Below are 57,671 nucleotides of genomic sequence, written 5' to 3' on the forward strand. Positions count from 1 at the left end.
AGGCGAAAAGCAGTTTGCCGGCATCGGCCAGTTCGCGCATGGCCCGCGTCAGGTAGGGCTCGGCCTCGCCGGTCAGGTTGCCCCGGATGACCACGACCCCCACGTTCCCGGCCCATTCCACGCCGATGGGCTCGCCGTCCCCGGCCGCGCCGGCCTGGTCCAACCGGCCGTTGGCCCGGGCCAGGGCCGCTTCCAGGGCCTCGCGCCGGATGGGCTTGTCGATGAAGTCGGTGGCCCGAAGCCCGAGCGCGGTCAGGGCCAGATCGACATCGCCGTGCCCGGTGATGACGATCACCTCGGTCTGGGGACGCATTTCCTTGATCGCGCGCAGCACGGCCAGCCCGTCCATGCCGGGCATCTTGATGTCGGTGAGGACGATGGGCGGCTTTTTTTCGGCGAAAACGACCAGCCCCTCCTCGCCGCTTACGGCCGTCAGCACCGGATAGCCGTAGGCCCCGAGGTAGAGCTCGAACATCTGGAGCGTCGGACGCTCGTCGTCGATGACCAATATGGTGCGCATGCCGTACTCCCGGGGATGACGGGGCGTCATGTTTGCCGGCTGCCGGGTCCGCCGTCAAGACGGCGCGCCGCCCAGGGCGCCCTCGGCGATCGGGAAGCTCAGGCGGAAAAGGCTTCCCCCGCCCGGCGCCTCGTCGACCGTGATGTCCCCGCCGTAATCCTTGACGATGCCGTAGGTGATGGCGAGTCCCAGGCCCATGCCCTGGCCGGTCTGCTTGGTGGTGAAAAACGGTTCGAAGATCTTGTGCCGCTTGGCCTCGGGAATGCCGCAGCCGGTGTCGGCCACGGTCACCGTCACCCGGAGCCCTTCCCGAAAACAGCGGATGCGAAGCCGCCTGACGTCCGAATCCCTGCCCGGGCAGCCGTTTCCCACCATGGCGTCCCGGGCGTTGACCACGAGGTTGAAAAAAACCTGCTCCAGCCTGTTGGCGTGAGCCCGTATGGGCGGGACGGGCCGCAAATCCAGGTCGATCTCGATGCCGGCCAGGGACAGTTCGTGGCCGATGATGGCAAAGACGCCCCGAATGGGCACGGCGATGTCCACATCCTCCAGCACCGGCTCGGACTTGCGGCCGAAGTCGCGCAGATGGCCGATGATGGCGGCGGCGCGGTCCACCTGTTCGCTGATCTGGGCGGTGACGGCCAGCAGGTTTTCCAGGGGCGGTGGATGGCCGGACTCGGCCACCAGACGCAGGTAGTCGCTGCCCATCTTGACGGCATTGAGCGGCTGGTTGAGCTCGTGGGCGATGCCGGCCGACATTTCGCCCAAGGTCTTCATCTTGCTCGCCTGGATGAGGTGGGCGTCCTTTTCCACCTGCTCGGTGATGTCGGTGGTGGAAAAGATCACGGCGTCGCGGCCCCGGTAGGCGATGCGGCAGGCGTGCAGATTGACGAAAAGCGGCGTGCCGTCCTTGCGCACATGCCGCAGCTTGGCGAAAAGCACCCGGTCCGGGGCGTCGCGGTCCTGCAAATAGGCGGACACCCCGCCCGGCGGCCCGTCGGACTCCAGCACCTCCACCGGCCGGCCGACCAGCGCGTCCCGGGGATAGCCGTAGACGTCCTCGGCCTGGGAATTGGCGTCCAGGATGCGGCCGTTCGCGGTATCGACGACGAAGACCGGATCGGGGTTGCTGTCGAAAAGCGAGCGGTACTTCTCCTCGGACTCCCGCAGCCGGCGGCGGTAGAGCCGGATGCTCCAGATCATGTTGCCGAAGGACTCGGCGAGCTGGGCCACCTCGTCGCCGCCGCCGCCCTTGCGGTAGAAACGGCACTCCCGACAGGTGGGGACATTGGCCGGGTTGTCGGGACTGCCCTCCCCCGCGCTCTGGTCGAAATGCCAGCAGGGGAGGTCCGTGTCGGCATAGGCCGGGCAATCCCGGGGCGCGGTCTCGCGCAGGCCAAGGAGCGTCGCCGGTTCGTCCAGGCTGCCGCGACTGACGGCGTCGGCGGCCCTGGTCAACCGGGAGATGGGTCGGGCCACGGCATTGGAAAGACGCAGCACGATGATGAACATGACCACAGTCACGGCGGCGATAAAGCCCAGGAAGGTGGTGCGCAACGTGCCGACCAGGGAATCGATGTGGCTTTTGGAAAGCCCCACGTGGACCGCGCCCAGGGTGTAGATGCCCTCGCGCACGGGCACGGCGATGTCGATGGCCTGGTTGCCCTCGAAATGGACCAGCCTGATGCGGGACTCGACGCCCTCGGGCAGCGGATTGGCCCGCAAGAGCGCCTTGGGAAAGGTCCGCATGAAGGTATTGGCCAGAATATGGCCGTCGGTGTCCTCGATAAAGATATAGGAAACGAGGATGCGCCGCTCGCCGAGCTGGGCCGCGTCGAACACGAGGCTGACGAGATTGGCCCGGTCCTTGTCCAGGATGTAGCCGCTGGCCCGTTCGGCAATGCTCTGGCCGATGGCCACGCCGCGCTGCTCCAGTTCGCGGTTGAGGCTCGTGACCAGTATCCAGCGGGCGAGAAGCGCAATGACGGCGCTGACCAAGAGCACCACGGCCATGGCCCCGCCGAACATCTTGAGTTTGAGGCTTATGCGCCGCTTGGAAAACATGCCGCCAGCCGCCTATTGCGCGGTCGCGGGCGCGTCCGTACCGCCGCCCTCGCCCGTCGCCGGCGCGGCAAGCGAATCCTTGAGTTGTTTCCAATCCGTGACCAGACGGAACACGCCATGGTCGAAGCGGGTGAAATAGACGCGCTCCATGCCTTGATGCCGGTTCGGGCCGAAACTGACGGAGCTGGCGATGCCCACGGAGAAATTCTCGATGGAATCCACGGCGTCGATGAAGCGCTCACGCGTCAGGTTGCGGCCGGTCCGACGCAGGCCCTCGATCAGCACCCGGGCGTTAACGTAGCCTTCGAGCCCCACGAGGTTGGGGCTTTCCGTGGGGAAATAGCGGGCCAGATCCCGGGTGTAATCCCCGACGCCGGAGAGCAGCGAAACCGACTCGGGCAGCCCCGGCGGCGGCACCACCTGAGACATCACGAGCGGCACGGCGCTTCGCGGGCCGAGGATGCGGGCAATTTCGTCGGCCCCGACAAAGGACACGGCGTAAAAAAGCCCTTTGTAGCCCCGGCTGCTGGCGAGGGTTATGGCCTTGGCGCAGGGGCTGTAGGCCCCGATCATGACGATGGCCTGGGGAGCCGCTTCCAGGATGCGCGAAATCCCCTCCTCCACGTCCATGGTGCCCCGGATGTAGGAGCCGCGCGCCACCGGAGCCAGCCCATGGGCCTTAAGCGCCATTTCCGTGCCCTTGAGCCCGTCGAAGCCGTAAGCGTCATACTGGTAAAAGACCGCCACCCGGTCGATGCCCAGGTCCTTGACCAGATGCGTCACGGCGGCAGCGGTTTCCTGGTAATAGGAGGGCCGGACATTGATGATGTAGCGCCGCGAGGGCGTGCGCAAGGCATCGGCTCCGGTAAAGCTCCCCACCAGCGGCACCTTGGCCTCCTCCAGCATGGGGATGATCTTCACCGTGGTCGGCGTGCCCACGTAGCTGAAAAGACAGAACACCTGGTCGTCGACGATGAGCCGCTGGGTGTTGGCCACACAGCGCGGCGGATCGTAGCCGTCGTCCAGGGCCAGGACCTTGATCTTGCGCCCGGCCACGCCGCCGGCATCGTTGACGGCGTTGATGCGGGCCATAGCCCCAAAAAGCGTCTGCTTGCCCAGGTAGCTGGCATGGCCCGTCAGCGGCAAAGACGAGCCGACGAGCACCGAATCCCTGGTCACTCCCGGCACGCGCGCGTCGGCCGTTTCCGGAGCGGGCGCCCCGGAACAGGCGGCCAGGGTCAGCAGGCAACAAGCCAGCACGATGGCCAGCAGGGGGGGCGTCGTTTTGGCGGGCATATCCAGCATACCCCGGGGAATAGCAGATTGCCGTCGTCGGTCAACCGGCCGCCTCCGGGGGGCCGTGGCAGCGGCTCCCCAAAGCGGACACGGCGGGACGTTGCGGAGCGTTCCCGATTACCAGTTTTTGCGGATAATGCGTTTGGTCGGGAGGCGGCCGGGTGTGCCTGCCACGCGCGGCGCATATTCGAAGAATACGCCTTCGCGTCCGGCACACCCCACCGCCTCCCCTGACCGCACGCCCCATACCTGGAAACAACCCTCCCACGACACCAAAGGCGACAATTCGAACCCTTGTCGCTCCCAGCATCATTGGAAAATTGAGGAAGGGGAGAGCGCGAGAGGGGACAACCCTTTTTAAAGGGTTTCCCCTCTCGCACCCTCTTTCCCCTCCCTAACCGAAGGCGCGCAGCGGGCGCAGCACCTTGGCCAGGAAGGCCTTGCGGCTCAGCACGCTCGGCGCGGCGTCGCCGTACTGGACATACTTATAGTAGGCGCTCGGCGGTTGCGGGCACAGGAAAATGGCCCGCACCGTGGAAGCGTCCACAAGCTCCGCCTGGGGATACTTGGGCTTGAGCGTGGCCAGGCGATTTTTGGCCAGGGTCAGCATGTCCTCGCGGTCGCCGAAGTTCATGGTCCCGGTCGGGCAAGTCTTCACGCACGAAGGGAGCAGGCCGGCATGGACCCGGTCGTTGCACATGTCGCATTTGTACATGAGCTTGGTGGCCGGGTCGACGCGGGGGATGTCGTAGGGACAGGCCTCGCGCACGGCATCGGCCGTGAGCCCCTTGGTCTTTTCGGTGAAGACCACGGCCCCGGTCTCCGGGTCCTGGACGATGGCGTCTTGAATCTCGGAATCCCCCACCATCTTGCAGGGCGCGTCCAGGCAATGCCGGCATTGGTCCGGGAAGAACAGCCAATGGAACTTGCCGTCAATGGTGGTCTCGGTGAAACGCACGACCTTGAGCGTCTGCCAGGAGAGGTCGGGCGGGTTCTGGTGAGAACCGGTATTTTTCGTGGGTTCCACGGGCTTGTTCTTCCACTGCTTGCAGGCAACCTGGCAGCCCCGGCAGCCGGTGCAACGCGACAGGTCGATAAAGAAGCTTTTTCCGTTCATGGCCTTTCTCCCTTACGCCTTTTTCACGTTGACCATGAAGGCCTTGGTTTCGGGGATGCCCGTGTTGGGATCGCCGACGGACGGGCACAGGATGTTGGCCGAATCACCGCCGTCCTTGGGCCAGGTCCAGCCGTAGTGCCAGGGCACGCCCACTTGGTGGATGGTATGCCCCATGACGGTAAAGGGCTGGAGGCGCTCGGTGACGATGGCCTTGGCCCAAAGCGAGCCGCGGGTGCTTTCGAGGATCACCTTGTCGCCGTTGCCGATGCCGCGCATCTTGGCCAGTTGCGGGCTCATTTCGCAGAACATCTGCGGTTCGGCCTCGAGCAGCCAGGGCGAGTTGCGGGTCATGACGCCGGTCTGCCAGTGCTCGGTGACCCGGTAGGTCGAGCACACGAAGGGATAGCGCGGATCGCAGGTGGCATGGACCTCGGTCGGGCCGGCGAACTTGAGGGCCGCGGGGTTGTTGAGCTGCTTGGAGAAGGGATGCTCGCCCACCGGACACTCGAGCGGCTCGTAGTATTCGGGCAGCGGACCGTCGTTTCTCCCGGGGCCGAAGATCTGCCCCATGCCTTCGCTCTCCATGATGAAGGGATACTTGCCCTTGGCGGAATCGGCCATGGGCGGCCAGCCGCCGTCGGGCACGTCACCCACCCACTTGCCGTCCTTCCACTCGATGACCGGCTTTTGCGGCTGCCAGGGCCTGCCCTGGGGGTCCACCGAAGCGCGGTTGTAGAGGATTCGCCGGTTGACCGGCCAGGCCCAGGTCCAGCCCGGGTACAGCCCGATCTTGGCCTGCATGGGGGTCTGGGTCTTGTCGCGGCGGGCGGCCATGTTCTTGTCCGTGTAGGAACCGGAGTAGATCCAGTTGCCCGAACAGGTGGAGCCGTCGGTTTGCAGCAAGGCGAAGCTCGGCACGGGGTCGCCGGGTTTGAAGGTCTTGTCCTTGCCGCCGACCTTGAGGGTCTTCTCCTTGAGAAACACGCCGTTTATGAGCTTGGCCACCTTGTGGCTGTCAAAGGCGTGGTTCGTGGCGAAGTCCCACTTGAGGTTCTTGATCGGGTCGGGGAACGCCCCGCCTTCCTTGGCGTACAGCCCCCGAATCTTCTCGAAGAGCTCGTAGATGATGTCGCCGTCCGGCTTGGTGTCGCCAAGGGGCTTCTGGGCGGCGTAGCGCCACTGCATCCAGCGGCCGGAGTTGGAGATGGAGCCTTCCTTTTCAAAGGCCACGGCGCAGGGCAGGAAAAAGACCTCGGTCTTGATCTTTTTCGGGTCCATGCCCGGGCCCTTCCAGAAGGAGCCGGTCTCGGTCTCGAAGATGTTGACCGTGACCATCCAATCAAGCTTGGCCATGGCATCGCGGGTCTTGTTGGCGTTGGCGGTACTGGCGGCCGGGTTCTGGCCCCAGGCGAAAAAGCCCTTGAACGCGCCCTTGTGCATGGCGTCGAACATGGACAGCCAGGAGTAGTTCTTGCCCGGTTCGAGCTTAGGCAGATACGAATAGCCGGTTTCCAGGTCCTGGTCCGGATAGAGCGACTTGATGAAACTCGCCATGTACTTGGGCCTGTTGCCCCACCAGTTGGCGCTTTGCGGGTCCTTGGTCATGGGCGTGGTCTTCGCCTCGTACTCCGCCAGGCTGGTCAGGTTCGCATTCGGCGTCGGCAGATAGCCCGGCAGAATGTGATAGAGCAGCGCGTGGTCGGTGGAGCCCTGGACGTTGGCCTCGCCGCGAAGCGCGTTGATGCCGCCGCCGGCCACTCCCATGTTGCCGAGGAGGAGCTGGACGATGGACATGGCCCGGATGTTCTGGACGCCGACCGTATGCTGGGTCTGACCCATGGCATAGAGCATGGTGCCGGATTTTTCCGGGACGCCCGTGGCGGCGAAGGTCTGGTAGACGAGCTGGAGGTCGGCCTCGGGCGTGCCGCTGATCTCGGAAACCGCCTTTATGGAATAGCGATCGTAGTGCTTGCGCAGGATCTGGAACACGCAGCGCGGGTCGCGCAGGGTCGGGTCCTTTTTGATGCGCCCGTCGGCATCCTTGGCAAAGGCCCAGGCCGACTTGTCGTAGGCGTGCTTGACCGGGTCGTAGCCCGAGAAAAGCCCGTCCTTGAAGTCGTACTTGTCGCCGAGGATGAACGAGGCGTTGGTGTAATTGACGACGTAGTCCTTGAAGTACAGGTTGTTGGCCAGGATATAGCGGATGAATCCGCCGAAAAAGGCGATGTCGGAACCCGAGCGAAGCCTCGTAAACACATCCGCGTGGGCCGAGGTGCGCGTGTAGCGCGGGTCCACGTGGATGATCTTGGCCCCTTTGTCCTTGGCCCGAAGCGCCCACTTGAACGAAATGGGATGGTTCTCGGCGGCGTTGCTGCCGATAATGAGAATGCAATCCGAATTGGCGATGTCGATCCAGTGATTCGTCATCGCCCCGCGTCCGAACGACTCTGCCAGAGCCGCTACAGTGGCGCTGTGTCAGATACGGGCCTGATGCTCGATGTAGGTAAATCCCATGGCCCGCAGCATCGCCTGGTAGATCCAGCACTCCTCGTTGTCCATGGCCGCCGAACCGACCGAGGCCAGGGTCTCCACGCGGTTGACCACCCGGCCCTTGGCGTCCTTGGCGGTGAAGGACGCGTCGCGCCCCTCTTTCACCTTGCGGGCGATGCGATCCAGAGCGAAGTCCCAGCTTTTTTCCTCCCAGTTCTCGCTATAGGGCGCGCGGTAAAGCACCTTGGTGATACGCCGGTCGTTTTTGCCGAGCTGGTAATGGGACGCGCCCTTGGGGCAAAGCGAACCCTCGCTGATGGGATGGTCCGGGTCGCCCTCGATGTTGACCACCCTGCCCTCGCCGTTCTTGTCGGTGCTGGCGATCAGCCCGCAGCCGACCGAGCAGTAGCAGCACACCGAGGTGGTCTGCTTGGTGAATTTGAGCTTGTCGGCCTGGGCCAGCGCCGCGGCCTTGGCCTGGCCGAGGTCGAAACCGAGCCCGCCAAAGGCGGCCACGGCCGTGGTCGTGCCAGCGATCTTGAGAAAGTCGCGCCGATTCCATTCCATAAGCGTATCTCCTTTGCCGCCAGCACGGCGGCCTGCCCCTTCGCCGGAGGCTGCCTGGGTCCATCTTTATTATGTTATTTTTAACATAAGCTAAAAATAACATACACTTCGCTAATAGAGTCACTATTTATCTAGAAAAAGGGTGACAGGCGGTCAAAGAAAAAAGAATTACGCAAGATCCGGCACAAAGGCGCAGATATTGGTGAGCAAAATAGGCAGGATATCTTCGTTCCGGTGGTTGTAGCGGAATTCCAGTTCCTTGAGGTAGAGCGGAAATTTGCGGGCCGTGACTCCGTGGAACCGGGCCAGCCGCTCCCGGGCATAGGGCCAGAAGCCCTCCCGGTTGGGCTCGACCGATGGCGCGCGCCCGGCCACCTCCACGAAGCGCCGGGACAACACGTCCGCGCCGCAGGTCACAAGCGTGGCATAACGCTGGTAGCGGTCGGAATAGACAATGGCCCCGAGCCGGGACAGCGGCAGGGAAAAGTGCAGATTGTAGTGCAGCAGGTCCTCGGGGGTCATGTCGGGCAGGTAGTCGATAAAGACCATGCCCCCGCGCTCCAGGATGCCGAAAACCGGCACGGCAGTGAGTGGCGCATCGGCGGCTGGGACCGGACGCAGGGTCTTGCCGGAAAAGCCGAGTTCGCTGCCCAGACGGCCGCGCAGCACGGCCAGACCGTCGAGACTCTCGGCCAAAAGGGCCAGGCGAATGAGGGTGGCCGCCTTGTAGGCGGTGTTGTAGGCCAATTCCAAGGCGGCGGCCATGGCGTGGGCCGTCTCCTCGGCGGCGAAAAGCGCCGCGAGCCGCAGCCACTGGCGGGCGGTCAACCCAGCCAGACCGGCGAAGCGACCGGTCAACAGACGATAGGTGTAGCGGCAGCCGGCGCAGCGCAGCCGCCCTTCGGCCAAGGCATACGCTTTTCTACTCCCGCAACGCGGACATACCGGCAGCCCATCCGGCCAGCAGTACTTCTCCAGCAGGCGCCGCGCGCCCGCCTCGCTGCGCGCATGTCGGTCAATGTCAAGAGCCATTATTAAATAAGAAACTGGGGGAAAACCTTTCTGAAGAAAGGTTCTTCCCCCAGGCCCCCTTTCCAAAGACTTTCACCAAGGGGAGGGAACGTCCTGTAGTCACCAATAAACGGAAGGAAATTTAGGAAAGGGAGAGCGCGAGAGGGGAGAACCCTTTTTAAAGGGTTTCCCCTCTCGCACTTTCTTTCCTCAAAATTCATCCTACCCTCCGATGGCCGACATTTTACGGGCTTTTTTGGCGCCGTCGGGGTTTAAGACCTCGTAGCCGAGCGGCTTGTTGCGCAGGGCCAGGGCGATGACCCGTCGCACCATGGGCAGTCCGAACTTGGGGTTTCGCAGCAGCTGGCGCAGCCTGTATTCGCGCTCGGAGAACAGGCAGGTGCGCAATTTTCCGTCGGAGGTGATGCGCAGCCGGTTGCAGGTGGCGCAGAAATGGTCGCTTAAGGGCGAGATGACGCCGAATCGGCCGAGGCCGTCGTCGATGCGGTACATCCTGGCCGGGCCGCCGGTACTGTGTTCGTGGGGGATGGGCGTCAGCTCCGCCGTCCGCTCGGCCAGTTCCAGCACCTCCTTGGCGGCGATGTAGTTTTCCTTTTTCCACAGCGTGCCGCCGCCGACGGGCATGAATTCGATGAAGCGCACGTCCAGGGGATAGGCTTTGGCCAGGGCCACAAAGGCGGGGATCTCGTCGGTATTGACCCCACGCAGGGCCACGGCGTTGAGTTTGACCCGAAGCCCGGCCTCCAGGCTTTCGTCGATGGCCTGACGCACGGCGTCGAACCGGTCGAGGCCGGTGATGTCCTCGTATTTTTTGCGGTCCAGGGTATCAAGGGAAATGTTGACGGCCGAGACGCCGAGGGCGGCCAGGGCGGCCGGCTTGCCGGCCAAAAGCGTGGCGTTGGTGGTCAGGCGCAGGTCCAGGCCCGGAAAGCGGTCCATCAGCGCGGCGATAAAATCCATGAGCCCCCGGCGGGCAAAGGGCTCCCCGCCGGTGAGGCGCAGCTTGCCGATGCCGAGTTCCCGGGCCAGCCCCACCAGACCGAGCATCTCCTCATAGCGCAGGATCTTGTCGTGCGGGATGAAGGTGAAGCTGTGCCGGGGCCGGCAGTACAGGCAGGAGAGATTGCAGCGGTCGGTGACGGAAAGGCGCAGGTAGCTGACCTCGCGCCCCCGGCCGTCGCGCAGATGGGGTGTGACGTCGGTCATATCCGGGTCTCCATGCTCCGGGCCCGGGTCAGGTCCGGTGGCGCATTGACGTTGAAAAAGGGTCGGGCCGCGTCCGCGTCGGCCTGGCTGTAATCGATGTGCCAGCGGACCTCTTCGGGAAAAATGGCTGAAAGGCGGCGTTGCCCCTGCTCCAGGTTGTGGCGCAAACGCCCCTCCCCGGCCGGGTCGTAGATGGCGACCAGGGATTCCACGTAGCCGGTCTCGACGATCCGGTAGGTGGTCATCAGCGCGCCGGCCGGACGCTGTCGCCAAGCGGCGGCCAACCGGTCCAGGGTCGGCTCGTCCAGAAAGGGCAGGTCGCAGGAAACGACGAGACAGGGCCGGCCCGTCGCGGAAAGGACAGTCAATACGCCGCCGGCCGGTCCGTGTCCGGGCTGGGCGTCAGGGAGCCAGGGGGCGTCGATGCCGAAAACGGACGGATCACGGCCGGAAACGAGCAGATCGCCGGTGACGTTTCGCACCACGCCCGCCACCCGGGCCAGAAGCGGCTGACCGAAAAAGGACAGCCAAGCCTTGTCGCGGCCCATGCGGCTGGATTTGCCGCCGGCCAGGATCACGCCGAGCAGCGGCTGTACCGCCCCGCTCACGCGGCGATCCTCCCGGCCGCGTCGGCAAAGACGGTGAAGCGCGATTCGGCGTCCCGGGCGAAGCCGACCAGGGTGACGCCATGCTCACGCGCCAGGGAAACCGCCGCGCCGGTCACGGCCGAGCGGCTGACAATCAGGCGCAGGCCGGCCCGAAGCGCCTTGTCCATCATGGAAGCCGTCACCCGGCAGGAAAGAAACAGGATATGTTCGGGCAAGGCGATTCCCTGGCGCAGGCCGAAGCCGGCCAGTCGGTCCAGGCAGTTGTGGCGGCCGATGTCCTCGGCCCGGGCCACGAAATCGTCTGTGCGCGGGTCATAGAGCCCGGCCCGGTGGAAACAGCCCGTGCCGTCCCACAGCCCCGGAGCGGCGATAAAGCGCGTGACCAGGGCGAGCATATCCGGCGCGGCGAGCGTCCCCGGCAGGGAGGGATCGGGTTCGGGGCGCGTGTCCGGGGCCGTCTCCAGATCGAAGCACAGCCCCCCGGCCCGGGCCATAACGGGAATGCGGCCGGGGCCGAGCATGTCCAGGGCGGCATGGCCGAGGGCCAGCCCCTCGGGGTCGATGGGCGAGGCAAAAAGACGGCACGCGCCGACGCCGGCCAGGCGCACCGTGACCCGGACCTCTTCGGCCACGTCGTCGGTGATCTCGCGCCAGCGCCCGTCCTTGAACCGGCGGCAGGGGACCTTGCGGGTCAGCGCCGCGTCCACGTCAAAATCCCCAGGCGGACAACACCGGCCGGGCGTAGCCCTGGTTGCGGGCGGCGATGTCCAGGGTCAGGGACTCCAGGTCGTCGAGGCTGGGGACGCTTGGCCGATCGAGGTCGCGAAAATCGGCCGTCTTGATGTAATTCTTGCAGCGCAGGCAGACATGGACGGCGTAGCCGGTCTCGTCCGGAGCGGTGAAGACCTCGAGCATCTTGTGGTCCTCCTCGCCGCAGTACGGGCACATGAGGCGCTTGGCCCGGTATTCGAGCTGGCAAAAGGAACAGGTCAGATGCCGGGCGCCGGCCTTGCCGACAAGCCGGGCCATCAAGGGCGGCGCACCACAGACCGGACACTGGCCGAAGTTCCAGGTGCGTTCGGCCGGGAAATGGGCGTAGACGGCCTCGCCGATGGCGGAAAGCTGCGGGGCCAGCGCGGCCTGGACCAGAAAGGCGAGCAAGCGCGGCGCATCCGGGGTCTTCTCGCCAAAGGCGGCGAAAAAGGCGTCGTCCCCGGCCACATGGCGGGCGAAGGCGGTGCGGATATCGAGTTCGCCGGCTTCGCGCGCGGTGTCGATGGCGGCCATGCCGGCGGCCAGATGGGGCTCGTCCTCCCGGACCAGCCGGGAAAGTTCGGTGAAAAACGTTTCGGCCCGGGCTGCGTCGATGGGAAAGGCGTCGCGAGGAAGCATGGGCGCGCCGCGAAGCACCCGCTCGATATCCTCCAGCCGGGCGGGATCGAGCGCCACGGTGAATCCGGCCCGCTCGGTCAGCTGGGCGCGGCAGGTGGCTGCCACGAGTGTGATCATGGGCGCGGGCAGCACCGTTTTTTGAGCAATGTCGGCCAGCTTTTTTTCCAGCTGGCGACCGTAAGCGGCGGCATCAAAGGGCATGGGGGCTCCTTGTTGAAAGAGATTGGCGCAGGCGACGCCGGGCCTTGGTGACAGTATGGTGACGCGGCTGAAAATAGCAAGAGGGCAGGCACGTTCGGCCGGGGGCGCGCCCGGGAGAACAGGTGGCTTGTCCCGACAAGGAAAAACAGCACGGGGGCCGACGACCATGCCGCCGACCCCCGCTCTCCCTATTGACGTCCCCTTACTGCTTTTTCGGACCGAAGATCTCGGGCGGACGCGTGGTGTCGCCGCCGGTGCCCGGGAAGTTGTCGTACTTGTAGGCCGGGGTGTTGGTGGTGATCATGTGGTGGGCCTGTTCCCCAAGCTCGCACAGCCGCTTCTTGCACTCGTAGAACCCGTGCCACCAGGCATAGTCCGGGGCCATCATGGCCACCCCCATGCGGGCGCGCCGGCCCTCGTGGTGCCACAGTTCGTAGAAGTCCCACTGGAACTTGGTGTGGAAAAAGGGTTTCTCGTCCACGAGCTTCTTGGCATAGAGTTCGTCGAGCAGGGCCTTGGCCGGCTTGAAATAGAGCTCGTTGTAGTTTTTGACCGCCGCGTCGATGCGCGCGTAATGGTCCTCGGTCCAGGTGGCGCTGTGGCACTGGTTGCAGATGGCCTGCATCTTCTTGCGCTCCACCTCCCAGTTGTTCTTGGCCGGGAAGGGGGCGAAGTCCTGGGGCCGTATGGTCAGCGGCGCCTGCAATTCCCAGGACAGGCGCTCGGTCACGTCATGGGTGCCGATGACCGGACCGGAACCCGACATGTGGCAGGAGGCGCAGGTCGGACCGCGGTAATCCACGCCCGGCGTCCACATGCCTGGGGCCACGTTCCAGTTATAGGTGTTGCCAAAGGCGGCATAGATGTCGCCGTGCTTGGACTCGTGGTAGATTTCGGCCTGCGGATGGTCGGGACCCAGATGGCACTGGCCGCAGGCTTCGGGCTTTCTGGCGTCCATGACCGAGAAGCGGTGCCGGGTGTGGCAGCTCGTGCAGCTCCCCAGGCTCCCGTCCAGGTTGACGCGGCCCACGCCCGTGTTGGGCCAGGTGGCGGTTTCGAGCTCGCCCTTGTCGTTGGTCTTGAGCACCGTGCCGTGGCAGGCGTAGCAGCCGGTCGTGCGCTCGGTGGCGTCGTTGAGCCCCTGATTGAGCCAGGGGTCGATCTTCCAGATGATCTCGATGGTGTTGGCGTGCTTGCTCTTGGAATACTGCTTGACCTCGTCCGGGTGGCAGCGCGAGCAATCCTTCGGCGTGACCACGGCGGCCACGGGCACGCGGTACTCGGACGTACCCCACTTGTTGTCGGAAAGCTCGTACTGTTTGTAGTGCTTCTTGCTGACGTCGGGGTCGAACTCCTGGGCCTGATGGCAGTCGATGCAGGTGATGTTGGCCGAGGCGTGGCGGCTGGCGGCCCAATCGGTGAAAATGCCCGGGGTCGCCACCTTGTGGCATTCAATGCAGGCCTGGGCCTGCTTGCTCATGCCCCGCTCCAACCGGAATTCCTTGACCGCCGGGAAATTGGCCTGAACCCTGTCCTTGGCCGGGATCGCCCCTTTGGCCGGCGCGTCGGCCTTCTTGTCCTGGGCCAGGGAAAAAAGCGCCGTGCCCAAAATCAGCGTCGCCGCAGCCAACAGAGCCGGCCATCCGCTTCTCGTTCGCATGCCCCCTCCTCCTTGTGGACGTTTCCTGCCGCAATGCCGGATCACCCGCCCGTGCCGTCGCAGGGCAGGTAGCGGTAATAGGGGCGCGGCACGTGCACCAGATTCTGGTGGCAGTCCGTGCAGCGCTTTTCATAACCGGGCCTGGGGTACAGCACCTGCCTGTGGGCCAGCATGCCGCCCTGCTTCTTGGGAAGATACAGCAGGTTACGGTGGCACTTGAGACACTGGTCGTTCTTGATGTCCCGGGCGGCCCTGGCCCGGTTCAGCGCATGGTCGTATTGGGACTGGTCTTCCACGAAGTGGGCCAGGACGTCCTTGGCCCCGTGCAGGGTCTTGGCAAAGAAAAAGTCGAAGGTGTCGTGGGGCGCGGGCAGGTGGCAATCCATGCAGTCGGCCACCACGCCCCGGGAGTTGTTGGTATGCGACGAGGTGCGCCAGGCATTGTAGGCGGGCTGGATCTCATGGCACGAGGCGCAAAAAAGCGGCGTCGAGGTGCGCACCATGGTGTAATAGGTCAGGCTAAAAAGGGGAAAGGCCACGATGATGCCGACCAGGACGAACAGCAGCGGCTTGCCGTACCGTTTCACAGGCAGGTCCTCCCCTGTCGCTGACCCGAGTCCAGTTCATGTGGCGTAAGCCACCAGACCCGGCACTGGCGCGACGACCATGCTTTCACAAGATGAAACAGCCATCCTGACGCGACCAAAAGAGATGTTTTCAGTATCCATCAAAGTTGCGTGAGAATGTCAAGCCACCAGACGTATAAATGATCGTTTTTTCGGGATGGAATTGAGCACCGTATCGCACCATTCGCTCCATGCATCTTAATATATACACGATATGTCCCACACCGATTTTTGCCCCTCATCTTGTCCGGTTCGTTGGACGCGGCAAGAGCTGACGCTTCACGTGAAGCCGTCACCTGACGCCGCAAACGCATTTTCAGGAGCGACGCAGTGTCGTACGATTTTCTCCGAAGGCCGAGGCCTCCCTCAGGTCCGGCCCCTGGCTTCGTCGCCCTTCCCCGCGGCCCGGCCGCACCGGCGCCGGACCGCTTTTTCCAGCTCGACCAAGACGAAGGCGGCCAGGGCGGCCGCGCCGATCCGGAGCCAGGACGCCATCCCAATCGGCGCGGCGCCAAAAAGACGATGCATGAGCGGCGCATAGGTGAAGCCAAGCTGCAAGGCCAGCATCAAGAGCGCTCCGGAAACGATCCAGCCGTTGCCGAAAAGCCCCTGGCGAAAAATGGACTGGCTCAAAGAGCGGCAATTGAAGAGATAGACCGCCTCGATGCAAACGAAGGTGTTGACCGCCACGGTCCGGGCCACGGCCCTGTCGGCGCCGAGGGCCAGTTCCCATTCGTACAGCCCGAAACTGGCCGCCAGGAGCAGCGCCCCGACCATGGCCAGCCGGCCGACCATAGCCGTGTCCAGGATGGGGTGGTCCGGGTCCCGAGGCGGACGGTCCATGATCCCGGACTCCTTGGGTTCGAAGGCCAGCATGAGGCCCAGGCAGCCGGCCGTGGTCATGTTGATCCAGAGGATCTGCACCGGCAGGATGGGCAGGGGCAGGCCGAACAGCACCGCCGCCAGGATGACCAGCCCCTCGCCGAGGTTCGTCGGCAGGGTCCAGACGATGAACTTGATCAGGTTGTCGTACACCCCCCGACCTTCCTCCGCGGCCGCCTCGATGGTGGCGAAGTTGTCGTCGGTCAGGATCATGTCCGCAGCCTCCTTGGCCGCCTCGGTGCCTCCCAGGCCCATGGCCACGCCGATGTCGGCCTGCTTCAGGGCCGGGGCGTCGTTGCCCCCGTCGCCGGTCATGGCCACGACCTTGCCCCGCGACTGCAGGGCCTTGACGAGGCGAAGCTTCTGATCCGGGGCCACCCGGGCGAAGACCGCCACCTCCCCGACCGCCCGGGCGAGATCCTTGTCGGAGAGTCGGGCGATGGCCGCGCCGGTCAGGGCCCCGTCCGGGCGGTCAAGGCCCAGTTGGCGGGCGATGGCCGTGGCGGTGGCGGCGTGGTCGCCGGTAATCATTTTGACCTCGACCCCGGCGCGATGAAAAGCCGCCACAGCGGCCACGGCCTCGGGGCGCGGCGGGTCGAGCATGCCCTCGAGCCCCGTGAAGACGAGGCCGCCGGCGAGCAGGTCCGGGGTCAGGTCGGAGACGTCCGCCGGGACTTCCTTCACGGCCATGGCCAGGATGCGCAGCCCCAGGCCGCCCATGCGCCCGATTTCCGCCTCCACGGCAGCCCTGTCCAGGGGGACCCGTCGCCCGTCGGCGGCCATGGCCGCTTCGGAGCGGTCCAGCACAACCTCGGCCGAGCCCTTGACCAGGATCAGGCGCGGCCCGCCATGTCCCTGGTCATGCAGGGTGGCCATGAACTGGAGTTCGGAGTCGAAGGGCTGGGTGTCCAGGAGGGGCGTCTCGCGGGCCGCCTCGGCCGGATCGAGTCCGGCCGTTCGGGCGGCCGTGATGAGCGCCGCTTCGGTGGGATCGCCGACGACCCTGGCCTCGGCACCGATCCCCTCGATCCGGGAGTCGTTGCATAAAAGCCCGGTCAGAAGCGTCATGCGCAGGGCGGCGTCAGGGCCGGGGCCGCCCCCGATCCCGCCAGTGCCGTCGGTTACGTTCCCCGTAACGTCCCGGGAGGTCCCGGCCGCGTAGATGCGCCGGACGGTCATCCGGTTCTGGGTCAGGGTGCCGGTCTTGTCCGAGCAGATGACCGAGGCTCCGCCCAGGGTCTCCACGGCCGGCAGCTTGCGGATGATGGCTCCCCGCGCGGCCATGCGCGACACGCCGATGGCCAGGATGACGGTCACGGCCGCCGGGAGGCCCTCGGGAATGGCCCCCACGGCCAGGGCCACGGCGGCCATGAACATGTCGGAGGCCGTTTCCCCGCGCAACATCCCGACGGCGAAGGTCAGGACCGAAAGGAACACTATGGCGAGCATGAGAACGCGGCTGAATCGGACGATTTCGCGGGTCAGCGGCGTGGCCAGCTCGTCGGCCTCGGCGGTCATGGTCGCAATGCGCCCGATCTCGGTCACGTCGCCGCTGGCTACGACCACGCCCGCGCCCTGGCCAAAAACGACCAGGGTCGAGGCGTAGGCCATGTCGGTCCGGTCGGCCAACACGGCCTCGGCCGGGACCGCGCCCAGGCGTTTCTCCACGGGTACCGATTCGCCGGTCAGGGCCGATTCGTCCACGCGCAGGCCCTTGATCGAAAGGAGCCGCAGATCGGCCGGGACCTTGTCTCCGGAGCGAAGAAGCGCCACGTCGCCGGGGACAAGCCGTTCGGCCGGCAGGCGCAGGGTCCGGCCCGAGCGGAGAACGAGCGCCTCGGTGGTCATGGACCCCGCCAGGGCCTCCAGGGCCCCGAGAGCCTTGGATTCCTGGAGATAGCCGACCACGGCGTTGATTATGACGATGCCGAGGATGACCGCCGCGTCCACGGTCTCCCCGATCGCGAAGGTCACGACGCCGGCCGCCACGAGCAACAGGACAAGCGGCTGGCGCAACTGGAGCAGGAAGCGCACAAGGGCGCTTTTCCCCTTGCGCCGGGTCAGGACGTTTGGGCCGTACGCTTCGATCCGGCGTTCGGCCTCGACCGCATCGAGGCCGACGTCGGCGGACGTTTTGAGGATTTCGCAGACCTCAAAGGCCCCAAGGGTATGCCAGTCGGGCGGAGAATACGTGTCCATGCATGGTTCCTTGGATCGGGTTCGGCCCTCGGAGGCCTTGGGCAAGCCGGGCCCCCGAACCGGCCGACCGCGCTTCGCGCTCCCCATGCGGTTTCGCCGGGCCGTCCGTTTTGTACCCCGTAACGCGGCTTACCACCAACAACCGTAGCGGTGGAGACAAATCGACTGCATTGGTCCGGGACCGTCACCTGATCGGAAGCCCGCGCCCCCTCCTCGCCACATGTAAAAAAACAGGTTCCGCGGCATCGGGATTATTTACACCCGCACCGGGAGATTCGTCCGCACAAAGCGAAGCCAACCGTTGCGGGTCACCCGCCATGGACAAAAAAGTATCCATTAAGACCCTGCCGTCCAAGTAAAAAGCCTCCCGGTCGCACCAAAAGCAGCAAACCAGAACAATGACGCAATACCGTGGCAGGCACAATCATTGCTTGTCAGACAAAGCAACCACCACAGCAACCTTTCGCATTGCACCATGCAATTTCAAGCGGCCTCTATGACCACGCAAGCTTTGTATTGCCAAAAAACAAACAGGAAACCTGCCTATGCCCTATAATGTCAAAAACCACGCATATTTTCAATTTTTTTATTGGATGCACCGTCTAAGACGTCACTCTACATGCCTTGTCGTCATCCAGACCCTATACTTGACATTGCTTATCACATCAGCCGCAGCGCAAAATATCGCCAAGGCATTACCGAAGCCGATTACGCCCAAAAGTAATTATGTGAAAAAATGCAATCCTGGAGGGTTACGCAGCACGAATGGTGCGTTTCGCTATGCCACTGTTGCCGATGGCATCAGAGCCATGGATACTCTTCTTAAAAAGAAATATTTTAAAAATCCAAAGTACAATACAATAGAGAAGTATGTCCCCAAATATGCCGGGAAAATCGGAGCGAGGAAAATCGAAACCTATAAGCGCAACATTTCCGCATGGTCAGGCATTCCCAGAAGCAAAGTCATTGCCGTGCACGACAGAAAAATGTTAAATGCCCTTCTTGCCGCAGCATTACGACAAGAATCCGGTGGTGATTGGCGTCCATACGTCAAGCAACTTTTCCCTGAAGAGGAAGTGCTCGCGGAAAAATAACTGATGTGATCTAAATGGAGTCTCTATACACTGCCTATATTTCACCATCGCAATCCTGCAAACGTTTCCCAGAAGTGCCCGTATCACTGCGGCTATAGTCGCAATAGGCGACAACCGCATTGCGGCGACGTTTGGCGACATACAGCGCCTGATCAGCCCGCTGCACCAAGCCGATCTTGTCCAGGGCGTCGAGAGGATAGGTGGCTATGCCGATGCTTACGGTCACATGCCCCAATCCTCCGAATTCATAGGATATCGTGCGTTCCTCAATGGCCTGTCGCAACCTTTCCGCCACGATCAACGCTTCCTTTCTGGGCATCTGCGACAAGATCACCGCGAATTCATCGCCACCGTACCGTGCGACCTTGTCATACACGCGCGCCAGTTGGACCAGGATCTCGGCCACCGTCTCGAGGACTTTGTCCCCGGCCAGATGCCCGTGGGTATCGTTGATCCCTTTGAAATGATCGATATCGAGAATCAAAAGCGAAAACGGCTTGCCGAATCGCTTGAATTTCTCGATCTCCAGATTGACCTCCCTATAGAAATACCGCTTGTTGAGCAATCCTGTCAGGTTGTCCCTTTCGGCAAATTCCTCTTTTTGCCGCAGCTGTTGCTCGCTAATAAGGACCGGGTCCTTTATCATTCGCTTGATATTGACGAAATAATCGTAGCAGGCAATGTGAATGCCGACCTCTTTCCCGACAGTTTTGGACAATTCATGCATATGCTCAACAATATCATTGAGATGTTTCCTGGCCACAGCGGGAGGGAATTTCAAGCGCACCAATTGATAAATGATTTCCGAGTACGCATCCTCTCCATCCTGCGTTTCGACAGCGTGCAAGACCTCGGAGCGCAAGGCCCGATACTTCCGGGTACTGCTTTCAACTAACCGGATCATTTGCGACTTGTTCTTTTTCATATGAATAACACTACAGGAGTTCACTGCCGCCCTCGTATTCTATCAGATTCAAAGCCTTGAGCAACATTCATGCCATCTAAAAGCACCATATTTCACATACGTTAGAAATCCATTACGCTGTAAAGTGTAAAATTTCTCCATACATCACAAAGAATTTCTTCACACCTTGAAAAATTTCATACAACAAGAGTTCTCCAAAATCAATTTATCTTTGAATAATCTCTTCCCATGAAGCAATACCTATTATTTTATTGACACTACAGACACGATCGACCTGTTATCCGAGCCAGGCCTTTCGTTGCGAACGAGCAACCCTCCAGCCGAGGCAAGACCTTTGTGCTCCCGGGCCGGCTGCCCTTCCCCCCCGTCCGACCCGCACTATGCCAGCGCGTCCCACACGGACTCCACGATGGCGGCATGGCGTCGCAGCCCGTATCCCTCGCGGACCTTTTCCAGGCCGGCCCGGCCAAGACGCTCTCGCTCCCCGGCATCGGCCAGCAGACGCCGCATGGTCCGGGCCAAGGCCCGGGCATCGCCCGGCGTCACCAGCAATCCGTCCGTACCGGATGTGACGATCTCTTCCGGTCCACCGGCCCGGGAGGCGATGACCGGCAGGCCCAGGGACATGGCTTCGAGGATCACCCGGCCGAAGGGCTCCGGGCTGGTGGAGGCATGGACCACCACCTGACAGGCCGCCATGGCCGAAGCCACATCCGCCTCATGCCCCGTAAACCAGACCCGATCCCCGATGCCTGACATACGGGCTTTTTGCCGCAGGCGGGACAATTCCAGGCCCGAACCGTCCGGCTCCCCGCCGACGATCACCGCGCCGGCCCCGGCTGCGGGCAGAACCTGGGCGCAGGCCTCCAGAAAGACGTCATGCCCCTTCCAGCCCGCAAGACAAGCCACCAGCCCGACCAAAGGCAGCCCTGCGGACAGGTTGTGGCGCAGGCGGAAGGCCCCGCCGTCGGCGCCCAGGGCAAAAGCGGCGGCATCCAGGCCTTCCGGGGTCAGGACAATGCGCTGCGGCGAAACGCCAAGGGCCTTTATACTGCGCTTTACAAAGCGGGAGACCGCCAGAAAACGCGCCACGCTTGCGGCCAGCCAGCTTCCCGGACGGCTTGGATATTCCTCGCCCCGCACGTGGATGACGCAGGGCCGGCGCGCCCACCTGGCGCCGAGGATCACGGCATCGTTGATGAGAATGCCGTTGTTGCCCTGAATGATGTCGATCCGCTGCTCCCGGGCATAGGCCGCCACGCTCCGGGCGAACCGGCGGCCGGTGGTCAGCAGGTCGGCCAGAAACGCGGCATTGCCGGCCCGTCTTCCCAGAACCGGTCGCAACCTTTTTTCGAGAACGCTGCCCGGGCCATAACGCCGCCGCCGGGGCAACTCCCCCACCCGCGCCACCGCTCCCCCCGCCGTGATCCACTCCTGAGGATAGGCGGTCAGCACATGCACTTCGAAGCGGGTAGCATCCAAGGAAGAAAGCAATGTTGCCAGGCTGGTCAACGCCCCGCCAAAGCCGGCGCCCGTCTCGACCACGAGGATGCGTTTCATGACGCGGCACACTCCGCAAAAAGCTCCCGATGCGCCCTGGCCGTGTCCTCCCAACGAAAACGCCTGAGATTGTCCCGGCCGGCCATGACCAGCGCTTGCCGCAGATCCGGCGAGCGCAGGACCTCCAAAAGCGCCCCGGCCAGGGCTCCGGGATCGGCGGCGTTGACCAGACGCGCCGCCCTGCCGGTCACTTCGGGGATGGAGGCCGCATCGGAGGCGACCACCGGCGTGTCCAGGGCCATGGCTTCCAGAGGCGGCAGACCAAATCCTTCGAACAGTGACGGATAGAGGAAGACCTCCGCGCCCTGGTACAAGGCGTCCCGGTCGGCCGGGGACACGAAGCCCGGCAGGCGCAGCCGCGAGGCAAGCCCCAGTTCCCGGCCCAGGGCCCAGAGCCGCTCCCGAACCCGGGTCTGGACCCCGGCCACCACAAAATCCAGCCCCGGCTCCTCCCTGGCGACCAGGGCAAACGCCCGCAGGGCTCCTTCGGTATTTTTCCAGGGGCTTTCCGCTCCGAAAACCAGGACATACGGCCGCGCGACCAAGTCCGTTTCCCGCAGGTGCGCCCGGGCCTGCTCCCTGGCGGCAAAGGGCCGCACCGGCAGATTGACGCCGTCGACGATCAGCCGGATGCGACCGGGATCGCAGCCGAAAACCGTGGCGATGCGCTCCCGGGAAAAAGCGCTCGCGGTGATGATCCGCGCGGCATGACGCCGCACCCACCAGGGGTTCAGCCGGCCGTGGTAGAAGCGTTCGAGCAGGCTGTCGTGGCGTACGCACTCCTGCAACAGGGTGTCGTGCACGGTCACCGCCTGGGGCACCCCGGTCACAGGCACGGCCTGGTTGGCCGGACTCCACAACAGATCGGGGCCAAGCCGGCGCACGGCGCGGGGCAGGGTCAGCCAACGCCACACATGAAACCGGCTGCCGCGTGGCTCGGGGGCCACGACAACACGCGCACGCGCCGGGGTGCGAAGCCGTTGCGCCGGGATCGGGTCGGGACTGAGCAGCAAAAACTCGTCCTCCGGCTCGGGCCAGGTAGCCAAGAGCCCGCACAAATAGGATCCGATGCCCCGCAGTTCGGGCAGACGCAGCACGGATGCGTCCACGGCTATACGCATGACGCCTCCTTGGGGAAAAACCGTTCGAGCACATCGGCGGCCTGCCCGGCCCGCCTGACCCAGGTATGGGCCCTGGCCGCCCGGCAACGGCGCTCCGCGGCCCCGGGTGGTTCGGCCAGAGCCGCCTCCACAGCCTCGATGAAAGCCCGGGGACCGCTGGCGACCCGCACCAGGGGCGCGACGTCACGATGCATGGCCACGGCCGAGGACACGATGGGCCGCCCCGTGGCCAGGTAATCGTAGAGCTTGATGGGGTCGAGCGTGCCTGTCAGAGCGTCTTCCCGGTGGGGCAAGAGGCAGACGTCGGCCTGGGCGACCAGCGTCGCGGCCTCTTTCACGGGCAAGGGACCGACCAGGACCACGTTGGGCAGGGTCCGCAACGGGTCGACCAGCGTCTCGGGGCCGACGACCGGACCGATCAGAAGCACGGTCCAGTCCGGTCTGGCCAGGGCAACCGCGCGCACCAGCGCCACGTCCAGCCGTTCGGTAATCTGGGAAAGATAGACCAGGGCGGGCCGGCGCGCCATGAGGGGAGGCTCGGGCTGCCCCGGCTCCCGGGGCCGGAACACCTCCGGGTCCGTGGCGTTGGGCAGGCAATGGACCTCCGGGCACCAGACCTTGGCCCGCTTGGTCAGGGTGTTGGACACGGCGAAAACCACATCCGCCCGGCACAGCATTTCCCGCTGGTTGTCTTCGAGGATTTTCCGGGCCTCGGGGTCATAGTCCCCGGGCAAGGCCAACAGCCAGTCGTCGGTCCAGTCGAACACCACCAGTTCCGCGTCGTCGCCCAAGGCATCCAGGGCGTCGCGCTGGGAGGGGTGGTACAACCACAGCACATAGCCGTCGGGAAAGCCGACATGCTTCACGAAACGGCGCAACTGGGCCAACCAGGAGCGATGGTTGGCCCGCTCCAGTCGCGGAAAGGTACGCCGCCCCGGCCAGGGCCAAAGAGGCGAGGCCAGATGAAACCCGTGGCCAAGTTCCACGGGCTTGCCGTACAAGCACCGGCGGTAGCGATCCCCGCGCGACCGGACGAGGGCCCAGGCATCCTCGATGATCCCGGTCAAAGGCATGCTGGGCTCCACATACAGGGTTCGCGGCGACCTTCCGCTACGCGCCAGTTCAAAAAGCAGCCGCTGCTTGCGCTTCCAAAGGGATGACCAGGGATCCCAGCTCAGACAGACGATCCCCGGGAGCCGGCCTCCGGGCCGGGCCGGGCCCCGTCGCAATCGCCAGCCGCAACGGACGGCCCCGTCCTGCCCCTCCGCAGCCAGCACGCGGGTTTCGCCCCAGGCCGTCTCGAACGTGCCGGCTCCGGTCAGGGGACCCCCGCCCCAAAGCCGCAGCACGACGCCACCCATCGTATCCCGAAGATACGTCGGCCCCATCTGGCAGGGCCTGTCGGCGGCCCAGACGAAATTATGCGTTCGAATGGTCACGCCGCGAGATTCGGGAGAAATATCCAGGAAATCCAACGTGTCCCTGGCCTCGAGAAAATGTCGTCCCAGCACGAGTTCCCGCTGCCAGAGCGCGCTGCGGCGCTCCAGGCGCAGGAGCCAGCGATGAGGTCCGGCCCCCGGCTCCAGGGTCCCTTCCGCTTCGGTCGGCGCCTGCCAGGGGCCCTGTCCCACCCGCCACAGCGGCGACCAGCAGTTGGCTTCCTGCCCCCGGTCCCGGGCCAAGGCGCCGTATTTCCCCGGCCCCGGCCCCTGGACATAGCGGTACAACGGCCGGCCTTCCCAAAAAAGATCATACGGGGTGATGCCCGCCTCGGTCGCATAGCCGGCCCCTTCCCTGCCGGAGCCGAATAGAACGAACCATCGGTCACGCCGCACCGCCAGCAGGCCGGAATCCTTGAGCCAGACAACGCCCGGCTCGGGCGGCGCGGCCGGTCCCGGCGGCAGGGGCAAAGCCGCCGCCAGAGTCAGCCAGACGGCAACGAAGGCGTTGTACACGCTCAGATGATGATAGTCGTACCACCCTGCCCGACGCCTTACGGGAAGCCGGTTGAGGACCAGCGGCCACCAGCCCTCCCCGGTCTGGAACCGGCGCAGCCGGTCCATGGTCCTGGCCGCCGCGAACCGGTACTGGGGAGCCAGAGGCGGATCCAGGGTCGCCGCGGCCCGGAAGAGATAGAGCGCACAGGCGTAGCCGAAAATCTGCCCCTGGCCACGCCCCAGGGCATTGCTTTCGCCATCGGGGGCGGTAATGGCCAAAAGCCAGCGCGCCGCCCTGACGACCGTCCGGATCAGGCGGGGATGTTCCGGCAGCAGGCGGTGCAGCAGGCAGGCGGTATAGGCATGGTATTGGCTGGGCAGGCTTCTGCCCCGGACATCCTCGATGCCGCCGTCCTGCTTTTGCGAGCCCAGCACGTAGGCCAGCCATTCCTCGGCCACGCGCCGGTCCGCGGCATCCCCCGAAATACCGAAGCGCCTGAAATGGGCCAGGGCCCGCATGGCCACCCAGTTGACGGCCCAGTGCACGTTGGTTTTCCAACTTTGCAGACTTGCCAGCCAAGCCTCGCCCAGGGCGTCCGGCACGGCCTCCCGCAACAGCAAATAGGTTTCCACGGAAGCCATGTTGTTGAAATCCCAATGGTAGGACCAGTTCCCCGGGGCATAGGCGTCCCGCGAGGTGCGCAGGTGGAAGGCCATGGCTTCAAGGGCCGCCGCCAGCAGGTCCCCATCCGGCCTGGCCGCGTGGCGCAGGGCGCAGCACCAGGCGAAATGCGTGGCCGCGTAGTGCTCGCCGGCCACGTGCCCGTCAAGAGGATCGCGAATGCCGCCCTGGTCGTAGCCGGCTTCCCGGACCTGGAGGCGACGCAGCCAGGAAAGCAGGGGAGTGACCAGATCGTGGGGATCGGAGGTGGACCGCGCCCACATGGTCAGGCCCTCCCGTCCAGGGCCTGGGCGTACACGTCCTGATACTTCCGGAACATGTCCCGCTGGTCGTAGTATCTGGCGATATGCTGGCGCGCCGCCAGGCCGAGGCGCTCCCGAAGCGCCGCATCCCCGAGCAGCGCCGCCAGGGCCCGGCCCAGGGCTTGCGGGTGGTCAGGCGGCACGAGCAGGCCGTTTTCGCACTCGCGCCCCGGCCGCACGATGCCCGGGACCCGCCCGACCGCCGTGGCTGCCACCGGCCGCCCCGCGGCCATGCCTTCCAGCAAGGCCAGGGGCAGTCCTTCGGACAGGGATGGCAGGGCCAGGATGTCCAACCCGGCCATGACCGCCGGGATATCCGACCTGGCCCCCAGGAAGTGGACCCGATCGGCAAGGCCCAGAGCCTCGCTTCTGGTGCGCAGCATGCTTGCGAGGCTCCCCTGGCCGACGAAGGCCAACCGGGCTTCGGGAAAAAGACCGGCCAAACCGGCAAAAGCCTCCAGCAGCACCCCAGGCCCTTTGATCGCCTCCAGCCGGCCGACCATGCCCACCAAAAGAGCGCCGGGGCCAAGGCCCAGTTCCGCACGGAAAAGACGGCCATCGGCCCGGGCGAACCGTGCCGCGTCCACGCCATTTTCAATGACCGCGACCTTGCCCGGAGCGATGCGGTCCCGGTGCACGCTCGCCCGGGCGAGCCCCGGCGAAACCGCGACCAGCCGGCGCACCCCCAGGCACAGCACCCGTTTTTCGAGCCGTCGCAGCCGGCGCGCCGCGACATAATGCCGGCTATGTTCCGTTGCGACCACGGGAATGCCAAGGACAAGCCCCGCCGTCACGGCGTAGGACAGGCTGGTCAGGTCATGGGCGTGGAGAAGCCCGATGCCGAGGGCCTTCAAACGCCGCAGCAGCCGCAGGCAGGTCCGGCCATCAAAGAACATCTGCCGGCGTTTGACGCATTCCACCGGGATGCCGTGGCGGGTCAGGGGCTCCGTATTGCCGGAAACGGCGTCAAAGCACACGACATGGCACCGGGCGCCCTGCCGTTGCATGGCGATGGCAATGTCCTGGGCCAATCGTTCCGCGCCGCCAAAGCCCATATCCAGAATCAAATGGGCCAGGCGGAGCCCCTCCAACCGTGGCAAGGCCGCGCCGGCAGCCGTGTCGACAGGGCGGGCAAGCACAGGCGTTCCGACAGCCATACCCCTTACCTCCCCTTCGGGCGGTTTCGCAGGCCACCCCAAAACCAGCGCGCCTTCTGATAGGCAAGCGCCAGATGCCCTTTCCAGGTCAACGGAACGAGAATTCTCCATAACGTCTCTCGGCTGCACTGCCATTCGTATTTATGCGGCGTCTCTCCAACGCCAAAATCGAGCAGGGAAATGCCGCTTACCAGCGCTGTCGCAATGATGGAGAAATTGAGGATGTGCCCAGGCTGGTACTTGGCATACGCAGCATCGTATTCATGGGCATATATCAATATTTCTTTCCCATTTTCCATTGTTATGGCAAAAGCTGCAAGGCTATCTCCCAAAGAGTAAAAATGGATTTTCACGGTCATGCCGTTTTCCATCAATCGTTTAAGAAAGCGTTCCTTCTTACCATCCGTCACGACGGACACGCCCGCCTTCCCCTGCCAGCTGCGTTTGGCGAGGGCGGCCGCCCGGTTCCAGGCCGCCTCACGGTTTCCCGCCCTCAGGGTCACGGCCTCGTGCCCCGGGGAATCCTTGCCGAACGTGCGTTCCACCCGCCGCATCGCATAGCGCAGGTCCTTGCGCGTCCCCTTGGACAGGGAGGCGAGAAAAGCCTCTTCGTCGACGGCCAGGGACCGCTTGAAACAGGCGGCGTCGACACGGGCCAAGCGGGAGGGGAAACGGGGGAACACGCTGTCGGCGTGGACCGCCGGAAAGCGGCGAAAATCGAGGAGATCGGCCCGCGCCGGCAGATCCGCAAGCCCCAAAACCGGCATGGGCGCGTTGGCCACGCCGACCGGGCCGGCCACGGAGCGCTGTCCCTGGCCAAGCGCCTCCACCACCGACAGGCCGTGCCGCCGTTGCCAGCACAAGGGCAAAAACACCCCGTCCTGGCGCAGGACCACCGGTTTTCCGGTCTCCACGGCGGCACAGGCCCGAAGCCAGGAACCCTCGTCGGTGACGGCGGGAGCGTCGCGAGAAAGCCCGTCCAGGTCATCAATGGACCAGCGCATCACGCCTCTCCCGCAGATCGTGCAGCCAATCGAAACAACCGGAACACACCGCCAGGCAGGAGGCCGGGTCGAAAGCGCCGTTGGCGCCGCACAACCGGGCATCCACCCGCCGCAACAGCAACGGGTCGCTTCGCCCGTCGTTGCCCCCGAACCGGGTGGTGACGGCCAGATCGATCCCCACCTGGGTCAAAGCGTCCTTGTAAAACAAAGGGATGCTGCCGCCGGGATAGGCAAACGCGGTCACCGGGCGGCCCGTCTCTTCCTCGATGCGTTGTTTGGAGGCCGCGATTTCGGCCAGGGCGCTGGTGCAATCGAGTTCCGCCAACAGCGGATGGGTGACGCAGTGGGCGGCAAAATCGACCAGGCCCGTGGCGGCCATGGCCCGGACCTGCGGCCAGCTGAGTATGGCCGGCCGCCTGTGGGACGCCGGCGGAAGCAGCCCCAGAAAACGGGTCCGGTCGGTGGGATCGAGGCGACGCAGCGGCCCCCGGATGAAGGCCGAAATACGCTCCGGCGACGGCGACGCGGCGACCGCCCGAAGATCCCGCCAAAAGGCCGCCGGCAGCCCGGCCCGGGCAAAGCGCTCCAAATCCCGGGAACCGGCCAGAAAAGCTTCCGCCGCATCCCACCAGAAAGACCGCTCCGGCAGGTCGAGATATCCCGTGGAGAGAAACATCGTGGCCGGAAGGCCAAGCTTGCGGAGAACGGGGAACACCGCGTCGTAAAAGTCGGCGTAGCCGTCGTCGAAGGTGATGGCCACCACGGGCTTGGCATACTCGGCTCCGACCCCGGCCAGGGCGACGGCCTGCCGCAAGGGCAGGCAATGACAGCGCCCGGCCAGGGTTTCGGCCAGGGCGCGAAAAAACTCTTCCGTCACCATCAACGAGGCGTTTGCGCTGGCCTTGAGCGTGGCCGGGGAGACCACCCGGTGGAACATCAAAATCACGAAACGCCCCTGAGCGGTCCTGCGGATGATCCTGTCGAGGCCGAGCCCCAGACAGCCCCTGGCCATGAAGCGTTTGACCGTCGCGTTCATTGTCCGCACCGTCCCATCGCCGCAGCGGCGATCCTGTTTTTGAGCGTATAGAGCGACGCGGCATCGGTCGCGGCGGCCAGCGCGTCGCCAAGGAACCGGGCTGCCTCCGGCCGGCATTTTCGGGCCAACGCCAGGTAATCCAGCATATTGAGGCCCTCCCGAAGGGCGAAAAGTCGCAACGAGGGCAACGGGCCGTCGCAGCCGAGGAAAGCGCCCGGCCATAAAAAATCCCTGGCCCCGGCGGCGTTGGCGTAAAAAAGGGGCACCGCGACGGTGGGCACGCCGGGAAGCGGTTTGTCCCGCCAGCAATCCACCAGCCACTGGGCGTAGCCGTCCATTCCCATGGCGGAAAACCGCGCCAAAAGGGCCGGAAAGCGCGACCAGGGCGTGGGCCGGCCGTCGCGCGCAAAGCCCGGCAGTTCGCCGTACGCCATCAGCCACGCGCCGCCGGCCTGTCGGAAAAAGCCCACCGTGTCCTTGTCCAGAAAGGCGGGATCGGCCGAGACGGACCAGCCCGTCACCCCGTCGTCGGCCAGCCGGCGCAACCAGCCCCGGACCGGCCGCCAGTCGGAGATGTCGATGCGGTAGCGCAGGGGGCAGGCCGCCCCGCCGGCCGCCGCGCAGGCCTTTGCGCGAAAGTCCAAAAACAGCTCATGGCCGGCCATGTCCCGCCCGGTGACCGGCTCGTCCAGCCGCCAGGGGACCCTGGCCCCATGCTCCGGATTTTCGTTGTGAAATTCCTGGAACCGGGTCTCCCGCCAGCCAGCGGCCGCGATGTGCGCGGCAAAGGCCCGGCGCAAGCGGACGTTTTCCGCCGCGTAGCGGCCAGCGTCCGCGCCCAGGGGAACGGGCCACTGCGCCTGAAAAGGCAGCAGGAAATGGCTGAGGGGCTGGCCGTCGGCAAAGGCGCTGCCGGTGAAAAGTCCGGCCACAGCGGCATCGAAAGCCGTAAAATCCGGCTGCACGGCCGCCGTTACGGCCGGGACCAGAAAATCCAGCACCACCTCGCCGGCCTGCCGGTACGGGACCAGGGTGAAGGTGCAGCGGAAGTCCCGAAAGAGGCGGTGAATCGCCAGAAAGGTCGCCTGATTCCCCGGCAGCAGCCGCAGGTAATCGCCGTAGGAATTCATTTCCACGAGAAAGGACGGCCGCCGGGGCAGGCGCAGCGGTAACGGCGTCAGGCGAAGCGGCAGGGTCGCGCCGCCGCCCGCCCAGGCGCAGCGGACCCGGCCCTGCAACCGTTCGCCCGCACAATCCCGGGGGACGGCAAGCTCCACCACGAGGGCAAAAGCCCGGTAGTCGCCCGTGGCCCGGCGTTCGAGCGGAAGTCGGCTGGGGATATCGAAGGACGGTCGGCCGGAACCTATGGGGACGGCCACTTCCGCCACGTTCCAGATGTGCCAGGCGCGATACGCCTTCCAGGACACGGCGCCCGGCAGTTCCACCTGGACGCGGACATCTTCCAGGCGCTCGCCGGGCCCGGGGAGCACGATCAATTGGAACGCGGCCGTCTCGCCCCGGGCCAGGGACAAGGCGATCGCCGCGCCGTCCCAGACGGGATTGGACCGCCGCCAGTCCCGGGCCGGATCGGCGCAGTCCAGACCGCTTTTCGGATCGACCATGGTCAGCATGTCCAGCGCCGCCACCTCGGCCGCCAGGGCCGGTCGGCACAGGAGCAGGCAGGCCACGACCAGCCCCAGCGCCAGGCGATAGGCCTGCTCGATGCGGGCGGCAACGCCGGGCCAGGCGAACTGCCGCCGGGCCTTCTCCCGACCGGCCCGGCCCATGGCCGCGGCTTCCCGGGGGTGCCGGACCAGCCAGCAGACCCTGTCCGCCAAGGCCCGCGCATCGTTTTTGGGAATCAAAAACCCGGTCTTGTCCCGGTCGATGATGCCGGGTGTGCCGCCCACATTGGTGCCCACGCAGGGCAGGCCGCTGGCCATGGCCTCCAAAAGCGCCGTGGAAAAGGCCTCCATATGCGAGGGCACGACCACCGCGTCGGCCTGCCGGTACAAATCCGGGACCCGGACCCGTTCCACCCGCCCCAGGAAAGAGACGACATCGGTGACGCCGCTGGCGGCGGCGGCCAACAGGGAGCGCTCCAGATCGGGGCCGTCGCCGCAAAGCAGCCAGCGCACGCAGGGCAAGCGCGTCTGCAGGCAGGCGGCGGCTTCGATCACTTCGAAGATCCCCTTGTTTTCCTCCATGGCCCCGACAAACAGCACCGTGAAACAAGCCCCGCCCGTATCCCCGCGCCAGGCCTCCCCGCTTTCGGCGGGATGGAACACGTCCACATCCACGGCATTGGGCACACGCACGATGCGATCGAAAGGCACGCCGGCCGTCAGGGAATATTGTTCCTCAAGAGTATTGAGGGCGATGACGACGCCGGCCCCCCGCAGCAGGTCGAGCCAGAAGGCGCGGCGTCGCCAGGCGCTCCAATGCAGCCGCTGTTTCCAGGAAATCGAGGCCTGGGCGGCCGTCAGCAGATGGCAGGTGCCGTGGGGGGTGATCGCATAGGGCCGCCCGAGCTTTCGCGCCGCCCGGGCGGCGGCATGGGACGCGTCCCATACCGAGTGGGCGTGGATGATGTCCGGGGCAAAGGCTTCCATGCGCCCGACCAGCGCCTCCCGCTCCCCGGGGGGGACCCGGAAGACCGGCAGGGCCGACGCGGAAGGCTCCGCCCCCCCGGCGTGCCAAGTGGCCACGGCCACCTCGTGGCCGGCGCGCATCTGCTCCCGGCCGAGATGCTCCACGTGGCTGGTCACGCCCGTCACCCGGGGGTAAAAGTGCTTGCAGGCGTGGAGGATTCTCACGGCGTTTCCTCCAGGGCCAGCCGGGCCAAAAGCTCCAGGGCCGCCGTGTAGGCGCACACCACCGGCCTGTCGCGAAAATAGATGATGCAGCCCTCGGCCGAGGTGTCGACGGGCATCCCTGCCAACGCAGGCGGCACGTCCCGGGGCTGGCGGCTGGCCTCCAGGAAGCCAAGCGCCCGGCGCGCCGCCGCAAGGGGCCAGGTTTCCCCCGTCGTATGGGACCATTCCGCCAGGGCCAGGGCCAGGGCGGCGGTCGTCTTGGCGCAGGAGCCGAGGGCGGGCTGATTGCGGCTGTAGAGCCAAGAGCCGTCGTCGCATTGGGCGTCCACGATGAAATCCACGAGCCGGCGCGCCGCCTGCCCCAGCCGGCCCGCCGCTCCCAGCCGCAAGGCGCCGGTCAGGCCCATGAGCACCCAGGCCTGACCGCGCAAGAACACCTTGGCCACCACCCGACCGGGATGGCGCTTCCACTCCGGGAAAAGGGGCGGCCCCGGGGGAAAGGCCCCGACCGGGTCCCACCAGGCCCGGCCGATATGGCCATCGGGCCGGACCGCCTTGTCCAGGATATACGCACAGGACCGGCCGGCCGCCTCGGCCGCCCAGGCCTCCCCGGGGAAAAGGGCCAGGCCGCGACCGAGGACGCCGGAATCGTTTATCTGCCCCACGTATTGCCAGCGGCGGGCCTGCTCGAAATAATAGCCGGCCACGCCGCCCGCGGCCGTCAGTCCCTTGGCGGCCGCCAACCGCAGGCTCTCCCTGGCGGCCAGGGAATACGCCGGGGCGTCGCAGTGCTCGCCCAGACGCTGCAGGCCGACGGCGATAAACGCCGCGTTAAACGGGACGACCCACCGGCCGACCCCATGCGGCGACGTGCCGTAGCGCAAGTCCGTCCATTCCGGGAATCCGCCCAGACAGTCCGGATGCGTCAGGCGAGAGGCCATCAACCGATCCGCCACCACCCTGGCCACGCTGTCGACGCCCTTTACAATGCGATGCCGGGCGGCAGCCGCCAGGGCCTCCAGCACAAGGCCCGTATCCCAACGCCAGCCGGCCAGCCGGAACGTCTTTTCGGCCAGGTCGTAAAAGGACCAGACATCCCCATTGCCGGCGACCATGGCCGCAAGGCCCCGAACAAGGCCCGAAAGCACCTCGCCGCCGCATGCGCTGGTTGGGGCCGACGCCGGAGCCGGTCCCGCATCCTGGCCTTCCAGGGTTTGCAGACGCCAGGCGCGACCCGGCGCAAGGCCCAGCGCCGCGATATCCCCGGTCGCGTCCACCACCGGGTACAGCGCCACGTCGCCGGCCCCCCGGCTGACAGAGACCTGATTTTCGTAGCGGCAGAAGGGACCGGGAGCGAGCAGCATGCGCCGCCCACGACGCCACAGGATATTGGCGGGCCGTCCGTTGACCGTGACCCGCCCTGGCTGTCCCCGACTCTCCAGCAGCACCCCGGCCAGCCGGGCCGGCGACACGCCAAGGGCGGGAAAAAACAGGCGCTCCCGACCGCACATGCCCTGCAATCGCTCCACCAGGGAGGGGCTGCGGCAACCGGCCCGGTCCATCGGCTCGGGCAGCACGACAACGTATCGCTGCGTCATGGCCGCGCCCTCCCCCCCGGCGATGCGCCCTGCCGACAACGCCCGATTTCCCGGACCACGCGTTCGGCATTGCCGCGCCAGGTGGGACCGGCCAGAGCCGACTGCCTGGCCGCGCGGCCAAGGCGGGCGCGCAGGGCGGCATCGCGGCAAACTGCGGCCAAGGCCCGCCCCCAGGCGTCGGCATCGTCCGGCTCCACCAGCAGGCCGTTTTCGCCGTCAGCGACCAGCTCGGGCTTATGCCCCGTGCGCCCGGCGACCACGGGCAATCCGCAGGCCAGGTATTCGGCCACCTTCATGGGCGAAAAGTAGAAATCCCCGCGTTTGGGATAACAGGCCACGGCAATGTCCAGATCCACCAGAAAATCGGGGACCCGTTCGTGCGCGACCGGGCCGGTGAAGGCCACCCGGTCGGCGATGCCCAGCGCGGCCGCCAGCCGGCGACAGTCCCCTTCCAGCGGGCCGCCGCCGATGACCACGCCCATGGCCTGCCCGATCCGGGGCAGCGCCCGGGCCAGCAGGCGGACAAACGCCTCCGCTCCCCGGCCGGGGGACAGCGCGCCAAGCCAGCCGATAAGACGTGTTTCCGGCCCGAGGCCAAGCCGCTTGCGCAGCCGCCCCTTGGGACGATCCGGAGAGAACGCCTCCAGGTCCACGCCGTTTGGCATGACCAACACCCGGGCCGGCTCGACCCCGGCCGAAACGGCCTGGCTGCGCAGTTTTTCGGAGACGCACACGACCCGGTCGGCCCCGCGCCACAACCGCCTTTCCACCAGCGCGGACCACCGGCCCAGGACTCCGGCGCCCGCCACGCCGTCAAACCGCTCCCTGGACAAGGCGGCATTGACTTCCAGAAGATGCGGCACCCGCCCGCTTAAGGCCGGGCGCAGCGCCCGCGCTACGCCCGTCTGGCACAGGGCGTAGCGTTCGTAGACGGCGTCGGGCCTGAAATCGGCCATGATTCGGGACACGGCCCGGCCAAAGCGGACAGGATGGGAAACGCATTCCTGGGCCCGGTCGGCCAGCCAGGGCAATGTGTTGTAGTAAAGGCGCGTCTTCCAGGAACGCACGGCCACGGGCTCGCGGCAGAAGATCCGCGCCCCGCATCCCGCCGGCGCGGCGGGAACCGGCCCGGCGAAGGTCCTGGTGGGGATCGACAGGGCCGTGAGGCCCCCTTCCCGGCCCCGGAGGCGCTCGATGCAGCCGTGCACCGCCGGCCAGACCCGCGCCGGGGCAACGACGTCCACCGGCAGGGGCGGTAGGACGTCGCCGTCGGCATTGCTGACCACAAGCCGCACCTCGTGGCCCAAACCGGACAGGGCCTTGGCCAGCGCGCGCAGATGCACGGAAGAGCCGGCGCTTCCGCAAAGGGGCACGCCCCAATCGGCACAGCACACAAGGATTCTCATGCCCGCCCCTCCGTCGCGCCACCGCCGGCCAGGGCCAGAATCCGCCGGGCCTGCCCCTCCAGGGTAAAGGCCTGCTCGACCCGCCGCCGCCCGCCCCGGGCCAGGCGCGCCGCCAGTTCCGTGTCCGTAAAAATCCGCTGCAGTCTGTCGACCAGGGAGAACGGATCGTCGGGTTCGGCCAGCAGGCCGCATTCCGCTTCCACCAACTCCGGGATGCCGCTTAAGCGCGTGGAGACCACGGGCCGCCCCAGGGCCATGGCCTCCATGAGGGCCACCGGGATGCCGTCCATATCCCCATCCGGTCCCTGGCGGCAGGCCAGGACGAAGCAATCGGCCCGCCGCAACCGGGCTCTGGCCTCGTCCGGCTCCAGGGCCCCGGTAAAGCGTACCGCCCCGGAAAGCCCCAGGCCGGCGGCATAGCGCTCGAGCTGGGTGGCCAGCGGCCCGTCGCCCACGCATTCCGCCTCGAAGGCAAAGCCCTTGGTACGGAGCAGGGCCAGGGCCCGCAGCAGGATTTCAAACCCTTTTTTCGGCACCATCCGGCCGATGGACACCAGCCGCGGCACCGGCCCCGGCGAGACGGGACAAACAGGGAATGCCGGCAAATCCACACCGCAATGCACGATATGGACTTTTTGCGCCGGCAGCCCCAATCGCTCGACCAGCAAGGCCTTGTTGTAGCGGCTGATGGTGGCCACGAAGGCCGCCCCGGACAATCGTGCGGCCAGCCCGGCCGGGTCCACGAAGATGTCGACGGCATGCAGGGTCAGGCTGTAGGGCAGGCCGGTCAGCCGGTGCAGGTGGGCAAGCATCTCCACCTGTTCCCAGCCAAAATGGCTATGGATATGGGTCACGCCGTGCCGGACGAAAAAGTCCGCCAGCACCGGAACCTTGATCCGGTCCCTGAGGGGAAGCGACGGGGCCTTGGACCGAGCCAGACAGGAAACGGCCCGAACCGGCGCGCCGGCCAGGAACCGGGCGTGGGCCCGGACGAGCCCCCGCACATGGCGTTTGTCGATATCGCGCCAATAGAGCAACGCATCCGCGCGGCCAGGCCGCCAACCACCCCCCTGCCCCGGTCCGGGACGATACAGGGCCGCCACCACCGGCCCATGCCCCGTCAAGGCGGCCAGGGCGCGAATCTCGCCGGCCACGAAGGTTTCCGAGAGCACGGGAAACGTCCGCAGGAGGTAGCCGATGCGGGGGGGGGAGGCGTGCGTCGTCATGTGCGTTTCAGGGCGGTTGCGAGTTTTCTTCTGTACCAGCGAAGCGTCTTGAGCGCTTCATTGGGGAAAAGCACTTCAAGGAGCAAGGGCAACATTTCGGAAGAAAAATAGCGATGCCGCAAAGCAAGAAAAAGATTGCTGCGCGCCGCGGATTTTCGTGAAAACTCGAAAAACAATCGTTGCGCTATGCGGAAATACAGTTTCCCCTTCTGCCGTGTCGCAACAGCAATCATTTTTTTGTCGGCGTTCGTATTCTCGCAAAAGACATCTACCGCTTTGATCGCCTGGATGAGGATATTGATGCGATCGGCCGAAGCGCCCTCGGCATGCCTGCGATACAGCGTCAGCTTTTCATTGACAAAGCCGATCTCGTAGCGTGCGGCGCTACGCATGAAAAATTCGTAGTCCTCGGACCCCTGCAAGCGCGGGTCGAAAAGGCCGACAGCGTCGAGAAGGCGTTTGGAGACCAGGACCGAAGAGGTATTGATGCCGCAGTAATGCAAGACTTCTTCAAAACATCGCCCTTGCACATAAAAACGGAAACATGAAACATCGGCGACAATGTTGCCCTGCCCATCGATAAGGTCGGCGTCATTGTGCACGAACTCGATGTGGTTATGCCGGCGCAGAAAGGCGACCTGCTTTTCGAGTTTTGCCGGCAGCCACAGATCGTCGGAGTCGAGAAAGGCGATATGGTCGCCGGTCGCCACAGCCACGCCGGCATTCCTGGCCCGGGAAATTCCTTGGTTTTCCTGGTAAAAATACCGAACGGATTTCTGTTCCACATAGTCACGTAGAGCTTCGCCGCCGTTATCCCGGGAGCCGTCGTCGATGACGATGATTTCATGGACAGGAAACGTCTGTCGCAACACACTCTCCACACAGGATCGTATGTATCTTTCCCTGTTGTACAAAGGGATGACAACCGATATCTTCATGTCCATCATCGACTCCGGACGATCACGAGGTTGTCGCTTTTTCCAATGCACGTGGCATAAACGCCGGCCTAGGACAGTTGCCGCCATGTTGCGTCAAGCATGATGAAGCCTTCGGAGCCGACGACATTGCGGAAGCATTCTTCCCCTTCCACCTGGAAATTGAGCAGGTTCTCGCCGTAGAAGATGTTTTTTTCGAGCAGCCCGCTGCTGACGCCAAGGCGCAGTGAATAGATTCCCGGGGTAAAGGGCAGCCTGGCAATGTGACAGATGGCTTCGTGTTCCCCTGGCGGCACAACATCCATTTCTATCTCATGGCGGCTGTCATAGGTCGTCAGGTACAAGAAGTCCGACGTATGCACGCCAATACCGAATTTCGGCCGGAGCATGGGATGCTCGTTGCGGTAGCGGATGCGTATTTCCACCGGCGTATTGCTGCGCAGGCGCGTGACCGGCTGGCCGCGACCGTTTGTCATATCAAGCGACACCAGTTCAAAACCGTCCACTGTTTGAAACGTGCCCCATCTGGAGACGTTCCTGTCGTAAATGATCTTGTCGCTTTGTTCGAAAAAGAGGCGACAGACGTCCTGTGTGGGACCATCGGCAATGATTCTGCCGCACTGAAACAGCAACACCCTGGAGCAGATGCGCTGCACCTGCCGGATATTGTGGCTGACGAGCAGGACGGTCTTTTTCTGTTTGACGATAAGGTCTTCGATCCTGTCGAAACATTTCCGCTGAAAGGCGATGTCGCCCACGGCCAGCACCTCGTCGACAATGAGAATGTCGGCCTCGATATTGGTGGCAATGGCGAATCCCAAGCGGACCTTCATGCCCGAGCTGTATTTTTTCACCGGCGTGTCGGCGAAAGGCTTGATTTCGGCGAACTCCAAAATAGGGTCCACCAGCTTTTCGATGGTCCGGCGGGGGACGCCCAGGATGGAGGCGTTGAGGTAGATGTTCTCGCGGCCGGTAAGCTCATGGTGCAGCCCGGCTCCGACCTCGATCAGCGGGGCCACCCGCCCCTTAACCCGGACCGTGCCCGTCGTCGGCGCGGTGATGCCCGATAAGATCTTGAGCAGGGTGGATTTGCCCGCGCCGTTGGAACCGATGATTCCCACGACCTCGCCGGTTGCGACGGAAAAATCGATATCGGCCAGCGCGTTGAAGCGCCCGTTTTTTTCCGTCGGCCGCCCCGTGACCCTGCACAGCAGATTGCGCAGACTCTGCTTGAGGGTGGAAATCTGTCCCAATCGGAATTCCTTCGTCATTGCAGTGACTTCTATTACAGCCATGGCCAATCGTCGCTCCTCGGGTCCGCTCGCATGGCGTCCATGAAAAGGGTTGCCTGGATTGCGCCGGTCACAGACCCGCGCGTTTCCTGACGACGAATATCTCCGGCATAGTGCCCACAGAACCCAGCCTTAAATCACGTCGGCGAAAGCATCCTCGGAACGTTTGAAGATTTCGTAGCTGATGGGCAAAAGCACGGCCACGACCATGGCTCCGGGCCAGATCACGGACATGTCCGGCGGCCTGTTGTGGAGCAGCACGTTTTGAAAGGCGTCCACGATGCCGACCAGCGGGTTCAGGGTGTAAAGAAAATAAAGCAGGTGCGAATGGGGGCCGGCGGATTGGGAGACCAGAAGCACCTGTTTGACCAGGGACAGGGGATAGATGATGGGCGAGGCGTACATGGCCAGGGAAATGGCCACGGGCAGCAGTTGGGAGATGTCGCGGTAAAAGACGTTGAGCGCCGCGCCGATCAGGTTCACCGACAAGGAGGTCAGGACCAGATAGACGAGCAGCAGCGGCAGCCAGACGACCTGCCCGGTCAGCGACAGGCCGTACCAGGTCATCAATCCCCAAAGCACCGCCATATCGATGCAAAATTCCACCATCTTGGTCAGGACCGACACCAGGGGAAAAACTTCGCGGGGAAAATAGATCTTTTTCACCAACCCGGCGTTGTTCACGATGCTGTTGACGCCAAGCCCGACCCCTTCCTGGAAAAAGACCCAGGGGATCAGGGCGGCGAACGTCAGCACGGGATAGGGGACGGAACCGCTGTCGATACCGATGAAGCTCCGCATGAGCGTAAAGACCAGCGTGAGCATGACGGGCTTGAGCACCGTCCACAGCAGCCCGAAGTAGGCCTGTTTGTAACGCACCACGATTTCCTTCCAGACCAGGGTCGTCAGGAGTTCCCTATAGTCCCAGAGCCGTAGAGCTGTTTTCAAATGCAACATGGTTCCATCCTGTTAGAGCGAGATATAACGGCGCATCACGGGTCCGGCCGCATTGGCCATGGGGAGGGGCAGCCGGCTCCAGCAGGCGGCCAGCGCCTTTCGCGCCTTGCCGGGCCGGGTTACGCCGGAAGGCGGCTGCGACCGGCCGGACGGGGCGAAGCGCTCCCAGGAAAGCCCGACTTCCCGCCCGCCCCATTGGAGTTTGAAACGGTGGGTGCCGCCGCCCGGCGTGGATCTGCCCATGTCGAAATCCTCCACCCCCTCGCCGGCGGCCCGGGAGAGCATGGACCAGTAAAGAAGCATGTTGGGATTGGCCCGGTTGTGCTCGCGCAGGGACGAGGCCCAGGGATTGAAGGCCATTCGTCCCTGGACCAGCCAGATGGCGGCGGCGGCCGGGAAACCGTCCGGCAGCGAGACCACGGTCACCCGGGCCAGGTCACCAAAGCCGCCAAGCACTGCCCGGAACCAGTCCAGGGCATGAACCGGGGAACCGAGGTCGCGCATGTTGCGGCAAAAGACCCGATAAAAGACCGGCAACAACTCCGGACCGCCGGTTTGCGCCCTGAGGCCGTCCCGTTGGGGCTTGTTGATCTGGCTGCGCAGCTTGGAGCGAAAGGAGCGCATGAGCACCGGCGCGCCGGCGGGCAGCGCCCTGCGGACAAGGACTTTCGAGCCTCCCTGCGGTTCGCGCCCCAGCCGGCGCAGCTCCAGTCCGGCCGCCCCTAGACGGCGGACCTGCTCCAGCGCCGTGTCCACCAGGGCCTGCTCCGTGGCGGCATCCTCGGCCAAGGGGCCGCCAAGGTCGCCGTACGGCACGGAAACGAGCCAGCCGGGGAGCCCTGGCAGGCGGAGGCGGACAAGGGGCAGGACGCCGACCGCCTGGCCGTCGCGCCAGGCCGCAAGCGGCGCATAAGCGAAGCCGTAGGCGCGCTGGACGGCGTCCATCCAGGCCCAGCGGTGATACGGGGTCGCCCCGGGATGACGCGACAGGAACGCGTCCCAGGCCGCGCGCGCGGCCTCGCCGACAACTTGGATGCGCATGCCGGCTACTCCAACAGGGTTTCGAGCGGTGCCAGCCGGGCCGCCCATGCGTAGCGTTGTTCCATGCGCCGCCTGGCGCGCGCGCCCATGGCCGCCGCGGCCTTGCGGTCCAGCAGCAATTCCAGGGCGGCGGCGGCGAAGGCCTCGGGCTCGTCCGGGGCCACGGCCAGATCCCGGCCGGCAACGGCCTCGATCCCCTCAAAGGCCTGGGGCGTGGCCAGGACCGGCTTGCCCATGGCCATGGCCTCCAGCACCTTGTTTTGCAGCCCCCGGGCCAGACGCAGGGGAGCCACGGACAAGGCCGCCCCGGCCACGAAAGGCCGCACGTCGGCCACGGCGCCCGTGACGCGCACGCCGGGGAGCGCGGCCAGGGCCCGTACCTGGGGGGTGGGGTTGGCCCCCACAATACACAGGGTCGTTTCCGGCAGAGCCTGTCGCAGACGCGGCAGGACGGTGGTGGCGCACCAGATCATGGCGTCGATGTTGGGCCGATAATCCATGGCCCCACAGAAGACCAGGCGGCCGGGAATGGTCGCCGCCAGGCCGCTGGCCGGGGAAAAATAGTCCAGGTCCACGCCGTTGGAGAGCGCCCGGGCCTTGCCGCGTACCCCGCTGACGCGACGGAAAAGCGAGGCTTCCGCCTCCGAGACCAACAGCACGCCCTCAAAAAGCGACGCGACGAGGCGTTCGTAGCGGCCAAGGAGCCGCGCCTCCAGGGCATAGAGCCCCGCAAGGGGCCAGGCGGCGCGGCCGGCATAATCGCGCCATTTCTCGGAATCCACATCCACCAGGTCGAGCAGCATCCGCGACGGCAACGGCCCGGGACTTTGGCGCAGGTATTCGGCCATGGGCGCGCTGACCGCCATCGCGGCCGCGATGGGCCGCGAGGCCAGGACCTCATCCACATAGTCCTGCAAGGCGCGCTTGCGAAAACAGGCCACGGAAAGGGACGTTCCCGCGAACACCCCCAAGGGGGACCGCAACTTGCGCCACCGGGGAAGCCGCTCCACGGCAAGGCTGGCGCAGTACGGGCGCAAGGCCTCGCGGTGGGCCAGATCGGCCGGATCATCCACCAACGCGCCGAGGTGCACGCGCCAGCCCTGCCGAGCCAGATGCCGCACCAGATGGAAGGACCGGATCTTGTCGCCCTTGGTCGGGGGATAGGGGATGCGGTGGCACAACACGAGGATTTCCCGCGCCCCGTCCGTGCGCCCATCAGGGACGCGCCGTAAGGGTCGTACCGTGCTTTCCCGCAACATGTTGGGCCTCCCAGTCAACCGGGGTTCATCGCCGAATCCTTCCCTTGCCTTTTGCCTCCTTACGCCTGTGCGGAGTCTCCCGCGATGGGGGCTGACACGTAATCACGCCGCATGCAGCCGTTTTTTCATCCGGCGTCCCTGGGCCAGGCGCCGACGCGCGCTCCCGCGCGGTGCGGCCCATCGTATCGAAAAGCCTTCCCACTGCCGCACGCCCTCCGTTGCAGCGGCGAAGCCGGGGGTGGGTGTTTTCCCCCATTCTCGGCGGTCTTTTTGCGCAGGACCGAGATCCGGTTGCCCTCCTCCGGCCTCCCGGCCGAAAAACGCCGCCCCACCGCAGGACATGTAAACAATACCGACAAACGATGTCGGGGAACCTGCCAAAATCCGACCCTTCCCTGCATCGCCGATGTTTTTTCTTGGGATTCCAGGACACTTTTCGCCGTCTCAAAGGGCACGACGTTTGCTGTTCCGAGCACAAGGCAACGGATGCAATATGTTAAAGTAATACATTAAACATTATTGGAGTCACAACTATGCGATGCAATTTTCAAATCGACCACGTTATTGGAACACCATGAAACAATACGATAAATAGCAAACTACGGAATACCAATATACCACAAAACAACGTCAAATCATACCACCTACAGGAACATCGCATATGACATACGCTATCAATCAAACATGTGTCGTCACTGGCTGCGCCGGAAATGTTGGATCGAACCTGACCAAAAGACTTTTGCGAAATGGGCACCGCGTCATCGGCATCGACAATTTCTTTTCCGGCTCATTGGAGAACATGACGGAATTCATGCAGCACCCCGCCTTTGAATTCCACAACGAATCCATAACGGACACGGATTTTATCGACAGGCTCATCACACAACATGCACCGTTAACCGCCATCTTTCATTTGGCGGCCATCATCAGCGTCCCCTATTCCATGGACCACGCCATCGAGACCATGAACGTCAACCACGAGGCCTCCCTTTTCCTGCATGCCAAGGCCAGACAAAACCAATGCCGGACGTTCGTCTTCGCCGGTTCCGCCGCCGAATACGGCAAGCCCCTCTTCCGGCCTGCCCTTGAAACGGACGCCGGTGATCCCCCAAGCCCCTACGGATTATCCAAGTTTCTGGTTTCCCAGGCCATCGAGCAATCCGGCTATGGATGCTCCCTGCGCTTTTTCAACATCTACGGCCCCACCCGGGCCAAGGCCGGCCCCTACGATGGCGTCGTGCGCAAGTTTCTGGAAAGGGCCCAGGAGGGACTCCCGCCGATCATCCATGGCAATGGCTTGCAGCTTCGGGATTTTCTTTTTCTGGGAGACGCCCTGCGGGCCTTGATGACGGCTGCGGGGTTCATGCGGCGAAAGCCGCTTTCCGGCATTTACAACGTGGGCACCGGCCACGGGGTGAACATCAACACCCTGGCCGAACTGACGGCGCGCCTGCTCAGGATTCCCCACGCCCCAAAATACGTCGAAGCGCGTCGGGGGGATATCGTCTGTTCGGTGGCGGAAAACTCCAAGCTCCTGCGCCATACGGGCTGGGTGCCGCAAACACGTATCAAAGAAGGATTGGCGCTGACCGTGACCGGCATGCGGGAGCTGGCCGCCCCGACCGAGGAGGAAACCCCGATCGCCCTGTAACCGACATCCAGGCGCGCGCCCGTTTGGGATTGCCCGCCTGTCAGCGGCCCGGGAACGGCTGGCCGAGCAAGGCCACGACCCGGGCCGCGTTATCTGTCCAGGTCCGCCGATTTTCGAGCATGGACCGGCGTCCGGCCTCCCCCAGCCGCCGGCGCAAGCCCGGATCGCGGACAAGGGCCCGGACCTGCCCGGCGAAGGCGTCCCAATCGCCGGGCGCAAAAAGGAGCGCCTCGGCGCCGTGGCGCACCACCTCGCGGATATTGTCCTGATCCGGGGCCACCACGGCCTTGCCGGCGGCCAGATATTCGAAAAGCTTCATGGGGGAGGCGTATGCCGTGGCCGCCGGCTGGACGGCAATGTCCACCTCGTCCAGCAGGCCGGGAAGAAGCCGGCGCGGGGTGGCCCCCGTGATGCGTACGCGATCCCCAAGGCCGCGAGCCTTAATCAGCTGCTCCAACGCCGGCCTGACCGGACCGTCGCCCACCAGCAGCAAGCTGACGCCCTCGCGAAACAGGCCGTGCCGCTCCAAGGCTTCCACCATTTCCAACAGACCGTGCCAAGGCCGAAACCAGCCCACGAACCCGATCCTGACCATATCCCCGGTCCGGCGTTCGGGACGCGAGGGCCGCCGAAACTCGCCAGGGTTGATCCCGTTGGGCATGACCACGATACGCGCCGCGTCGCCCCCCTTCTCGGCCAGCATGCGCCGCAGCACGCCGGTGACGGCGATGCTGCGGGTGGCATGGTTGATGATGTACGTCTCCACGGCCTGGGCCAGCCGCCCGAACGCCACGCCCCCATGGCGCGCCTTTTCCCTGGCCAGGGGGGAATTGACCTCGAGGACCAACGGCACGCCGGCCAACCGCGACACCACGACCCCGCAGAGGTTGTACAGCGAGTAGCGTTCGTAGACGAAGGCGGGCCGATGCCGCCTGACCGCCCGGTAAAGCCGGGGAACGCCGACCAGGTTATAGCCCAGTTCCAACAGTTCGTAGGCCGCGGGCGGCAGGCGGGAGAGCAGCCTGCCGAGGCGCCCGGGACGGGATTCCCGCCCCGGCTCTTCCTTGGCGTGCAAGGCAACCTTGGCCACCGCGTAGCCCAGCGACTCGAAGGCCCGGCACATCTCGTGGATATGGATGCCCTGGGCATCCACGCCCTGGGTGCGGTGGTGGTAGACCACCACGGGGCTTCGGGGCTCAGTGGACATCCTTCCCCAGCGCCTGCCAGTCCTTGAGGGAATAACGCCGCTTGCCGTCGACGGTTTCGCACACGGGAAGCCTGGCCGGGTAGCGGTTCCCGGAGGCGGTCACCGAAGCGATGATGGCCGGGCTCAGTTGGAGCGGGATCACCGGCACGGTGCGGAAATCGTTGCCAGTCAGGCGCAGGCCCATGGCGTGCGGCAGGCCGAGGATGCCGCTCCAGGAGCAGACGTCGAAGGTATTGGCGTCGATGACGGCATTGGGGGCGTCCAGGGTGATGCCCTGGCCATGGATATTCTTGAAGCGGTTGTGCCTGACCACGGGGTTCGTGGTCCCGCCGACCAGGGTCAGGGCGGCGCCGCCTTCCTTGGTGGGGAAAACGCCGATACGCTCGAGCTGGTTGTCGGTGATGACCGGCCCGGCCACGGCGCCGTTGACGTGGATGCCGTTGATGTGGGTGTTGCGAATGACGTTTTTGGAGATGACGACCTTGGCGGCCACGTCGCTCACATAGATGCCGTGCTCGGAAGCGCAGCGTTCGATGCGGTTTTCGGTGATGGTCGTGCCGTTGCTGCGGTAGGACATGATCCCGTAACTGTCCACGTCGTGAATGGTGTTGCCTTGAAGCGTCACCGACTGGCAGGCCCCCACGGTGACGCCCCGCTGGAACCCGGAGATGGTCAGCCCTTCGAGGATCACGTTGCCGGAATTTTCGAGCAGGATGCCGGAGCCGTTGGCAAAGGATTTCGCCCCCTGGCCCCGCCGGCCGTCCAACACGGCTCCGGGCGCGGCGACGATGCGAATGGGGGCCTGGGGCGTGCCCCGCAAATCGGCCAGTTTCAGCCCCCTGCCGAACACGCCCGGCATCAGCCGCACGGTGGTTCCGGGGGCCAATCCCCGCAACCGGGCCTTGAGCGCGGCCGGATCGTCGGTGGGCCGGACCTGGATCTCCGCGCCGCCCATGGCGAGCGACGCCTCAAGGAGCAGAAGCGGCAGTATGGCCGCAAGCAGCACGACGCGGACGGATCGCATGGGAAACCTCCTCCTGGGCATGGGTGGGGGGACACAGCACGCGCGCATACAGCGCCACATGCCGCGCGGCCAGAAACCGCCAGTCATGGGCGGCGGCGATGCGGCGCAGTCCGGCGGGGTCGGCGGGCAGGGCCAGGACGCGCCGGATGCCCTCCGCCAGGGTCTGGGGATCGGCCGAAGGGAGCAGCACGCCCGCCCGGGGATCGGCCAGGGCCTCGGCAATGCCGCCCACGGCCGGGGCCACCACCGGCGTGCCGCAGGCCAGGGCTTCGTGGATGACCGTGGGCCAGCCCTCGCTATGGCTGGCCAGGGCCAGGGCGTCGGCGGCCTGGTAATAGGTCGCCAGGGTCCCGTGGGCCACCTGGCCGTCAAAACGGACCCGTCGGGCAAGGCCCAGTTCCCCGGCCAGACGCCGTAAGACCCCTTCCTGACCACCCTGGCCGACCAGGACCAGATGCACGTCGGGAAGCAGGGCCAGGGCGCGCAACAACCGGTCGTAGCCCTTGACCGGCTCCAGGCGTCCCGCCGCCAGCAGCACGGGGACGTCCGGGGCCAGACGCAGCCGCCGCCGGCTTTGCGCCTTGTCGGCCAGCGGAAACCTGTCCAGGTTCACGCCGTTGGGCATATGCCGGATGCGTGCGGGATCGACGCCGAGATCGGCGATTTTGCCGGCCAGGTCCCGGGAGACCGCCAGCACGGCCGCGGCCTGGTTAAGGGCTCGGGCGATGGCGCGCCGGCGCGCCGGATCGCGGGCCAGCACATTGATGTCCGAGCCATGGCAGGTCACCACCAGGGGCAGCCCGGCCCGCGCGGCCAGCTCGGCCGCCGCCGCCGCATCCGGATAGGCGTAGTGGGCATGGATCAGGTCCGGGGCAAAGGCCATGGCGCGGTCGAAGCTTGGGCGGCTCCACCAGGCCATGAAACGGCCGTCCAGGGACTTGAACACCTTGGGGATGGTCCAGAAGCGGCAATGCTCCGTCATAACGATCGGCTCGACAAGGCCGGCGGGACGGCGCAGCAAAGCCGCCAACCAGCCATAGCCGCTTTCCGGGGCCAAGACCCGCACCCGGGCCAATCCGGCCAGTTCCTTGACGAGCTGGGCGACGAAAATGCCGTGGCCGGGATGACCCGCGCCCGGATACAGCGACGTGTAGACGAGAACCCGCATGGATCGGCTCCCTGATTTGGATCAGGCGACGGGCTGTCGCAGGTCCCCGACGGGACGCCCCGGCATTTTCCGCCCGTCCGGCTTCCCGCCCCCGGGGAAGGCGCGCGACGCGGGCGGCGCGGGCGACGGCCGCCCCCCAACGGCCTCGGTCCGCATCTCCCGGGTCGGCTGGGTCTGCGAAACAAGGCCCGACAAGGCGACCGACATGGCGACGTAGACGAACAGAAGCTCGGAATTTTCCCGGCTCAGAAATGTCGCGCCGACGCAAAAAGCCACCATTCCGGCCAAAATCCCCCGGCCGTGCAAGGCCCCCCAGGCATCCCCGGCCCGGCGCGCCCGCAGGTAAGCGCGAAACGCCGCGGCCATGGCCCAACCAATCATCAGAACATAGAAAAGGAGCGTGATCTCCCCGCCTTCCGCGCCGACCTGGAACCAGGTGTTATGGGCCACGGCGCCTTCCGTCGTGCTGACGCGGCGTTCGTATTCCTTGATGAAATTCCCCCACCCCACGCCCTTTATGGGATTGTCCCGCATGACTTCGTAGGCGATCCGCCAGAAATAGACCCGCTCGGCGCCGGTATACTCCTCGCCTTCATCCACCGGTTTCTCCCAGGCCGACGCCGCCTTCTCCTCGAGGCCGAAAATGCTTTTCACCCGGTCCACATAGGAGCCCGGCATGTAAAAGGAGACCACGAGCGCCATGACCGCGCCAACGGCCACAATCCGCCAGGGCTTGCGATCGAGCAGCAAAAACACCAGCCCCGACACCACGGCGGCCAAAAAGCCCCCCCGCGAGTAGGTCAGCGTCAGGGTCAGCAACGCGCCGATGGCCGCCAGACCAAAAATCAGACGCGCCTTCCAGCCCCGGTTCCAATGCAAGGCCAGCGCGACGTAAAAAAGCGGCAGGCCCATGGCCAGGGCCAAGGCCCAGTCGTTGGAGTCGTTGATCCAGCCGGCAACGCCCTGGATGCCGACCCAGGCTTGCAGGGTCTGGGTTTCCACAAGGTTTTTGAGCACATCGAAGGCCAGGCTGGCCAATATGCCCCAGAAAAAGAAGGTGTAATCCTTGCGGTCCGCGATGGCCCAGACCGTCAGTATGGCCAAAATCCCCACCTTGAGAAATTCGTCCAGGCGCTTTTGGGCCAGCTGCGGCTCCAGGGCCGTCATGGCGGCCACCACGGCCATGATCAGAAAGGCGGTCAGGGCCACCAGCGTCATGGGGAAGCGGAAGGCCAAACGGCGCAGGTGCAGCAGGCAGGCGGCTAGCGCCACCCCGGCCGCTATCTTGGCCAGGGGCACCCCCATGAGGAACGGGTAGCTCGCCTGGGGATTCATGATGGAGGTGCCGAAATACATGATCATGGCGGCCACGGGGCGAAAAAAGGCGAGAATCCCCAGGGCGATGTAAAAGATCACGAAAAGCGCGGTCATTACCCACGGCTGACTGAAGGTCAGGCTTCCGAAAACGCCCAGGAGAGAATTGATGCCCATGGTGCCATCCTGTCGGCTGCGGCCCCGCGCCTCTGCGCCAGGCTCAGCTTCGGCCGCTGTCTGGAGGTGCTTGCCCCAAGGAAACGACGGGGAGCGGCGCCAATGCCGCCAAAACCCGGCCCATCGGCGCGAAGGCCATGGCCGCAAACAAGCCGCGCAAACGCTCTTCGGTCTTGTCCAGGTTGAGGTAATGCCGTAGCCGGGATTTCCAGCCGGCCTTTCGTATCCGGGGCTGATCGGGATCGACTTCCCAGGGATGAAAATAAACGGCGTACGGCCGATCGCCCTGGCGGGAGATCCGGCGTAGCCCCCAGCGGGTGAACCATCCCGGGAAAAGCCGCAGATAGCCGCCCCCGCCAATGGGCACGGCCAGGGAGCGCCCGAGGAAGCGCAGGCGCAGCGTGGTCGGGGGAAACTCCACGATCTCGCCGGAAGCCCGCCTTATGCGGTGGGGATGCGGCAGGGCTCCGGGAAATCCGTACAGGTCGTGTATGATGGGGAATATGCTGGAATCATAGGCGAAGCCTTCCTCGATGAGGACATCCAGGGCCCAGGCGGTCGCGGGCGTGATGGAATAGCTCGGGGCGCGGTAGCCCCGGACCGGCCGGCCGGTAAGGTCTTCGAGCAGGGCCTTGGCCGAGGCCACATCCCGTCGGAAGGTTTCGGGCGTCTGAAACAGGATGCGCTGATGCGCATAGCCATGGCAGGCGATTTCATGGCCGGCGGCCTCGATGGCCCGCACCAGCCCCGGGTGGCGTCTGGCCACCCAGCCGAGCACGAAAAACGTCCCGGCAAGCTTGTATTCGTGCAACAAATCCAACACGCGGTGCGTGTTGGCCTCGATCCGCGATTCCAGCCCGTCCCAACTTTCGGGGGGGATGACGGATTCAAACGCGCTGACGTGATAGTAATCCTCCACATCCACGGTCAAAGCATTACATGGAGGATTACACACGCAAACCTCAAAATTCCCTGGTGAGGGTCAGGCCAACGATGTTGACATAATAGGAACTACTGTCCGAATTGTAGGAATCATTGTGCTTCAAACGATAGTAGCCCTTGAGCGCGAAATTTTTCGGCAGCTCGTAGCGCAATTCACCCGTGCCGTAGATCCGCGCCACACTGTTGTTGCTCGTGACGGTATTGACGCGGCTTACGGCTGCCAGGATGCTCAAACGCGAGGTAAGTTCGTATTCCACCTGTCCCGTGAGGGTGAAGTCGTTGGATTGCTGGGTATCCTCCCCCGAATAATTGGAATAGGCGGCATTGGCGGTAAGCTTGGTCCGGTCGAACGTCTGCGTGACCGTGGCGCTGTAGAGGGCCCGGAAGGAATTGTAGGTGGATGTCGGGTTGTCCACGTAATCGCCCTGGCTCTCCAGAATGAGGGCGGTTCTCCCCATGGTGTGGGTCAGGCCGGCCGACCAGGTGGGCATCCAGTTGGACGACGCGCCGGAATCGGGCACGGTTTCCACGGTGCCGACGCGGCCGAAAATGAAGCTGTCCTCTTTGTAGGTGTACCGGCCGACCATGGTGGCCATGTACCGGTTGAGGTTGAGCTGGGTGGTGAACTGCCGTTCGGCCCGGACGCCGGCCCCGAGTTCCAGTTTGGCGGTCATCTCGTGCAGGACGTCCAGAAAGACCGTCGTGATGTTCTTCTCCACGGTGCCGCTGCCGCCGCCGTAAAGATCTTCCTTTGTCATCGCGCCCAACTTGGTCGTGGTGCGGTCGTTGATGCGCGGCGTCAGCGTGGCGGAAAACGTGGACGTATTCTGGTTGGTCTGATTCACCGTGGAGTCGGCGGTTCTGGTCTGGCCCTGGGCGGCATTGGTAAAAACCATATGATTGCTGTCCGTGGCTTCCAGGACCAGCAAGTTCTTAATGGCTTCTATATTAAGCTTTGCCTCTAAATTATTTATCATCTCATTTTGCCGTTGCCCATTGTCATAGAGACGCAACTCACCTTGGTAGTCCACGGAAGCCTGAAAACGGCTGGCGGAATATGTCCCCTGGACGCTCGGCACGAACCGGGTGATGAAGTCCGATCGCGGGTGTGAATTCTCATTCACATTATCGGAATACTCTTGGCCGGCACCAACGGATACTTTATAATCCAGTTCAGCCCGGGCGAGCGGTGCGAAGCCGAAGCAGGCGATGACAAAGCCAAGGAGCATACAGTAGTTTCGCATGGGGCAATTCCTGGTGTTTAAAGAATTATCCATTTTGCGAAATGCTTTATACTGTATTCCTGGCCCCATCAACACTTAGTAGTGGCCAAACAGAAACCTTTTTATCCATGGCCTGGGCTTTTCCGTATTTTCCGCGACAGAAACGATCACCGGATCCTCCACGACAATTTCATCCGTGAGATCCACGACCCCAGCCTCCGCATCCTCAGGCAAAGCCTCCACTGGCGGCGCGGCGACAACGTGTTCCGGGACGCTGCGCATTTCCAGCGATCGCCACATCGCGTCCATGCGTTGGTTCAGATTTTCGAAAATGCGCTGCAACTCCCCGCTGAGGGCCTGCATCTGGTCCGTGTGCGCCGCCTCGATCCGCTGCAACCGCCGATCGAGACGGAGCAGAGCCGCCTGTCTGTTTCCCGGAGGAATCCGCGCCGGCTCCCTGGCCGCGCCGGAACTGTCGTCGTCGGGGGTCTCCATGGTCGTGCTTTCCCAGTACTGCCCGTTGAAATTCAGGTCCTGGGCTATCTCATGAATCGTCGCCCCCGTGACTTCGCGGCTTTCGTTGGCAAAGGCATCGAGGAGGACATAATCGCACAATATATTGATGAGCCGGGGAATACCCCGCGTATAGGTATGGATGATGGCGTAGCATTCCGGGGCGATCCGCAAGGCCTCGCGGTTTCCCGCCGCCTCCAGGCGATAGCGGATGTAATGCTCGATCTCGCCTGCGCCCAACGGCTCGATATTGCAGATGATCTGGATACGTTGGCGCAACTGGAGCAGCGCCGGGTCAGACAACACCCGGCGCAGCTCGGGCTGCCCGACCAGGATGATGTGCAACAGCTTGCTTTCTTCCGTTTCCAGGTTGGAGAGCATCCGGACTTCTTCCAGAACACTCTTGGACAAATTCTGGGCCTCGTCGATGATCAGCACCACGGGACAGCGCTTGGCATACTGTTCGATGAGGAACTCCTGAAGGTCGCGCAACAGGGCGGGTTTGTCCTTGTCGCTGGTCTCCAGGCCGAAGTCCGCGTTGATCATGGCCAGGAGCTGGCGGGACTCCACCTTGGTGTGAAAGACGCGGGACAGGAGCACATTGCGCAGATGCTTCTTGATCAGTTCCCGAATGAGGGTTGTCTTGCCGGTGCCTACTTCGCCGGTGAGCAGGATGAACCCCGAGTGCTCCCGTATGCCATAGTCGAGGTAGGACAGAACCTTCTTGTGCGACCGGCTCGGGTAGAGAAAGTCGGGGTTCGGCAACAGCTCGAAAGGCTTGCGCCGGAAATTGAAAAAGGCTTCGTACAAGTCCGCCCCCTGTTGCCCTCATTCCACGTATGAGGAGTAGTAGTAATCCTGATAGGCCCCGGCCGGCTGCGTAAAGCTCGAGGCGTTGTACACCACGCCCAGCACCTTGTTGTTGAGCAGCGTCAGACACTCCCGGACATCGTCCAGGGAGCAGCCGCCTTCCCGGACCACCAGGACGACGCCGTCGGCCAGGTCCACCAGGGTGCGCGTTTCGGCGAAAAGCAGCACGGGCGGCGTGTCGATAAGCAAAATCCGGTCGGGATACCGCTGCTTCATTTCCGTCAAAAGCCCCCGCATGGAATTGGAGGAAAACAGTTCCAGGGGGTTTTTGACGGGCTTTTTCCCGGCCGGCAGGAGCACCAGCTTGGGAATGGCCGTCTTGACGAGGGCGTTGCTGATGTCCACCCCCTGCATCAGGCAGTCCGCCAGTCCCTGTTCGGGATCGACGTCCAGATACCGATGGCAGGAAGGCAGACGCAGATCGGCGTCCACGACCATGACCGTGCGGTCGTATTCCTGGGCCAGACTGATGGCCAGGTTGCTGGTGACCAGCGACTTGCCTTCGCCGTGATGGGCGCTGGTGATCAGGACGACGTTGTTGAACATCCCCGGCGCGCTGATCGCCTTGACGAGGAATTCCTTGAGCTTGCGAAACTCCTCGGCTTCCGGGGAATTCGGCTTTTTGAGCACCACCAGCTTCTCCTCCCGGAGACGGTCGGGATCGATGGGCGCCGGGGGCGGCAACGTCGGATGCTTTTGTCTGAAAGAGGACCAGGCCGCCGGCGGCGATACGTCCGATTGCCGTTGGGAGGCCTTGCTCAGGGCGTCTTCGATTCTGCTCATGGTCAGGTCCGCCTTGTACGTTCGCTAAAGGGAATGCAGCCCGAATTTCTGCAGCCATTCGCCGGTCACGCCCATGGCCTTGAGGCTTTCCATCGCCAGCACGCCGAGGACGAGAACGAAATATCCGCCGGCCAGGGCCATCACGAACCTGTCGCGTTTTGCCTGACGCCGGGTTTCCGTTTCGCTGGTCATACGCGGAATGACCGCGAAGACAGGCAGGCCAAGCGTCCTCAGTTCCTGGAGGGATCTGATCGAATGGTCGTAGCGTTCGGACAGGATCACCGCGGCCACCCCGGCGCACAGTCCGAGCACGATGCCGATGACGATGATCAGCGGCCTGTTGGGGCTGGACGGAATCTCGGGCGCCACCGCCGGGTCGATGATGCGAAACACCGTGGCCTTGTCCTTGAGCTCCATATCCTTGGAGATCTCGGACTGTCCGTAGCGGGCCACGAGCTGGTTGTAGAGGTTGGCGTCCTGGTTTCTCCGGTCGACCAGGGTGTGCAGACCGCCCATGACGCGGGGGATCTCCCGAAGCAGTGTTTTATTGTCCTCGATAACCTTTTCCTGCTGCGCCAGTTGGGTCTTGACCGAGGCGATATCGGCCATCACGAGCCGCGAGGCCCGCGCCGTATCGTCGCGGCCGCCGGAACCGCCGGAGCTGGCGCGGCTGACCTGCAGGGCCGCCCTGGCCCGTATGACCTTGGGATGCCTTTCGGTATAGATACGCAACAGCCGCTGCAATTCGGCATCCCTTTGCCCGACGCCCGAACGATGGGCGGGCTTGCCGCTTTGCGCGAGCTTGAGTTTGGTCTCAAGCGGGGCCATTTGCGCGTTGAGTTCCTCGATCTTCTGTTCCGCCTGCCGGATGTCGGTGCGGACGAAGGTCTCGTCGGTGGTCAGGAGGATGCTGTTTTCGCTCTTGTAGGCGTTGATGGCCTCGTCCTCCTCGGCCAACCGCTTTTTATACACCTCTATCTGCTCGGCCAGAAACTTCGTGGCCTCCGTGGATTCCTCGCGTTTGACCAGGGTGTTGTGCTCGATATAGAGCATGGCCAGGGTATTGACGAAATCCTGGGCGAACTGCGGCGACCTGTCCCAGAAACTGATGTTGACCACACCCTGCTTCTCATTGAGATTGACCAGGATGCGGCTTTGCAGGTCCTTGATGTAGGCTTCCTGGTCGTAGCCGACCGGCAACATCATGTCCTGGCCCAAGTCGTTGACCACCTGCGACAGGAGGTTGCGGCTGGTCATGCTCACGGCCAGCGTATGGATCTTGGTCTGGATGGAAGGCGCGACGGCCAGGCCCTTCACCAGATCCGCCAACACGTTTTGCTGGATGAAAAGGGTCGTCTTGGCCTCGTATTTCTTCGGAATAATGTAGCTCACCGCGACGGCCGTCGTCATGGTCAGAAGCGCCACTATCAGAAAGAGACCTTTTTTGAGATAAATGAGCCGCTTATATTGGTGGTAATCTTTAAGGAGAGCAAACATCTTGTCCCCCGTATGCTAGAAAAGGCTCTCGTCCACGATGACGAGGTCTCCGCCCTGCAAGACCACGTTCTGGGTCAGATCCCCATCGCGAATGAGCTTTTTTGCCTTGATATTGATGATCCGCGCCTGCCCTTCCGCGCCCCGGACGACCCTGGTGTCGTTGGGACTGGCGAACTTGGAAAAGCCGCCGGCGTCCAGGATGGCCTCGAGCAAGGTCATGCCTTCCCGGTAAACCACGAGCTTGGGGGCGTTGACCGCGCCGACCACATACACGCCCCGGTTGGAGGCGGTGGGCGGGAGCAGGATCGTATCCCCGGCCATGAGCGGGACATCCTGGGAGACGTCGCTGCCAACGATCAGGTCGTGGAAATCCTTCTTGATGATCTGGTCGTCGCGGACCACGGTCGAGGCGCGTAAATCGGCGCCGCTGATATCGCCCAGGCTGGTCAGAAGATTGAGCAGCGTGGCGTTTTTGGAAATGTCGACCACCGTGGGCCTCACGCCGCCGCCCATGACGAAAACCTTGTTGTTGCCCGAGCCGACGACAGTGACGTTGACTGTCGGATTGCGGATGTATTCCTTGATCTTCTTTGTCACCTCGGCTTGCAGTTGCGCCGCAGTAAGCCCCACAGCCTGGACGTCGCCGCTTTGGGGCACGGCGACCATCCCGTCGGGGCGCACCACCATGTCACCGGAAAAATCCGGTTCGCCGGCCACGCTGATATGAATCTTGTCGCCAGCCGCGAAGGTGTAATCCCTGGCCTGCGCTGCAACAGGCGTCAAAGCCAGCAGGGCGAAAAGCACCAGCATCCTGACCATGAGGTTCCCTGTCCCGCTGCATGACGGCACGATGTCTGAACAGATATTGCGCTTCATGACGCTTCCCCGTTTCAAAAGTGTTTCCGACACGTATCCCCGACGTCCATTGCCCAAACCCCGCACAGAGACCGGAGCGTTCCGGCATCCGTCCGCTTATCTTATCGGCGAAGTCGCCGCATCGAACGCATTCCTGGTGTAAGACGCACCGCAAGTACTCTCGTTATCCATCATCATTGGTATTATACACTCTTTTTCGCGACAGTTTTCTCTCTCTGAATTATCGTGCCGCAGGCCAGGAGACATTCACCGCGCCCCCTTGCAACGCAGGACAACGCCGACAGTTTTCAATATGATACGCAGGTCGATCAACAATGAAATATTCTTGATGTAGTATAAATCATACCGGAGCTTCTCCAGGGAGTCCTCGACGGACGCGCCGTAGGGGTAGCGCACCTGGGCCCAGCCGGTGACGCCCGGCTTCACGAAATGGCGCTCGGAATAATAGGGAATGATCTTCCTGAGGTTGGCCACGAATTCGGGACGCTCCGGTCGGGGGCCGACCAGACTCATATGGCCGAGCAGGACATTGATGAGCTGCGGGATCTCGTCGATGCGGCAGGCGCGCAGCAATCGCCCCAGCCGCGTGACCCTGGGATCGGCGGCGGCGGCCCAGACGGCGCCCGTGCCCTTCTCCGCGTCCTGCCGCATGGTGCGCAGCTTGTAGAGGATGAAGGGCTTGTCCCCCTGCCCCACCCGCTCCTGCCGAAACAGGAACGGCCCCGGGGAATCGAGTTTGATGGCCAGCAGCAGCAAGGGGGCGAAAGGCAGGCACAAGGCCAGCCCGATCATGGAACAACAGATGTCCATCAGGCGCTTGACCAGCAGAAAGCCTGGCGTGATGTTGAAACCGTGGCTGAAAATGAACCAGCTCGGATTGATACCCTCGACAAGGAGTTTGCCGGTCATGCGCTCGAAAAAGCTGGGTTCGTCGAGGACCTCGATGCCGCTCAGCTTGCAGTTGAGCATCTCCTGCAAGGGAAAGCAGCCGCGCCGCTCCGCCAGGGAGATGACCACCTTGTCCGCCTTGAGCGCCTTGGCGGCTTCAAAAATGTTCTCGCTGTTCTGCGGCGTCATGGCGTCTCCCCGGCCGGGAAAAGGAAACGCGGCGGCCAGTTGGTAACGCTGCTTGGAGGCGCTGATGAGGGCCTGGGCCTTTTCCAAAAAGCTGTCGCTTCCGACCAGCAGCACCCGGTGGACCAGACGTGGCAAGGCCAGGGGGATATTGCGGGAGATGTCCCTGACCAGCATGATGCCGATAAACATGGCCAGCGCATAGGTGATGATTTCAAAATCATCCGTGGAAACGGGCTTTACCTCACTTATCGTACGCAATAGCGTCATGGATATACCACAAGAAATTGCCGCTTTGAGAAGTATATTACCAAATCGCATTTTTATAGTTGCCAACGAATATATAAGATTTACAAAAATATAAGGGAGTGCAACAATATAGACATATTCAAACATCTTCACGCCATATAAATCATATTCAAATTTATCCACTGCCCTATATTCAATGAATAAAACAATGCTCATTATGATGGCAGCAAACACAAGATACATATAGAACCATTTAAAAATCGACTCGTATTCAGGATCATCCGTATAGTTATATTCCAACATCAGCCACCTCACTCACTTTGCGAACAATCAACTACCAAACATCATTTAAAAACATCAGCCTTGGAAAGGTGCTCCGCGATTTCCTGGTTTTGAGGAGCAAGAAGCGCCGCACTTTGCAGTATAAAAATCGCGTCTTCCCGACGATCGTTCTTGAGCAACGCGTACCCCAGCGTGTCGAGAATAAACGGGTTATCTCCTTCCAGGGCATTCGCGATCATGGCGTATTGAAGCGCCTTGCCGGCCTGTTGCGGATCGTCCGCAGCGACCAGGGCCAGGGCATTGAGCACCATGGGAATGCTTCTGGCGCGATGCCAGACAGTTACGCGTCCCCAAACGCCGCCGGATCGGTTTGCGTCAGGCCGCCCCGCCCCGTTTTGGGACGCGGACGGCACGGCCTGCGGCGATGCCGTGGCCGTTACGGCCGCAAAGGAATCCGCCGCTTCGGACGTCCGCCCCATTTGCATCAGCAGCGCCGTCAACCCGAGTTGCGTCACGGCCTCGGACGGCCCCTTCGCAAAGGCCTTGCCAAGGAGCTGCCGGGCTCCGGACAAATCCCCCTCCCCCACCAGGGACGAGGCGCGGGTCATGTCGTCGGCCGCGACGGACTGCCGTTCGAGCAGCTTCGTTGCTTCCTCCGTGGCGCGTTGCCTATGCCCGAGAGACATGGACAACCGGAAGCGTTCGGCAAGGACCGTATCCGGTTCGACGGCTTCGATTTTGCGGATGGCGGCCAGGGCCTGCGCCTCATCGCCCAGGGCGGTCTGGAATCGGACCGTAGCGACAAGGGCCGGCAGGGACCCGGCGCAGACCGCCCGGGGACTGCCAAGGGTCGCGATCGCCGCCTGGAGATTGCCCTGGCGGGCGTAAAAGGCGGCCAGATCGAGCGTGTCGTCGCATCTTCCAGAAGCGGCCGCCTGCTCCAGATGTTCCCGCGCCTCCTCGGGGCGCCCCGCTTCCTCGAGCCGGTCCGCCAAGGCGGCATGGGCGACGGGGTCATGGGGATCGCGGACGAGCAGCAACCGGTACTGGTCCAAGGCCTTGGCGGCGTCGTTGCGGGAGAAGAAAATGGCGGCCGCGATATGATAGGGCGCCGTCAGGGACGGATCCAGGGCCTTGGCCTGTTCCAGTTGGGCCAGGGCGTCGTCGGTGTGGCCCTGGCCGGCGAGTATCCCGGCTTTGGCCAGAAGGGCCTGGGCCTGATTTAGCGGGAGTAATCCCGCCTGATCCAGGACGGCGAGAGCCGCGCCGGGAGCATCGGGCCGCCTGGTGAGCATGGCGACCAGGGCCAACCGCACCTCCAGGTTGTCGCGCGCGTCGGCCATCGCCCGTCGCAAGACCGCTTTGGCCTGATCCGTCTGACCCCGCAGGTTAAGAATGCGACTTTTTTGCAGATCCGCCGCAACGACCTGCTCGGGATCCCCGGAAACGGCCTCGTAGTAGCCCAGGCTTTTGTCGAATTGGCGTTTGGCGAGATAGATATCACCGAGCATGCGTTTGGTTGCGGCATCATCCGGATACAACCGCAGGACCCTTTCCAACTCGTCGATGGCGGCGTCGGGCCGGTTCATCCGCAAATGCAGGCTCGCCAGCTG

Annotated in this window: 43 protein-coding genes (2 of these 43 running past the window's edge); 2 read left to right on the plus strand and 41 right to left on the minus strand. The window is 64.2% G+C overall.

Features of this window, described 5'->3' with window-relative positions:
* The 13 genes from K9F62_18675 to K9F62_18735 all read right to left on the minus strand — a co-directional run.
* Positions 1-520, minus strand: the 5' portion of a protein-coding gene (locus tag K9F62_18675; GenBank protein ID UJX40694.1) for a response regulator. 206 nt of this gene lie to the left of the window's left edge; only the first 520 of its 726 coding nucleotides appear in the window; the start codon lies at positions 518-520; its stop codon lies off the left edge, out of view.
* Positions 521-574: 54 nt separating this feature from the next.
* Positions 575-2,584 carry a PAS domain S-box protein gene (locus tag K9F62_18680; protein ID UJX40695.1) on the minus strand — a complete coding sequence of 670 codons (2,010 nt, stop codon included), beginning with the start codon at positions 2,582-2,584 and terminating at the stop codon, positions 575-577.
* A gap of 12 nt (positions 2,585-2,596) precedes the next feature.
* Positions 2,597-3,889 carry an ABC transporter substrate-binding protein gene (locus K9F62_18685; protein ID UJX40696.1) on the minus strand — a complete coding sequence of 431 codons (1,293 nt, stop codon included), beginning with the start codon at positions 3,887-3,889 and terminating at the stop codon, positions 2,597-2,599.
* Between the two features lie 385 nt (positions 3,890-4,274).
* Complete coding sequence (locus K9F62_18690) at positions 4,275-4,997, minus strand: 4Fe-4S dicluster domain-containing protein (GenBank protein ID UJX40697.1); 723 nt, start codon at positions 4,995-4,997, stop codon at positions 4,275-4,277.
* Between the two features lie 12 nt (positions 4,998-5,009).
* Positions 5,010-8,054, minus strand: coding sequence for a formate dehydrogenase-N subunit alpha (gene fdnG, locus K9F62_18695; protein ID UJX40698.1), 3,045 nt, complete (start codon positions 8,052-8,054; stop codon positions 5,010-5,012).
* A gap of 168 nt (positions 8,055-8,222) precedes the next feature.
* Positions 8,223-9,086, minus strand: coding sequence for an IS1595 family transposase (locus K9F62_18700; protein UJX40699.1), 864 nt, complete (start codon positions 9,084-9,086; stop codon positions 8,223-8,225).
* A 201-nt stretch (positions 9,087-9,287) separates the two neighbouring features.
* Positions 9,288-10,292, minus strand: a complete 1,005-nt coding sequence (gene moaA / locus K9F62_18705; GenBank protein ID UJX40700.1) for a GTP 3',8-cyclase MoaA — start codon at positions 10,290-10,292, stop codon at positions 9,288-9,290.
* Positions 10,289-10,900: a molybdenum cofactor guanylyltransferase gene (locus tag K9F62_18710; protein ID UJX40701.1), complete on the minus strand. Its 612-nt coding sequence runs from the start codon at positions 10,898-10,900 to the stop codon at positions 10,289-10,291. Before K9F62_18710 ends, moaA begins: the two co-directional genes overlap by 4 nt.
* Positions 10,897-11,607 (minus strand): formate dehydrogenase accessory sulfurtransferase FdhD, encoded by a 711-nt coding sequence (locus K9F62_18715; GenBank protein UJX40702.1) that lies wholly within the window; start codon positions 11,605-11,607, stop codon positions 10,897-10,899. Before K9F62_18715 ends, K9F62_18710 begins: the two co-directional genes overlap by 4 nt.
* A 1-nt stretch (position 11,608) precedes the next feature.
* Positions 11,609-12,493: a formate dehydrogenase accessory protein FdhE gene (locus K9F62_18720; GenBank protein ID UJX40703.1), complete on the minus strand. Its 885-nt coding sequence runs from the start codon at positions 12,491-12,493 to the stop codon at positions 11,609-11,611.
* A 202-nt stretch (positions 12,494-12,695) separates the two neighbouring features.
* Positions 12,696-14,153, minus strand: coding sequence for a cytochrome c3 family protein (locus K9F62_18725; GenBank protein UJX40704.1), 1,458 nt, complete (start codon positions 14,151-14,153; stop codon positions 12,696-12,698).
* Between the two features lie 41 nt (positions 14,154-14,194).
* Positions 14,195-14,740: a NapC/NirT family cytochrome c gene (locus K9F62_18730; protein UJX40705.1), complete on the minus strand. Its 546-nt coding sequence runs from the start codon at positions 14,738-14,740 to the stop codon at positions 14,195-14,197.
* Between the two features lie 405 nt (positions 14,741-15,145).
* Positions 15,146-17,860, minus strand: coding sequence for a cation-transporting P-type ATPase (locus K9F62_18735; protein UJX40706.1), 2,715 nt, complete (start codon positions 17,858-17,860; stop codon positions 15,146-15,148).
* 545 nt (positions 17,861-18,405) lie between these two features.
* On the opposite strand from K9F62_18735, the gene K9F62_18740 reads away from it, so the two are divergent.
* On the plus strand, positions 18,406-18,954 hold the full coding sequence (locus K9F62_18740) for a hypothetical protein (protein ID UJX40707.1): 549 nt from the start codon (positions 18,406-18,408) through the stop codon (positions 18,952-18,954).
* A gap of 34 nt (positions 18,955-18,988) precedes the next feature.
* Here the strand turns inward: K9F62_18740 and K9F62_18745 are convergent, their stop codons facing one another.
* The 16 genes from K9F62_18745 to K9F62_18820 all read right to left on the minus strand — a co-directional run bounded on the left by K9F62_18745 (position 18,989) and on the right by K9F62_18820 (position 41,208).
* A complete protein-coding gene (locus K9F62_18745; GenBank protein UJX40708.1) occupies positions 18,989-19,879 on the minus strand; it encodes a GGDEF domain-containing protein in 891 nt (296 codons plus the stop codon).
* Positions 19,880-20,257: 378 nt separating this feature from the next.
* On the minus strand, positions 20,258-21,439 hold the full coding sequence (locus K9F62_18750) for a glycosyltransferase family 4 protein (protein UJX40709.1): 1,182 nt from the start codon (positions 21,437-21,439) through the stop codon (positions 20,258-20,260).
* Positions 21,436-22,560 carry a glycosyltransferase family 4 protein gene (locus K9F62_18755; GenBank protein UJX40710.1) on the minus strand — a complete coding sequence of 375 codons (1,125 nt, stop codon included), beginning with the start codon at positions 22,558-22,560 and terminating at the stop codon, positions 21,436-21,438. The genes K9F62_18750 and K9F62_18755 overlap by 4 nt, the downstream gene beginning before the upstream one ends.
* Positions 22,551-25,442 carry a glycosyltransferase gene (locus K9F62_18760; protein UJX40711.1) on the minus strand — a complete coding sequence of 964 codons (2,892 nt, stop codon included), beginning with the start codon at positions 25,440-25,442 and terminating at the stop codon, positions 22,551-22,553. Before K9F62_18760 ends, K9F62_18755 begins: the two co-directional genes overlap by 10 nt.
* A 2-nt stretch (positions 25,443-25,444) precedes the next feature.
* Positions 25,445-26,638: a glycosyltransferase gene (locus K9F62_18765; GenBank protein UJX40712.1), complete on the minus strand. Its 1,194-nt coding sequence runs from the start codon at positions 26,636-26,638 to the stop codon at positions 25,445-25,447.
* Positions 26,639-26,643: 5 nt separating this feature from the next.
* Entirely contained in the window at positions 26,644-27,642 is a 999-nt protein-coding gene (locus K9F62_18770) for a GNAT family N-acetyltransferase (GenBank protein ID UJX40713.1), read from the minus strand.
* Entirely contained in the window at positions 27,626-28,678 is a 1,053-nt protein-coding gene (locus tag K9F62_18775; protein ID UJX40714.1) for a polysaccharide deacetylase family protein, read from the minus strand. Before K9F62_18775 ends, K9F62_18770 begins: the two co-directional genes overlap by 17 nt.
* Complete coding sequence (locus K9F62_18780; protein ID UJX40715.1) at positions 28,675-31,494, minus strand: glycosyltransferase; 2,820 nt, start codon at positions 31,492-31,494, stop codon at positions 28,675-28,677. Before K9F62_18780 ends, K9F62_18775 begins: the two co-directional genes overlap by 4 nt.
* Complete coding sequence (locus tag K9F62_18785; GenBank protein UJX40716.1) at positions 31,491-33,092, minus strand: PBS lyase; 1,602 nt, start codon at positions 33,090-33,092, stop codon at positions 31,491-31,493. The genes K9F62_18780 and K9F62_18785 overlap by 4 nt, the downstream gene beginning before the upstream one ends.
* Positions 33,089-34,498: a glycosyltransferase gene (locus K9F62_18790; protein UJX40717.1), complete on the minus strand. Its 1,410-nt coding sequence runs from the start codon at positions 34,496-34,498 to the stop codon at positions 33,089-33,091. Before K9F62_18790 ends, K9F62_18785 begins: the two co-directional genes overlap by 4 nt.
* On the minus strand, positions 34,495-35,724 hold the full coding sequence (locus K9F62_18795; protein ID UJX40718.1) for a glycosyltransferase family 4 protein: 1,230 nt from the start codon (positions 35,722-35,724) through the stop codon (positions 34,495-34,497). Before K9F62_18795 ends, K9F62_18790 begins: the two co-directional genes overlap by 4 nt.
* Positions 35,721-36,668, minus strand: a complete 948-nt coding sequence (locus K9F62_18800) for a glycosyltransferase (GenBank protein UJX40719.1) — start codon at positions 36,666-36,668, stop codon at positions 35,721-35,723. The genes K9F62_18795 and K9F62_18800 overlap by 4 nt, the downstream gene beginning before the upstream one ends.
* Before the next feature lie 62 nt (positions 36,669-36,730).
* Positions 36,731-37,954, minus strand: a complete 1,224-nt coding sequence (locus K9F62_18805; protein ID UJX40720.1) for an ABC transporter ATP-binding protein — start codon at positions 37,952-37,954, stop codon at positions 36,731-36,733.
* Between the two features lie 129 nt (positions 37,955-38,083).
* On the minus strand, positions 38,084-38,908 hold the full coding sequence (locus K9F62_18810; GenBank protein ID UJX40721.1) for an ABC transporter permease: 825 nt from the start codon (positions 38,906-38,908) through the stop codon (positions 38,084-38,086).
* 12 nt (positions 38,909-38,920) lie between these two features.
* Positions 38,921-39,949: a GNAT family N-acetyltransferase gene (locus tag K9F62_18815; protein UJX40722.1), complete on the minus strand. Its 1,029-nt coding sequence runs from the start codon at positions 39,947-39,949 to the stop codon at positions 38,921-38,923.
* Between the two features lie 5 nt (positions 39,950-39,954).
* Positions 39,955-41,208, minus strand: coding sequence for a TIGR03087 family PEP-CTERM/XrtA system glycosyltransferase (locus K9F62_18820; GenBank protein UJX40723.1), 1,254 nt, complete (start codon positions 41,206-41,208; stop codon positions 39,955-39,957).
* Between the two features lie 661 nt (positions 41,209-41,869).
* Between K9F62_18820 and K9F62_18825 the strand changes: the two genes are divergently transcribed.
* The gene (locus K9F62_18825; GenBank protein UJX40724.1) at positions 41,870-42,859 is read left to right on the plus strand and encodes an NAD-dependent epimerase/dehydratase family protein; all 990 of its coding nucleotides are present in this window, start codon (positions 41,870-41,872) and stop codon (positions 42,857-42,859) included.
* 40 nt (positions 42,860-42,899) lie between these two features.
* Here K9F62_18825 and K9F62_18830 read toward each other — a convergent pair whose 3' ends face one another.
* The 12 genes from K9F62_18830 to K9F62_18885 form a co-directional block, all read right to left on the minus strand.
* Positions 42,900-44,066 (minus strand): glycosyltransferase family 4 protein, encoded by a 1,167-nt coding sequence (locus K9F62_18830; GenBank protein ID UJX40725.1) that lies wholly within the window; start codon positions 44,064-44,066, stop codon positions 42,900-42,902.
* Entirely contained in the window at positions 44,056-45,090 is a 1,035-nt protein-coding gene (locus K9F62_18835) for a right-handed parallel beta-helix repeat-containing protein (protein UJX40726.1), read from the minus strand. The genes K9F62_18830 and K9F62_18835 overlap by 11 nt, the downstream gene beginning before the upstream one ends.
* On the minus strand, positions 45,035-46,258 hold the full coding sequence (locus K9F62_18840; protein UJX40727.1) for a glycosyltransferase: 1,224 nt from the start codon (positions 46,256-46,258) through the stop codon (positions 45,035-45,037). Before K9F62_18840 ends, K9F62_18835 begins: the two co-directional genes overlap by 56 nt.
* Before the next feature lie 21 nt (positions 46,259-46,279).
* A complete protein-coding gene (locus K9F62_18845; protein UJX40728.1) occupies positions 46,280-47,749 on the minus strand; it encodes an O-antigen ligase family protein in 1,470 nt (489 codons plus the stop codon).
* A 43-nt stretch (positions 47,750-47,792) separates the two neighbouring features.
* The gene (locus K9F62_18850; GenBank protein ID UJX40729.1) at positions 47,793-48,704 is read right to left on the minus strand and encodes a DUF3473 domain-containing protein; all 912 of its coding nucleotides are present in this window, start codon (positions 48,702-48,704) and stop codon (positions 47,793-47,795) included.
* A gap of 7 nt (positions 48,705-48,711) precedes the next feature.
* Positions 48,712-49,587 (minus strand): hypothetical protein, encoded by an 876-nt coding sequence (locus tag K9F62_18855; protein ID UJX40730.1) that lies wholly within the window; start codon positions 49,585-49,587, stop codon positions 48,712-48,714.
* Positions 49,588-50,010: 423 nt separating this feature from the next.
* Positions 50,011-51,237, minus strand: coding sequence for an XrtA-associated ATPase (locus K9F62_18860; protein UJX40731.1), 1,227 nt, complete (start codon positions 51,235-51,237; stop codon positions 50,011-50,013).
* Between the two features lie 18 nt (positions 51,238-51,255).
* Complete coding sequence (locus tag K9F62_18865) at positions 51,256-52,080, minus strand: XrtA-associated tyrosine autokinase (GenBank protein UJX40732.1); 825 nt, start codon at positions 52,078-52,080, stop codon at positions 51,256-51,258.
* A gap of 24 nt (positions 52,081-52,104) precedes the next feature.
* Positions 52,105-53,577 (minus strand): chain length-determining protein, encoded by a 1,473-nt coding sequence (locus K9F62_18870; GenBank protein UJX40733.1) that lies wholly within the window; start codon positions 53,575-53,577, stop codon positions 52,105-52,107.
* 15 nt (positions 53,578-53,592) lie between these two features.
* Positions 53,593-54,396, minus strand: coding sequence for a polysaccharide export protein (locus K9F62_18875; GenBank protein UJX43248.1), 804 nt, complete (start codon positions 54,394-54,396; stop codon positions 53,593-53,595).
* 303 nt (positions 54,397-54,699) lie between these two features.
* Positions 54,700-56,019, minus strand: a complete 1,320-nt coding sequence (locus K9F62_18880; GenBank protein UJX43249.1) for a TIGR03013 family PEP-CTERM/XrtA system glycosyltransferase — start codon at positions 56,017-56,019, stop codon at positions 54,700-54,702.
* A gap of 101 nt (positions 56,020-56,120) precedes the next feature.
* Positions 56,121-57,671, minus strand: partial view of a tetratricopeptide repeat protein gene (locus K9F62_18885; GenBank protein ID UJX40734.1) — the 3' portion only. Its footprint extends 900 nt past the window's final position; only the last 1,551 of its 2,451 coding nucleotides appear in the window; its start codon lies off the right edge, out of view — the gene reads right to left on this strand; it ends in the stop codon at positions 56,121-56,123.

Source organism: Desulfovibrio sp. JY (assembly GCA_021730285.1).
Lineage (GTDB): Bacteria > Desulfobacterota > Desulfovibrionia > Desulfovibrionales > Desulfovibrionaceae > Solidesulfovibrio.

Coding starts and splice junctions, on each gene's coding strand:
- K9F62_18805 (UJX40720.1), bottom strand. CDS start 37,954: ATGGCTGTAATAGAAGTCACTGCAATGACGAAGGAATTCCGATTGGGA.
- K9F62_18825 (UJX40724.1), top strand. CDS start 41,870: ATGACATACGCTATCAATCAAACATGTGTCGTCACTGGCTGCGCCGGA.
- K9F62_18725 (UJX40704.1), bottom strand. CDS start 14,153: ATGCGAACGAGAAGCGGATGGCCGGCTCTGTTGGCTGCGGCGACGCTG.
- moaA (UJX40700.1), bottom strand. CDS start 10,292: ATGACCGACGTCACACCCCATCTGCGCGACGGCCGGGGGCGCGAGGTC.
- K9F62_18775 (UJX40714.1), bottom strand. CDS start 28,678: ATGAACGCGACGGTCAAACGCTTCATGGCCAGGGGCTGTCTGGGGCTC.
- K9F62_18810 (UJX40721.1), bottom strand. CDS start 38,908: ATGTTGCATTTGAAAACAGCTCTACGGCTCTGGGACTATAGGGAACTC.
- K9F62_18790 (UJX40717.1), bottom strand. CDS start 34,498: ATGAGAATCCTTGTGTGCTGTGCCGATTGGGGCGTGCCCCTTTGCGGA.
- K9F62_18880 (UJX43249.1), bottom strand. CDS start 56,019: ATGTATCTTGTGTTTGCTGCCATCATAATGAGCATTGTTTTATTCATT.
- K9F62_18755 (UJX40710.1), bottom strand. CDS start 22,560: ATGCGTATAGCCGTGGACGCATCCGTGCTGCGTCTGCCCGAACTGCGG.
- K9F62_18680 (UJX40695.1), bottom strand. CDS start 2,584: ATGTTTTCCAAGCGGCGCATAAGCCTCAAACTCAAGATGTTCGGCGGG.
- K9F62_18720 (UJX40703.1), bottom strand. CDS start 12,493: ATGCCCTTTGATGCCGCCGCTTACGGTCGCCAGCTGGAAAAAAAGCTG.
- K9F62_18855 (UJX40730.1), bottom strand. CDS start 49,587: ATGGTTTTTACCAATGCCGCCCAGGGCCAGACCAGAACCGCCGACTCC.
- K9F62_18875 (UJX43248.1), bottom strand. CDS start 54,396: ATGGTCAGGATGCTGGTGCTTTTCGCCCTGCTGGCTTTGACGCCTGTT.
- K9F62_18840 (UJX40727.1), bottom strand. CDS start 46,258: ATGCGGGTTCTCGTCTACACGTCGCTGTATCCGGGCGCGGGTCATCCC.
- K9F62_18845 (UJX40728.1), bottom strand. CDS start 47,749: ATGGGCATCAATTCTCTCCTGGGCGTTTTCGGAAGCCTGACCTTCAGT.
- K9F62_18815 (UJX40722.1), bottom strand. CDS start 39,949: ATGCGCATCCAAGTTGTCGGCGAGGCCGCGCGCGCGGCCTGGGACGCG.
- K9F62_18830 (UJX40725.1), bottom strand. CDS start 44,066: ATGTCCACTGAGCCCCGAAGCCCCGTGGTGGTCTACCACCACCGCACC.
- K9F62_18690 (UJX40697.1), bottom strand. CDS start 4,997: ATGAACGGAAAAAGCTTCTTTATCGACCTGTCGCGTTGCACCGGCTGC.
- K9F62_18800 (UJX40719.1), bottom strand. CDS start 36,668: ATGGACATGAAGATATCGGTTGTCATCCCTTTGTACAACAGGGAAAGA.
- K9F62_18760 (UJX40711.1), bottom strand. CDS start 25,442: ATGTGGGCGCGGTCCACCTCCGATCCCCACGATCTGGTCACTCCCCTG.
- K9F62_18735 (UJX40706.1), bottom strand. CDS start 17,860: ATGGACACGTATTCTCCGCCCGACTGGCATACCCTTGGGGCCTTTGAG.
- K9F62_18750 (UJX40709.1), bottom strand. CDS start 21,439: ATGAAACGCATCCTCGTGGTCGAGACGGGCGCCGGCTTTGGCGGGGCG.
- K9F62_18795 (UJX40718.1), bottom strand. CDS start 35,724: ATGACGACGCACGCCTCCCCCCCCCGCATCGGCTACCTCCTGCGGACG.
- K9F62_18820 (UJX40723.1), bottom strand. CDS start 41,208: ATGTTGCGGGAAAGCACGGTACGACCCTTACGGCGCGTCCCTGATGGG.
- K9F62_18740 (UJX40707.1), top strand. CDS start 18,406: ATGCCCTATAATGTCAAAAACCACGCATATTTTCAATTTTTTTATTGG.
- K9F62_18785 (UJX40716.1), bottom strand. CDS start 33,092: ATGACGCAGCGATACGTTGTCGTGCTGCCCGAGCCGATGGACCGGGCC.
- K9F62_18865 (UJX40732.1), bottom strand. CDS start 52,080: ATGAGCAGAATCGAAGACGCCCTGAGCAAGGCCTCCCAACGGCAATCG.
- K9F62_18700 (UJX40699.1), bottom strand. CDS start 9,086: ATGGCTCTTGACATTGACCGACATGCGCGCAGCGAGGCGGGCGCGCGG.
- K9F62_18770 (UJX40713.1), bottom strand. CDS start 27,642: ATGCGCTGGTCCATTGATGACCTGGACGGGCTTTCTCGCGACGCTCCC.
- K9F62_18835 (UJX40726.1), bottom strand. CDS start 45,090: ATGCGATCCGTCCGCGTCGTGCTGCTTGCGGCCATACTGCCGCTTCTG.
- K9F62_18685 (UJX40696.1), bottom strand. CDS start 3,889: ATGCTGGATATGCCCGCCAAAACGACGCCCCCCCTGCTGGCCATCGTG.
- K9F62_18765 (UJX40712.1), bottom strand. CDS start 26,638: ATGGCTGTCGGAACGCCTGTGCTTGCCCGCCCTGTCGACACGGCTGCC.
- K9F62_18745 (UJX40708.1), bottom strand. CDS start 19,879: ATGAAAAAGAACAAGTCGCAAATGATCCGGTTAGTTGAAAGCAGTACC.
- K9F62_18870 (UJX40733.1), bottom strand. CDS start 53,577: ATGTTTGCTCTCCTTAAAGATTACCACCAATATAAGCGGCTCATTTAT.